The following is a 54,785-nucleotide window of genomic DNA, read 5'->3' as shown; positions in this document are numbered from 1 at the left end:
TGGGCGGCTCGTCGATATTGCTAATGCCCTGGGTGTGAATGTTGATTGGCTGGCTAATGGCGTTGGCGAGATGGAGGGGGATACTCCGTTCATAACCCCACGGATAGAGCGATACAGTCAGATCCCGGTATGGGATGAAAATGGGGTTACTGACGATTTTGTCATTTCTCCAAAAGGAAAAGCATCACCATCATGGAAAGCCTTTATTCTAAAAAGAAATAGCGGATGCGCAGAAGCTCCTGCAGGCTCTATTGTTATTGTTGACTCAGACTCCACGCCGGGTTCCGGTGATTTAGTCGTTGCAAAAGTGAACAGCTCAGTTTCAGCTTATCGCTTCGTTGATGGCGGGTCGCATGGATACTTATCCGTTGACGATGCCAGGGTTCCACTGATTGAACTAGCGCCGGACTCATTGATCGGTGTTGTAGTTCTACTGCTACGCGACTTCAGAATGTAATCCCCCAAACCCTGCTCTGGCAGGGTTTCTTTTTCGTACACTCCCGCCGCACGACGCACTAACATTTCAATCATATGAAACCCCGGGTGTAAAAGTGACACTCAAAAATACTGTTTATATGTACAGTTATTTTCAAACTTTAATCCTTTCTCAAGAATTTGCAAAGCGTTAATCCCTGCCAGAAATCACACAACAGACCTTATCTAAACCTCTTAGCACAAATTTTTACCAACTAAATTTACTTTCAAAACAGATGATTATAACAATTGCTATTGATTCAATCTTAATACGTATTGCTATTGATAATACTCATAGCTATTATCAACTCCATCGACAGCAACAACGTCACCCCAAACCACCGGGGCGCTCTTTAACAATCAGGTTTAGTCACCCAGCACTGAGCAGAGAGATCTGCACAACTCAGTACCCGGCAGTCCCCAGCCCTTACGGGGGTATGGCACCAACGGCATGCAGCGGACAGGACTGGATGACGAAATGACTTTTAACCCCGCTTGCTCTTATCAGCTTCGGCTATGACGGGTGCAAGGGGACATAAGCGCGGGAGCCTGACCCAGCAACGTGAACAGGCAGACAACTGGAGGGCGGGAAAATGTAACGGTTACGGAGTGGATTTACCCTGCCGTCGAGAACATCCGGCGGACAGGCATAAAACCACTACAGCAGAGGGTTACACGATGAGCAACGAAGACTTGAAACACATCATCGCGCAGTTATTGCAAGACGCCCAGCGCATTCAGCAGCTTGAACCGAACGCTGGAACTGCGGCGCGTATTGAAGAAGCCAAAGCAGCACTGGCCAGCTAACACCCACCGCGCCCTACGGGGCGCACTGAGGCAATCATGAGTTTAAACGGATGGAAGGCGCTGGTTTACAGCGTCGCTGCCGGCCTTTGCCTGTGGGCCTTAACCATAGCGGGCTGCGTCTATTTCGCCGGTTAACGCCGGCATATCACCTATCTGGTGGCGTATCGTTCCGGCTCACCTTTTAACCTACACAGTATAAAGCCCCGGCTCGATGCGTCACCAGGTGCGTGATAAATCACAAGCCTGCTCAGTACCACTTCCCTTGTCACATCCTTTGCCCGCTAGCCGGGGCTCTTTTTTCACATCAGTAAAGGCGCTGCCCTGCTCCAGCGTGCTGGAACCGTAGGGAAACCGAGCGCGTGCATCAACTCAGGCAGCGCCTTTACCCATGTGAATTTCATTGAGAGGACATGTTATGCAAACCACTACCCAACGCTGTGAGCATTGCGGCCAGACGCGCGACGTAACCAAACAGGCCGTGAGCATTCAACGCTACGAAGACGGCAGATATAAAGCCGTAAGAATCCTCGTCTGCGCCGATACCTGCGCGCCGGTGTACGTCGTCCGTCAGAACATCAGAACTTTGCAGCGCCGCCTGCACACTCAGCAGCGGAGGCCAACATGGTAAGCCTCAACGCCCGTATTCAGCACAAGTACGACCTGACCGGGGGCGATTTCGCCCCTAAGCGCCACTACGGCAAACACCTTTTCTACCTACTCATTTTTACCCTGTGCCTGCTGACTGCCGGCGCGGTCTGGAGTTAATGCATGGCGAACTCATTCAAGCAAATGGCTAAGGACGGAACCATAAAGCGCCCTGACGGCCGCATGACAATGCGAATTGACGATATTCACGTCGAGGAAGGGTTTAACAAACGCATTGAGAGCGAACAGACCAAGGATGACGATGAAAGGCTCTTTCAGCACCTGATGAAGGGCAGGCCTGTGCCGCCGCTTGAAGTGCGGGTTCGTGATGAGGGTGGTGTTTGGATAGTTGAGGGGCATCGTCGCCACCGAGCTTATGTTCGTTGCCGTGAAGCCGGTAAGCCTGTTGACCGTATACAGATAATTCCTTTCACCGGGAATGATGTTGAACGAATCGCCCGCATCATGAACAGCAACACACAGTTGCCGTTATCTCCTTACGAGCAATCTCTCGTTGTAAAAGAGCTGGCTGGCTTCAATCTTACGCCAGACGAGATTGCCTCGTTGGTCGGCAAGAGCCGCGCTACGGTCGATAAACTGCTTGCCCTCACCCAGGCAAATCACGATGTTCAGACGCTTGTCAAAGATGGCGCCGTTGCCGTCGATGCCGCTGTTGAGCGCGTTAAAGAGCATGGAGAGCAAGCCGGAAAGGTACTGGCTGGCGACGTCGAAAAGGCCAAGGCAGCGGGCAAGAAGAAGGTAACAAAATCCTTTATCGCTCCCAAGTTCAGCGCGCCAAAGTCCCGCAAGCTCGTCATGCTCTTGGCCCAGGCCGAAGTCCGTGAAATCGACGGCCAAACCGCTTACATTCTTCCCGCCGGCACTCAGCTTGATGTGCTCGCCATTCTCGATGAATACCGCTCCACCAGCGGCAAGGAGAATCCCGATGGTTCAGAGATATAACCCTGATTACGTCATGCACGCGGCGCGCTTTGCGCCGTTTGCCCGCGAAGCTCAGCACGGTGAGTTCGTTAAATTCTTCGACTATGAAGTTTTGAAGGCTGATCGCGATGCGCTGGCACAACGGATTGAGCGCCTTAGTGGCATGCTCACCGAATCCAGAGTTGCGACAAAGTCGGCAGAAGAACGAGCCGATGCGCTGGCTGTGGAGAATGCGGCGCGCGGCGAAATCATTGAACGCCTGATTGGTATCTTCACTGCATCCGGCTATCACGCTATGCAGAACTCACATGACCCATGCAGCTCGCTGTTGTTCGACGCATTCCAGGTCATTAGACAACCGGCCACTGACGCAGCACTTGCAGCTATCCAGGAGCAGGCCATCGAAGATGCTGTGAAGAAGGTTCTCAGCGTGGACACGATCGCATCTACAGCTGTGATTTCTCACTTGCTGCGTACATATGCCACCGAGCTGCGGGAGGCAAAATGAGCTTCTATAAAATCAGTACCCCGGAAGCGAACGCCGCTTGGGATGCAATGCAGCAGGCTGATGCCGCGCTTCGCCAACAGGGTTCAGAGTTCGCTAAATTGTTCGGTGCTCGCCCAGTTTTTAAAAATGACGTTACCAGCACGTCTTTCCACGGCATTCGTTTTCACGGCACTACGTATGTTTCCGAGTCTCTGTGGACTAAACCAACCAACAACAACGGTTACTGCAGTTGGCCAAAATCTAAAGCCCCTCGCGGGATGTCGGCTGAGCACAAAGAACTTACGGCGCTTTGGAATAGTAACCGTCCCAAGAATTCAGTAGATGTTTCAGCTTTCTATCCCGCCATAGGGCTTGATTGGGGGATCCTGTTCATGACTGGTTTTTCCATGTTCCGTCATGCCAATACGATTTACATCGAAACCGGTGCAAAACCGAAGGCTGATGCTGGCGCGGTAGAAATACTCGGAAGCGAGTACAACGCGGCAAAGCGGGAGGCCAAATGAAAGCCTCCGAAATAGATGATCGTCTCTACAGCGAGGCTGTTGAATTTGCTCGCCTGCAAGCATCGATCGGCATCGTGGCTATTCAGCGACATTTCCGCATCGGCTTCAACCGCGCAGCGTGGCTTATCGAACGCATGCAGGAAGAAGGCGTCGTAACCGCCCCGGCATGGAATGGCATTCGCACAGTGATTCATGGAGGTAGTGATGCCAGCAAATGAACTGAAGCCGTGCCCGTTCTGCGGCGGTCCAGCGGTAATGCTTCACCAGAAGTTTTACTTGGTCGAATGTGACGATTGCGAAACCAACTACATGGCTGGGCCAATTGGAATTGGCTGGCATAAAACCGCAGAAGAGGCGGCAGTAAGTTGGAATAAACGACCTAGTGAAGAGCGACTTCAAAAGCGCTTGCAGCGCATTGATTCAATGCTTACCGAGTCTGTCGAAGCTCTCAAAGCAGCCGAGGCAGAAATACAACTTTTGAAGGATAAATAAAATGTCAAATCAAAAAGATGCAGCTGTTTCCGTAATGCAAGAATTCTTCCCAAATGGCGGCCGTGATTTCGATGAGGTCTGCGCTCTGTTTGACGCGATTGTTGCTGGAAAGGTGCCAGGCATTGCGTTCACTCCCGGTGACAGCGCTAGGGAGGTGGAGCGTGGCTAAGCGTAAGAGCAACAGAGCGGCACTGAGATTATTTGGTGCGTTTGGTCGCCTGAGTAATACGCGGAGAATTACTTTCCGTGTCCTATCAGATCACTGGTCTTGCTGGCGTGTCGTCTGCATTGACAAATTCAAGCCAACGCGCCGCCAGCGTCGCAATGCAAAAATCATTCTGGCATTGCTGGCCGAGGCCCAGGAGAAAGCACAATGAGCGTATGCATGGTTGATATTCGCCGACCTAACCAACGGATTCCTGACGTAGAAATGCCAAACCACACATGGTTTTGCGTGCTGGATATACCGGGGATGGAGGCTCTGACAGACACGCGAAAATTCTGTGACACGGCTACTGCTACTCCGGCCAAGGCCAAAAAGATGGCTGATTTGGTTGAGGCATGGACTCCGCCGGACGGGTGGTGCAACGGTAACGACAAAGAATGGCACGCCAGAATGAAGGGCTACATCGTCGAGTTCCTTCGCAACTGCAACGGATTCAGAGTGAGGTAACGAGATGGACAATAAGCTGAGCGAACTGAGCAAGCCGGTGGCGCAGATTTACTACGATGAGCATGATTCGTCAGTAATGCGCATCGGTTGGCTTCGTAGCGATGAGCCAAAAAACCCGGAGCCACTCTACTCGCAAGAGTACGTCTCCGCCTTGCAGCAGAAAATCGCAGAACTCGAACAGGCTATGCGCCATATCCACGGCGCGTTATTGGATATCACCGTACCAAGAGTGGCGATAGCCAAAGCCGCAGAATTGGCGGTTGAACACGCAGCCATGAAGGAGCAGATCAATGGATAAATTCAACTATTTGAAGGAGCAGTTGGCGGCGGCACTGGCAACGTGGCAGCAAACCAACGGAGGTAAAACGACTGTGGGCTGGATGCACGCAGCCAATCCTGAGGTTGTCTCCGATTTGCTGGCAGAGCTTGAAGCGAAGGATGACGCACTGCGGGCAATTGCGTTTCATGTCTCTGCGGGCGGTTACACCGCCGATATGCGTTTTGATGACTTCCCCGCCTGCGGCTCTGAGCGAGAAGCTGCCCTGAAACTTGCCGATTGGATGCAGCGTCTTGGCGCTGCCATTGAAGACCACTGGAGCCAGCCATGACCACAGCAAGCGAACTTATCAGTCGTGACCTTTTGGAGTGGGACAATCTGCAAAAGCGCTACTGGAATGCTTCTTCTCTGCCGCGCGCTGAGCGATTCAAGCATAACCCAAAGCGCAAACAGTACCGGCGAGACAGGGTTCTCATCAGGCTTCTGAAGCTTAACATCGATGCGGCACGTAACCGAATTGCACGGGGGATGCATGACACTAACGACTGAGAGATTGAAAGCACTACTTGATGAGCTGAAATCATGGCAATACGGCTATGACCCAGTAGATGACAAAGAACAGTTTGACATGCTGGCAACGGCAGAATGGGCGGTAATCGAACTCCTGGCCAACAGGGAGGCGCAGCCGGTGGCATATGCAGTTTTCGCGGATAACGGGAATATTCGCATCTGGTCTACCGACAAGGGAATCACTGAAAATGTCGGTGTCCCGGTGCCGCTCTACACCGCCCCGCCAGCGCCAGCAGTGAACACATCGCCGGACTTTGAGGCGTGGTTTGTTGAAAAATATAAGCAGCCAGAGCGCCTGGTTAAAAATGAAGATGGCACCTACAAGTTCGCTGGCGTTCAGATGGCTTTTTCTGCATGGGTCGATGGCCGCGCCGCAATGCTGGCAGCAGCGCCGGGGGATGGGAATGATCACGATACCCGACGATAACGAAATCATCTCGCGGCTCAGCATTGCCGGATCCACGCCGGATTCTGTCGCAAACCTCCTCCGCTGTGCCGGCTACAACGGTATGACTGGGAAAGCCATCCGCTTGCGCCTAATTAAGCTGGAAAAAGAAAACGCCGTTGAGAAAGTCCACCGTCCTGGCATCCGCTCCGCGTGCTGGGCGCCAATCACCAAATAACCCATCGGTAAAAATGAAACCACGAATTCCGCAACGAATCAGCATCAAAGCTGAGGGGGTTCTATGCGCCTATAGGGAGGGCAAAAAGAAACCCAACCGGACATACCAACATAAGCATTTAACGCTGCCAGTGGCCCGCTGCTGGCGATTGCTGTCGAAAGACAACGGCAATTCATGGGAGGTTATGTCCCACGAGCGCTACAACAACCAGATAAGGATCTGACATGACCAATTATGAGATGCTGCAATTCCTCATCGAGGACGGGGGCTGGTACACAGCAGTAGGCCATTTCGATTTACTGAAATCCAAGTTCCCCGAAATTACCGAGAATCACATAAAGTCGCTGCGCAGTGCTATCCAACGCTCTCCCTTGGTTGTTGCCAAAAGCAAATTAACTGAAGGTAAAAAGGCCTTCAAGGTTATCTCTATCGACCCAAGTTACATCACATACGCCAGAGCAAGACCGCCGACCACGCCAGGAAAAATTACCGATAGCTATATCCGCAGTGAACCGCCGGAAGTGGTGAAAATGATTTTGCTTGTCCAGCAATTCAACCAACTCATCACCCCTGTAACCCACCAGCGCACCTACTAATCCCGGAGATAACAATGCCATTAAAATATAAATCTTTGGCCCATCAGGCGGCTGAGGCAGAACGGCGCGCCCATTTTGCAGACGCTGCAGAACTGTGGCGCCAGGCTGGTAATGCAGCGCGGGCGGTGGATGTTGTCTGGGTTAACGTCCGCATAGAGTTTTGCGTCAACGCGGCCGCACGCTGCTGGGGTAATGCTCAATGACCTATCAACTCATCTATGCAGATCCCCCGTGGGATTACAAAAACCGCGTCAGCAACGGCGCCGCCACTAAAAAGTATCCCACTATGAAAATAGAGGATATTAAACGTCTTCCAATCTGGTCTATAGCCGCCCCTGATAGCATTCTCGCTATGTGGTACACATCGACTCACGTTGACGAGGCTTGCAGATTAGCGGAAGCCTGGGGATTCAGCGTCAGAACGATGAAGGCTTTCACCTGGGTGAAGCTCAACCAGCAGGCAGAACTGCGTTTCAACAAGGCGCTGCTACAACAAACCATCTTCGACTTCACCGATCTGCTCGACATGCTCAACGCCGAAACCCGGATGAACGGCGGAAATTACACCCGCGCCAACTCCGAAGACGTGTTGATCGCCGTTCGCGGCCAAGGCATCGAGCGCGCCAGCGCATCAGTAAAGCAGGTTGTGTTCAGCTGTCTCGGCGAACACAGCGCGAAACCCTGGGAAGTCCGCCGGCGGCTTGAGCTGCTCTACGGCGACGTGTCACGAATCGAACTATTCAGCCGTGGCGATGCGCCAGGCTGGGATCATTGGGGGAATCAATGCCCAGTAAACAGCCTGCAATTGCTGCCGGCAGCGTTCAGCAAAACGCACTCCGATCAGTAGCGAAACGCTGTAACGACGAACTCCACGCCGCGATTAAGCAAAACCCCAAAGCCCCTTTCGACACCCTATCCCGCCCTATCATCATGAAGCATTTCGCTCAGGTCGAACTGCTCGGCATTTCTTTGCCGCGATTCAACTACACGATCGGCATGCTGAATGGGCGTTTTACAGAGAGATGACTATGGCAGAAATAAACATAAACGATGTGCCGTTCACGCTCCCTGAAGCGGCTGCATTCATGAAGAAGTCGCCGAGAACCCTTCGAGCACTGATTAAAGAGGGGCTGCTTCATGCCAACAAAAGCGGGAAGAAAGGCGGCGGTAGATGGGAGATTTTAAAGTCCGAGTGCCTTGCATATTACGCAAGAGAGACAGAAAATCGGGCCGTGAATGCAGACGGCCATCAACAGAAAGGTAACAACAGATGGCCCTCAAACAACGTTACGGAAATTGGTACTGCGATTTTGTCGAACCGGGCAGTGGTAAAAGAATTAGACGCTGCCTTAACACGACGGACAAGCTCCAAGCGCAAGAGCTCTACGATCAGCTAAGAGCTGAGGCTTGGCGGGTAAACAAGCTTGGGGAGATAGCGGAGCACACTTTTGAAGAGGCGTGTCTCCGCTGGTTAACGGAGAAAGACGAGAAAAGGTCATTAGACGACGACCGAACGAAGATAGAGTTTTTCCTGCAGCACTTCGCCGGCAAAACCCTTTCATCTATCACGGAAGATCGGATTATGGCCGCTGTCGCCAAAATGCCCAACAGGAAACATCGCCAACGATGGGAACTCAAAAAGGCCGCAGCAGAGCGGAGGGGTAAACCGGTGCCGGCATACGAGCCTAAACCAGTATCAGCGGCTACTCGAAGCCAGCACCTCTCTTTCATGAGGGGGTTGATGAAGATTGCGGCCGATGAATGGAAATGGCTACGCAAAGCGCCGGTGATAAAGGTAAGGAAGCCTGCAAGCAAGCGCGTCAGGTGGCTGACAAAGGAAGAGGCGGCCACCTTGATCAAATGCATGCCTGAACAGTTTAGGCCCGTTGTCGTTTTTGCCCTGGCAACTGGCCTACGCCGTTCAAATATCATCGATCTCGAGTGGTCACAGGTTGACATGCAAAGAAAGGTGGCATGGATCCACCCAGAGAACGCCAAAGCGGGTAAGGCTATTGGCGTTGCTCTGAACGATACCGCATGCCGAACGTTACGTGATCAGATTGGAAAACACTCACGGTACGTCTTTGTGCATACGACAGCACGGAAGCGACCAGGCGGCGGAGTGACCCCGGCAGTTAGGAAAATGCGGGTTGATGATAACTCAGCATGGAACACCGGGAAACGGAGGGCGGGAATAACTGATTTCCGCTTTCACGATCTGCGGCATACGTGGGCGAGTTGGTTGGTTCAGGCAGGTGTGCCGCTTTCGGCACTGCAAGAAATGGGCGGCTGGGAGAGCATAGAAATGGTTCAGCGCTATGCTCACCTATCCCCAACCCATCTAACCGAACATGCGAGAAAAATTGACGAAGTCTTGGCGGGCAATGTCACTAATCTGGCACTTTTGGAAAATCTTGCAGTGGGGGAATGAGCGTAACTCATTGATACTTAATGGCACGCCCTATAGGATTCGAACCTATGACCTACGGCTTAGAAGGCCGTTGCTCTATCCAACTGAGCTAAGGGCGCATTGAGATGCGGCAACCTGCGGCTGCGGGTTGGGATTATACGGTCAGAGGTTAGCGAGTCAATGCCTTTTCATGACGTTACGGCGGCGGCCGTGCTTTATGGCGTTTTTTCCGCCAGCGCCCGCGCGGCGAGGGTTCCCGTCAACCGGTCGCCACGATGCTGAACCAGACCGACGCCTACGTAAATCGGCGCGCGTTCAGACCACTGCCGCACGTCGCCCCGCCACCGGCAAAGGCGAGCGGACTGCACCACCGCGGCGATGTTACCCCAATCCGCAAGCTCAACCCCCCGTGCGTTGCAGGTCGTCGCCATCCTTTCCCCCAGTGTAGCGTCAGGGCGTGCGCTGTTTAAAGAAGCCTGGCTCCACGGCGCCCAAACCAACAATAGCGTGCAGCCTGCCCAGGCGCAGCCCTTCATGCGCGCAGCCTCCGCCACAGCGCGCTCAAGCGCGCCCGCCACGACGGCGCTCCTTCATGCTTACCGAGCTGATGCAGCGCGGTGAGTTGCGCGCTGTCCGCCGGATGCAGCGAAGAATCGAACACCGTTTCTCCCACATGTTTAGGCTCCACCGGTTGCTCGCCAGGCTGGTGATGCAACGGATAAAGCCGGGTTATCGCTCTCATGATCCTGCCCTCTTTCGCCCTGTGTATGGCCCCAGCGTATGCAAATGCAGGTAAAAATGGCGTAGAGGATCCTGAGGCGGGCATAAAAAAAGCGTAAATCGCCGCCGGCAACGGTCGCGAGGGTGATTCTGCGCCTGACAGCGCGCTCAGCTTCTGCCAGAATAGCGGCATCCCCGCTTTTCTTAATTGATGGATTTCCACACTGATGTCAGCAAAGATTATTGATGGTAAAACGATTGCGCAGCAGGTTAGAAACGAAGTGGCTGAGCAAGTGAAACAACGTCTGGCGGCCGGCAAACGCGCCCCAGGGCTGGCGGTTGTGCTGGTCGGCGAGAACCCGGCTTCGCAAATTTACGTCGCCAGCAAGCGCCGCGCCTGCGATGAAGTCGGCTTCCTTTCCCGCTCCTACGACCTGCCCGCTGCCACCAGTGAAGCCGAGCTGCTGGCGTTGATCGACCAGCTGAACGCCGATGAGGAAATCGACGGCATTCTGGTGCAGCTGCCGCTGCCGGCCGGCATCGATAACGTCAAGGTGCTGGAACGCATCCACCCGGACAAAGACGTCGACGGCTTCCACCCATACAACGTCGGCCGCCTGTGCCAGCGCGCCCCTAAGCTGCGCCCGTGCACGCCGCGCGGCATCGTCACCCTGCTGGAGCGTTATAACATCGATACCTACGGCCTGAACGCCGTGGTGGTCGGCGCGTCCAACATCGTCGGCCGCCCGATGAGCATGGAGCTGCTGCTGGCCGGCTGCACCACCACCGTCACCCACCGCTTCACCAAGAATCTGCGTCATCACGTCGAGAACGCCGATCTGCTGGTGGTGGCGGTCGGTAAGCCGGGCTTCATTCCGGGCGACTGGATCAAACCGGGCGCCATCGTGGTGGACGTCGGCATCAACCGCTTGGAAAGCGGTAAAGTGGTGGGCGATGTCGATTTCGACGCTGCCAGCGAGCGCGCCGCCTACATCACCCCGGTGCCGGGTGGCGTCGGCCCGATGACCGTTGCTACACTGATCCAAAATACCTTGCAGGCCTGCGAGGAATATCACGACGTTCAACCTAAATAAGTAAGGCAGTATGGAAATTTTCAATCTGGACAATCATCCCCACGTCGAACTGTGCGATCTGCTGAAGTTCCAGGGCTGGTGTGAAAGCGGCGGCGCCGCCAAAGAAGTCATCGCCGAAGGGCGGGTGAAAGTCGACGGCAAGGTCGAAACCCGCAAGCGCTGCAAGATCGTCGCCGATCAGGTAGTGGAGTTCAACGGCGGCAAGGTCGTGGTTAAACCCTAACCCCAGCCATAGAAAAAGGCGCTGAATTCAGCGCCTTTTTTGTTTTTCCCTGCGGCCGGATTACTTGCGGCGCCAGGTGGTGCCCTGCGGGCCGTCTTCCAGCACGATGTTCATCTCGTTCAACCGATCGCGAGCGGCATCCGCCAGCGCCCAATCCTTCGCGGCGCGCGCTTCGTTACGCTGTTTGATCAGCGCTTCGATCTCCGCCACTTCGCCGTCGTCAACCTGAACGCCCCCTTGCAGGAACTGCTCCGGCTCCTGCTGCAGCAGGCCGAGTACGTTCGCCAGCTTACGCAGTTCCGCCGCCATGCCGTTAGCCGTCGCCATGTCTTCACCCTTGAGGCGGTTAACCTCGCGCGCCAGATCGAACAGCGCCGAATAGGCTTCCGGGGTGTTGAAGTCGTCGTCCATCGCTTCGCGGAAGCGGGCTTCGAACGCTTCGCCGCCGGCCGGCGCGGCGCTGGCGTCGGTGCCGCGCAGCGCGGTATAGAGGCGCTCCAGCGCGGTGCGCGCCTGCTTGAGGTTCTCTTCGCTGTAGTTCAGCTGGCTGCGATAGTGGCCGGACATCAGGAAATAACGCACCGTCTCCGCATCATAATGGCCGAGCACGTCGCGAATGGTGAAGAAGTTATCCAGCGATTTGGACATCTTCTCTTTGTCGATCATCACCATGCCGGAGTGCATCCAGTAATTGACGTACGGACCGTCGTGGGCGCAGCTCGACTGCGCGATCTCGTTCTCGTGGTGCGGGAACATCAGATCGGAACCGCCGCCGTGGATATCGAAGTGGGTGCCCAGCTGTTTGCAGTTCATGGCGGAGCATTCGATGTGCCAGCCCGGACGGCCCGCCCCCCACGGCGACTGCCAGCTCGGCTCACCCGGCTTGGACATCTTCCACAGCACGAAGTCCATCGGGTTGCGCTTCACGTCGTCGATCTCTACGCGCGCGCCGGCCTGCAGCTGATCCAGATCCTGGCGCGACAGCAGCCCGTATTGCGGATCGCTGTCGATGGAGAACATCACGTCGCCGTTGCTGGCCACGTAGGCGTGATCGCGATCGATCAGGCGCTGGGTGATCTCGATGATCTCGGCGATATGCTGGGTCGCACGCGGCTCTTGATCCGGGCGATCGATCAGCAGCGCGTCGAAGTCGGCGTGCATTTCCGCCAGCATACGTTCGGTCAGCTGGTCGCAAGTCTCATGATTTTCCGCTGCACGGCGGATGATTTTGTCGTCCACGTCGGTGACGTTGCGCACGTAGTTCAGCGAATAGCCGAGGTAGCGCAGGTAACGCGCCACCACGTCGAAAGCGACAAAGGTACGACCGTGGCCGATGTGACACAGGTCATAGATGGTTACCCCGCACACGTACATGCCCACTTTCCCGGCATGAATGGGTTTGAATTCCTCTTTTTGACGACTCAGGGTATTAAAAATCTTTAGCATCGGGAGATTCCGTGGTGTGCGTGATAACAAAAAAGATAACCGGGCTTCAGGTTTTCCGCCCGGTAGCGTATTGAAACCTGAAGCCTGATCTATTGCAAGGTTAAGGCCATGCTTTGCTGACTTCACGCGAATAAAATGCACGAAATTCAGCGGCCGACGCAGTTGTTATAATATAACAACTGCACGATTACCACAGACAGTGCGCGGTTGAGCCGCTGCTGACTCGCTGGGGCGGATATGTTATAAGGGCGGTCTGAATGTTCACTCGCTTTACGTGACGTCTCACTTCACCTTGTTAGGATTAAAACTATGGTTACTTTCCACACCAATCACGGCGATATCGTTATCAAGACCTTTGCTGACAAAGCGCCGGTTACCGTTGAAAACTTCCTGAACTACTGCCGCGCCGGTTTCTACGACAACACCATCTTCCACCGTGTGATCAACGGCTTCATGATCCAGGGCGGCGGTTTCGAGCCGGGCATGAACCAGAAAGCGACCAATGCGACTATCAAGAACGAAGCCAACAACGGTCTGAAAAACACCATCGGCACCCTGGCAATGGCGCGTACCAACGATCCGCACTCCGCCACCGCACAGTTCTTCATCAACGTGGCTGACAACGACTTCCTCAACTTCCGCGGCGAAAACGTGCAGGGCTGGGGCTACTGCGTGTTCGCTGAAGTGGTTGAAGGCATGGACGTGGTCAACAAGATCAAAGGCGTGAAAACCGGCCGTAGCGGCATGCACCAGGACGTACCGGTAGAAGACGTGGTGATCAACAGCGTGACCGTCAGCGAGTAATCGCGGCTGCATGAGTACGCTGTTCATCGCAGATCTGCACTTGTGCGCACAGGAACCGGCAATCACTGCCGGTTTTCTGCGTTTTTTACGGCGCGAAGCGGTGCACGCCGACGCGCTGTACATCCTTGGCGACCTGTTTGAAGCCTGGATCGGCGACGACGATCCCGAGCCGCTGCACGCGGAGATCGCCGCGGCGCTGAAAGCGCTGCAACAGGCCGGCGTGCCCTGCTACTTCATCCACGGCAACCGCGATTTTCTGCTCGGCAAGCGCTTCGCTCGCGCCAGCGGCATGCAGCTGCTGCCGGAAGAAAAAGTGCTGGAGCTGTACGGCCGCAGGATCCTGATCCTGCACGGCGACACCCTGTGCACCGACGATCAAGCCTATCAGCAATTCCGCCGTAAAGTGCACAACCCGCTGATTCAAAAACTGTTCCTCGCGCTGCCGCTGCGCTGGCGACTGAAGATCGCCGCCAACATGCGCGCCCGCAGCCAGCAATCCAACCAGGGCAAGTCGGACGCCATCATGGACGTCAACCCGCAGGCAGTCGAACAGACGATGCTGCACCACGACGTGCACTGGATGATCCACGGCCATACCCATCGCCCAGCGGTGCACCGGCTGGCGTTGAGCAACGGCGAAGCCCATCGCGCGGTGCTGGGCGCCTGGCACGTCGAAGGATCGATGATCAAAGTCAGCGCCGATGCCGTCGAGCTGATCCAATTCCCATTCTGAGCCCCGGGCTGGCGCGCGAGTGAAAATTCGCGCTTTCGGCGCTGAAAACCGGCGACGCAACCGTTTTCCTCGTCGTGCGCTCATGGTATGCTCTACGCCCTCATTCGGCCCTCAGCCGACGCCAGAAAAATCACAGGAGCCTTACACCCATGGGAGCCAACGCCGCTTCAGCCGCCACTACCGGGGCGAAAATCGCAATTGTAATGGGATCGAAAAGTGACTGGGCCACCATGCAGTTCGCCGCCGAAGTCCTGACCCAGCTCGATGTCCCCTTCCATGTCGAAGTCGTTTCCGCTCACCGCACGCCGGACAAGCTGTTCAGCTTCGCCGAGCAGGCTACCGCCAACGGTTTTGACGTGATCATCGCCGGCGCCGGCGGTGCGGCGCACCTGCCGGGCATGCTGGCGGCTAAAACCCTGGTGCCGGTGCTGGGCGTGCCGGTGCAAAGCGCCGCGCTGAGCGGCGTAGACAGCCTGTACTCCATCGTCCAGATGCCGCGCGGCATTCCGGTGGGCACGCTGGCGATCGGCAAAGCCGGCGCCGCCAACGCCGGGCTGCTGGCGATGCAGATCCTGGCGCTGCACGACGCCGCGCTGGCGCAGCGTTTGGCGGACTGGCGTCGGGCGCAGACCGAAGACGTCTTGAACCACCCCGATCCGCGGGAGGACGCATGAAGCCGGTTTGCGTACTGGGCAACGGCCAACTGGGGCGCATGCTGCGCCAGGCCGGCGAACCGCTGGGCATCGCCGTTTACCCTGTCGGCATCGATGCCGAACCCGAGGCGGTGCCGTATCAGAACAGCGTCATTACCGCCGAGATCGAACGCTGGCCGGAAACCGCGCTGACGCGCGAGTTGGCGACCCACAGCGCCTTCGTCAACCGCGACATCTTTCCGCGTCTGGCGGATCGCCTGACGCAAAAACAGCTGCTCGACCAGCTCGGCCTGGCGACCGCGCCGTGGCAGCTGCTGGCGAGCGCCGCCGAATGGCCGCAGGTATTCGCTTCGCTGGGCGAGTTGGCGATCGTCAAACGCCGAGTCGGCGGCTATGACGGCCGCGGCCAATGGCGTTTGCGTCCGGGCCAGGAAGCCGAACTGCCGGCCGACGCCTATGGCGAGTGCATCGTCGAGCAAGGCATCAATTTCTCCGGCGAAGTATCGCTGGTGGGCGCACGCGGCCACGACGGCCGTTCGGTATTCTACCCGCTGACCCACAACCTGCATGAAGACGGCATCCTGCGCACCAGCGTGGCGCTGCCGCAGCCCAACGCGGCGCTGCAGCAACAGGCCGAGCAGATGCTGGCGGCGATCCTGAACGAGCTGAACTACGTCGGCGTAATGGCGATGGAGTGCTTTATCGTCGGCGATCGGCTTCTGATCAACGAACTGGCGCCGCGCGTGCACAACAGCGGCCACTGGACGCAAAACGGCGCGTCCATCAGCCAGTTCGAACTGCATCTGCGCGCCATCCTCGGCCTGCCGTTGCCGCAGCCGGTGGTGAGCACACCGTCGGTGATGGTCAACCTGATCGGCACCGCCGTCAACGAACAGTGGCTGTCGCTGCCGCTGGTGCATCTGCACTGGTATGAGAAAGAGGTGCGCCCGGGCCGCAAGGTCGGCCATCTCAATCTGAACGACCCGAGCGCCGCCGATCTGCGCCAGGCACTGCAGGCGCTGGCGCCGCTGCTGCCGGGCGAATACCAAAGCGGGCTGGCCTGGGCACAGCAGAAGCTGGCTTAACGGTTTACACCGCCGAAAAGAAGAAGGTTCAGCCCAGGCTGAACCTTTTTTATTGCCGCAAAGATCAACGTGAGCCGATGTTACGCAACGGTTTGCCGGCCATCAGATTGCGTTCAATGTGTTCCAGCGAAATATTTTTGGTTTCCGGGATTAGCGCCAGCGTGATGAAAACAAACAGCACGTTAAGCCCCGCGTAGACCCAAAAGGTGTGAGCGCTACCCAACGAATTCAGCATGGTCAGGAATGTCGCCCCCACGATCATATTGGCGATCCAGTTAGTGGCGGTGGAACAGGTGATGCCGAAATCGCGGCCTTTCAATGGCTGGATCTCTGAGCACAGCACCCAAATCAACGGGCCGGCGCTCATGGCAAAGCCGACGATAAACATCAGTAGCATGACGATGGCGAAATATTGCTCCGCCGCCGAGTTCATGCCGATGTTCATCATGGTTCCCAGCGCCCCCATGCCGACAGCCATCACGATAAACCCGAGGATCAGGGTGGGTTTGCGGCCCCAGCGATCGACCAGTCCAATAGCGATAAAGGTGGCCAGCACGTTGACCAAACCGACGATCACCGTGCCCCACATCTGCTGTTCCGTACTGGCGAAGCCCGCCAGACCGAAAATCTTCGGCGCGTAATACATGGTGACGTTCATCCCGGTGAACTGCTGCATCACCTGGAGAAGAATGCCAAGGAAAACCGCGCGGCGGAAATTTTTATTGCCTTTGAACAACGCCCAACCGCTTTGCTTCAGTTTGAGGCTTTCACGAATTTCATTCAGCTCATACTGCGCCTGGGCACTGCTGTCGCGCAGCTTCTCCAACACCTGACGCGCCTGCTCATGACGATTGCGCGAGGCCAACCACCGCGGGCTGTCAGGTAAAAAGAACACGCCGACCAACAACAGCCCCGCCGGGATGGTGATGACGCCCAACATCCAGCGCCAGGCACCGGTATAGCTGAACGCCGTATCAGACAGGTAAGCCGCCAAAATACCAATGGTGATCATCAATTGATACATCGAGATCATGCTGCCACGGATTTTTTCCGGCGCGATTTCAGAGAGATAAATCGGCGCAGTATAAGAAGCGATACCCACCGCCAATCCCAGCAGAATGCGTGAAACGATCAGGACCTCCACGTTGGGGGCGAACGCAGAACACAGCGATCCCGCCACGAACAGGATGGCGCCGATCATCAAACTGTATTTGCGCCCCAGCCGGAAGTTCATCCAACCGCTGCCGATGGCACCGACGGCGGCGCCAAACATCATTGAGCTGACCACCCACTCCTGCTGAGAGCTGGTGATCTGAAATGTGTCGGTAATAAACGGCAGAGCGCCGGCGATTACGCCGATATCCAGACCGAACAACAGGCCGGCCAACGCGGCTAAAAAACAGACGAAAAAAGTCATGCCGACATGGGTCGGGCTTTTCTCCACCGGTGTAACTTTGACGGTATCGCTCATACAGCCTCCAGGAGAAAACGGTCATCAGTGTGCGACATGATAGGAGGCAATGCGTCGGAGATAAGTGAGTGCGATCACATTAGTGAAAACGATTACACCCTATTAAAAATGGATGCGCTGTTTTTTAAGGCGACAAAGTCACTTGATTTATGCATAAAACTCTAAATTAATGCATAAAACAGGCGAGACTGACCCGATACCCGTTGCACCGATGATTAACGGCAGCCGTATCGACATGACATAAATGTAATCGATTTCACTCAGGGTGGGCATGAAGATGAATAGCGCCAGTAACGCGCGAAAAAACGGCAGGCCCGGCCACGCCTGGCGGCAACAGACCTGCGATAGCAAGATCAGCCCTCATAACTGCGGAACAGCGCCCGGCCGCGCAGCAGGCGCACGCCCAGCCAACCGCCGCACAGCGACAGCAGCAGCGCGCTGGTCAGCGGCAGCGCCCACCACAGCACCGGCGTCGGCGTCCACGGGAAGTCGAATACCCGGCTCTGCAGCAGCCACAGCGCCGCCTCGGCACCCACCGCCGCCGCGATGCCCGCCACCAGCCCCAGCAGGGCGAACTCGCACCACAGCGTGCGGCGCAGCAGCCGTTTGCCGGCCCCCAGCGTGCGGTACACCACCAGCTCCTGACGCCGCTGACGCATGCCGACCTGCACCTGCGCCAGCAACAGCAGGCCGCCGCACAGCACCACCAGCACCACCATCACTTCCAGCGCGCGGCTGACCTGCTGCAGCACGCCGCCGACCTGTTTCAGGATCGCGCCGATATCCAGCAGGCTGAGCGTCGGAAACTGGCGGTTGAGCTGGGTCAGCATCTGGCCGTCGCCGTCGTAGCGGAAGCTGGTGAGCCAGGTCTGCGGCTGGCCGTCCAGCGCGCCGGGCGGGAAGATAAAGTAAAAGTTCGGCTTCAGGCTTTCCCAATCCACCTGGCGCAGGCTGGTGACCTTCGCGCTAAACGCCTGGGTATCGCCGCTGAAGGTCAGCGTGTCGCCCAGCGTGATCTTCAGCCGCCCGGCAATGCCTTCATCCATCGAGACCTCGCCGCTTTTCGGCGGCCAACTGCCCGCCACCAGCGGATTGTGAGCCGGCAGATCGGCCAACCAGGTCAGGTTCAGCTCGCGGTTCACCGCCTCGCCGCCCGGATCGTCTTCATGCACCCGCTCGGTCGCCACCTGCTGGTTTATCTCGGTCAGACGCACTCGAACGATCGGATAATAGGTTTCCGGCTTGATCTGGTGCTGCTGCAGGAAGGTTTTCACCTGCGGCACCTGCGCCTCGGTCATGTTGAGCAGGAAATAGTTCGGGCTGTCCGGCGGCAGCTGTTGCTGCCAGCGTTCGAGCAGATCGCCGCGCAGCACCAACAGCAGCGCCAGCAGCATGAACGACAGCGAAAATGCCGCCAGCTGGCTGATGGTCACCCACGGCTGATGCAGCAGGCGGTTGACCGCCAGCCGCAGCGCCAGGCTCTTGAGCGTGATGCGTCGCAGCAACAGCAGGCTGCCCCAGCCGATGCCGCCCAGCAGCAGCGCCAGCACCGCCATACCGGCCAGGATCGCCCACAGCAGTGTGCTGGCCCCCATCAGCGTCACCAGCAGCGCCACCACGACCGCCGCCGTCACCGGCAGGAAGTAGCGCAGCGGCCAGACGTTGGCCACCACATCGCGGCGCAGCACCCGCAGCGGCTGGGTAGCCAGCAACTGACGGTACGGCCGCAGCCCGACCAGCAGTGAAATCAGCACCAGCGCGCCGAGCGCCCACAGCCACGGCCAGGCGCCGGCGGCGGGCAATGCGGCCGGCAACACCGGCTTCAGCAGGCGAATCAACAGCGCTTCGAACGCCAGCCCGATCCCCCCGCCACACACCGCCGCCAGCGCCATCACCGCCAGCCACTGGCCGACGATCAGCTTACGCAGCGCGCCGCGCCCGGCGCCGAGGGTTTTCAGCACCGCGATCAGATCGTAGCGGCTGCGGCAATAGTGGCTCATCGCCACCGCCACGGCGGCGATCGACAACAGCAGCGTCAGCAGGGCCGACAGCAGCAGGAACTGTTGGGATCGCTGCAGCGACTTGCCGAGCGCGCTGCCGGACTCCTGCAGCCCGAACCAGCGCTGATCCGGCGTCAACAGCGGCGTCAACCGTTCTTCGTAACGCTGAATATCCGGCTCGGCGCCGGCGAACATGTAGCGATAGGTCAAACGACTGCCCGGCTGCACCGCGCCGGTCTTATCGACGTCCGCCAGGTTGATCATGATGCGCGGCGCGGTCTGGAACGGGTTGAAGCCGGCGTCCGGCTCCTGAATGATTTCACCGGCGATGCGCAGCGTGGTGTCGCCCACCTCAAGCGAATCCCCCACTTTCACGTTCAGCAGCGCCAGCAAACGCGGCGCCACCAGCACGCTGCCCGGTTCGGGTTTGATGTTGGCCGGGCGCGTTTCCAGCTTGCCGTACAGCGGATAGGCCAGATCGGTGGCTTTCACGTCCGCCAGTTGCGGCCGATCGCCGGCATAGGTCATGGTGGTGAACGACAGCTGACGGCTCAGTTTCAGCCCCTGCTGCTGCGCGTCCAGCAGCCAGCCTTCCGGTACCGGATGCGCGCTGCGCAGCACCCGATCGCCGGCGATAAAGTCGCGGCTCTGCTGGCTGAGCCCTTTGTCCATGCGATCGCTGATGCTGCCCAGCGCCAGCACGCAAGCGACGGAGAGCGTCAGCGCCAGCCAAACGATCAGCAGCGACGGCGAGCGCCATTCGCGCCAGAACCAGCGCCAGATCATGCTTCCTCCCACAGCTTGCCTTCGCGCAGCCGCAGCCGCCGCTGGCAGCGCGCCGCCAGCGTTTCGTCATGGGTCACCAGGATCAGGGTGGTGTCAAAATCGCGGTTGAGGGAAAACAGCAGGTCAGCGATGCGATCGCCGGTCTGGCGATCGAGGTTGCCGGTCGGTTCATCGGCGAACAGCACCCGCGGCCGGCCGCTGAAGGCGCGCGCCAGCGCCACGCGCTGCTGCTCGCCGCCGGACAGCTGCGCCGGTAGGTGATCGAGCCGTTTCCCCAGCCCCAGCTGTTCCAGCAGTTGCACCGCCTGCTCGCGGCTCTGTCTGTCGCTCTCGCCGCGCAGCAGCGCCGGCAGCTGCAGGTTCTCCAGCGCGTTCAGCGTCGGCACCAGCATGAACGACTGAAACACGAAGCCGACGTTCTTGGCGCGCAGCGCGGCGCGCCCCTCTTCGTCCAGCGCGGTCAGCGACTCGCCGAGCAGGCGCACCTCGCCCTCGCTGCCGTCATCCAGCCCGGCCAAAATGCCCAGCAGGGTCGATTTCCCCGATCCGGATTCGCCGATCAGGGCGATCGTCTGCGCGGGTTTGACAAGCAGCTCGACTCCGGTAAGGATGGTGAGCTGATGCTCACCCTGACCAACGTGTTTACTAAGATGATGAACTTCAAGAACGTTTTCCGCTGGCATCTTCCCTTCCTTTTGCTGTTGGGATTATTCAGTTTACGCGCTGCCGCCGCCGATACCTTGTTGATTTTGGGCGACAGTTTAAGCGCCGGCTACCGCCTGCCGATCGAGCGGGCCTGGCCGACGCTGTTGGCCGAACAGTGGCAGAAAAAACCGGGCGCGCCGCAGCTGGTCAACGCCAGCATCAGCGGCGACACCGCCGCACAGGGGCTGGCGCGTCTGCCCGCGCTGTTGAAACAGCATCAGCCGCGCTGGGTGCTGATCGAGCTGGGCGCCAACGACGGCCTGCGCGGCTTCCCGGCGCAGGACATACAGCGCGAACTCGGCCAGATCATCACGCAGGTGCAGCAGGCCGGCGCACAGCCGCTGCTGATGCAGATCCGTATCCCGCCGAACTACGGCCGCCGCTATACCGAGGCGTTCAGCGCCGTCTACCCGGCGCTGGCCAAACAGTTCAACATTCCGCTGCTGCCGTTCTATATGGAACAGGTGGTGGTGAAGCCGGAATGGATGCAAGATGACGGATTGCACCCCAATGGGGACGCCCAGCCGTTTATCGCCACTTGGATGGCGGAGCGCCTGGAACCGCTAGTAAAACATGAGTCTAACTAAATTAGGGTCGTACACTAGGTAAAGTTATGCAAAAAGCGGTATTGATAACCGGCTGCTCCAGCGGGATTGGACTGATTGCGGCGCAGGATCTGCGCAACCGCGGCTACCGGGTGTTGGCCGCCTGCCGCAAGCCGGAGGACGTGGAAAACATGCGCCAGCTCGGGCTGGAAGGCATCGAGCTGGATCTGGACGACAGCGCCAGCGTCGAGCGCGCCGCCGCCGAGGTGATCGCGCTGACCGACGGTCGCCTGTACGGCCTGTTCAACAACGGCGGTTTCGGCGTTTACGGCCCGCTCAGCCGCATTTCGCGCAGCCAGCTGGAGCGGCAGTTCGCCACCAACCTGTTCGGCACCCACCAGCTGACCCAGCTGCTGTTGCCGGCAATGTTGCCGCACGGCGAAGGGCGCATTATCCAGACCAGTTCGGTGATGGGGCTGGTCTCTAGCGCCGGGCGCGGCGCCTACGCCGCCAGCAAGTTCGCGCTGGAGGCCTGGTCGGACGCGCTGCGCATGGAGCTGCACGGCAGCGGCATTCAGGTCAGCCTGATCGAACCGGGGCCGATTTCCACTCACTTTAGCCAGAACGTCAACCAGGCGCAGAGCGACAAGCCGGTGCACAACCCCGGCATCGCCAAACGCCTGACGCTGCCGCCGGAGGCCATTCTGCCCAAACTGCGCCACGCGCTGGAAAGCCCGCGCGCCAAACTGCGCTACCCGGTGACCCTGCTGGCGCACGCCATGAGCGTGCTGCGCCGTATTCTGCCGGGCCGCTGTCTGGATTGGCTGCTGCGCAGCAACGCTTAATTCGCCCGCCGGGGTTGAAGAATGGCGGCGCGCCCCCATCTACACCCCATGGCTCCGCACGATCAGAGAGAAAAAAGATGCTAGCTCAAGCTGTTGTTGATATTAACGAAACTAACCTGCACCAGACGCTGGAACAATCGATGTCCATTCCGGTGCTGTTCTACTTCTGGTCCGAGCGCAGCCAACACTGCCTGCAGCTCACGCCGGTGCTGGACAAGCTGGCGGCGGAATACGCCGGTCAGTTCATTCTGGCCAAGGTGGACTGCGACGCCGAACAAATGATCGCCTCCCAGTTCGGGCTGCGCTCCATTCCGACGGTCTACCTGTTCAAAGACGGCCAGCCGGTCGACGGCTTCCAGGGCCCGCAGCCGGAAGAAGCGATCCGCGACTTGCTGCAGCGTTTCCTGCCGAAGGAAGAAGATCTGAAACTGGCGCAGGCGCAGGAACTGCTGGCCGCCGGCAACGCCGCCGAAGCGCTGCCGCTGCTGAAAGACGCCTGGCAGAGCAGCCAACAGCGCAGCGACATCGGCCTGACCCTGGCCGAAACTCAGATCGCGCTCAGCCGCAGCGAAGACGCCGAAGCGGTGCTGGCGACCATCCCGCTGCAGGATCGCGATACCCGCTATCAGGGCCTGGTGGCGCAGATTGAACTGTTGAAGCAGGCGGCGGACACGCCGGAAATCCAACAGCTGCAACAGCAGGTGCAGCAGCAACCGGGCAACGTCGAGCTGGCAGTACAGCTGGCGCTGCAGCTGCATCAGGTCGGGCGTAACGAAGAAGCGCTGGAACTGCTGATGGGGCATCTGAAGAAAGATCTGGCCGCCGCCAACGGCAACGCGCGCAAGACCCTGATGGACATTCTGGCCGCGCTCGGCACCGGCGACGCGCTGGCCGCTAAATATCGCCGCCAGCTGTACTCGCTGCTGTACTGATATACCCTTCGTCTTTCCAGCCGCATCGTTGTTGGCTGCACGTTCGAACCCCAGTCTCTTAGTTATCTAAGCGCCTGGGGTTTCTCACGTTTGCCGCCTGGACGCAACTGGAAATCCATTGGGTATATGTGTTGTCCCAAAGTAAATATTGAAGGGTATCCCCTAAATAGTTCGAGTTGCATCAAGGCGGCAAGTTTGTCAGTCCCCGGGAACTTACTCAAGTAAGCGACCGGGGCGCGCAAACGCAGCCAGCACAGATGTAGCTTGAAATATGACGGGGATATCAACGATAGACCCGCACCCCGCCCTCCACGCCCGCCGGGCTGAACAACACCTGCCACAGCTGAATGTTGCGCGAACGGAACGCGCCGGCGCAGGCGTTCAGGTAGTAAGTGAACATGCGTTCGAAGCGCTCGGAATAGCCGCCCGCCAACTCTGGCCACGCCCGCTTGAAGTTCTCCAGCCAGGCCATCAGCGTGCGATCGTAATCGGCACCAAAGTTGTGCCAATCCTCCATCACGAAACGCCCTTCGCTGGCCTCGGCGATATGCCGCACAGAAGGCAGGCAGCCGTTGGGGAAGATGTATTTGTCTATCCAGGCGTCGACGTTGAGATCGGTCTGATTGGAACCGATGGTATGCAGCAGGAACAGGCCATCGGGCTTCAGGTTGCGCGCCGCGACGCTGAAATAGGTCTCGTAGTTTTTCGGCCCGACGTGCTCAAACATGCCGACCGACACGATGCGATCGAACTGGCGATCCAGATCGCGGTAATCCTGCAGCAAAATCTCGACGTTCAGCCCGGCGCAGCGTTCCTGCGCCAGCTTCTGCTGCTCGGCCGAAATGGTCACGCCGTGCACCGTGACGCCGTAGTTTTGCGCCGCAAACTGCGCCAACCCGCCCCAGCCGCAGCCGATATCCAGCAGCGTCATGCCCGGTTTCAGCTGCAGTTTTTCGCAGATCATCCGCAGCTTGGCCTGCTGTGCCTGCTCCAGCGTCTGCGCCTCTTTCCAATAGCCGCAGGAGTATTGCATGTAAGGGTCGAGCATCGCCCGGAACAGGTCGTTGCCGATGTCGTAGTGCTCTTTGCCCACCTGCCAGGCGCGCTTGCGCGATTGGCGGTTGAACAGCCGGGCATAGGCAACGCGCGCAATGTCGCTCAAGCTTTTCGGCAGCCGCTCATCGACGCCGGCCTGCAGAATGCGGGTGAACAGCATGTCCAGGCGTTCGCACTCCCACCAGCCGTCCATGTAGCCTTCGCCAAAACCGAGCGAGCCTTCCTGCAAAATGCGTTTGAACAGCGCCGGGTTGTGCACCCGGATATCCCAGGCGCGCGGGCCGTTGATGGCGACGCCGGCTTCCGCCAACATCTCCTCCACAATGCGATACCAGCGATCCTTCTTCTGGGCGAGTTCATCAACACTGAGCGAATCCATAACAATCCTTGGCCGAAATGTCATTTCAAAAAGCATAGTCGCAAATAAAAATGACAAATTTTTGACGGTAAATACCGGGGTGTTTTTACTCTAGCCAAGGCGAGCAACATCATGAAATGAATAAAAATTATTGAAATCATGCCATTTAGGCATACTTATCCGCGCCAGCGCGAGCGCGGATCAACCGACGGTGGCTAAGGTAAAATAGAGGTGCCGGCCTGGCCCGCCAGCACCGCGTCGATATCCTGCAGGCCACCGATATGGGCCGTCCGCCCGGTGCGATCGACGAAGCGGCTGACCGCCATGATCTTCGGCCCCATGGCGCCGTCCGCCACCGCCATCGGCGCCAGCTCCTGCGTGGTGGTGCGCCGAATGGCGCGCTGGCGCGGCGTGCCCCACTCCTGGTACACCGCGTCGGCATCGGTGAGGATCACCAGATGATCGGCCCCCACCTGCTCCGCCAACAGCGCCGCCGCCAGATCTTTGTCGATCACCGCTTCGCTGCCCATCAGCCCATGCTCGCCGGCGATCATCGGAATACCGCCGCCGCCGTTGCAGATCACGATGTGCCGCTGCGACAGCAGCAGCGTGATCGCCTCGATGTCGAGGATCTTCTGCGGTGCCGGCGAAGGCACCACCCGGCGGATGTAGTTGCCGTCCGCCTTCAGCGTCCAGCCGTATTTGGCCTCCAGCGCCTGCCGCTGTTCCGGCGCATACACCGGCCCGATGAACTTGCTCGGCGCCTGATAATCCGCATCCTGCGCATCCACCAGCACCCGCGTCAGCAGCGTGGACACCGGCTGCTGCGGATGGCTGGCGCTCAGCTGCTGCGCCAGCATATAGCCGATCATGCCCTGGCTTTCGGCCACCAGAATATCCAGCGGATAAGGCGGCACATCGCGGTACGCCAAGTTCTGCAACGCCAGCAGCCCCACCTGCGGCCCGTTGCCGTGTACGATGGCGATGCGGTATTTCTGCGCCAGTTTGCCGATGGCGTCGGCGATCAGGGCGATGCTCTTATACTGATTTTCCGCAGAGAGCACAGCTCCGCGCTGCAACAGGGCGTTGCCGCCCAACGCAATGACCAAGGTTTTCATGGCTTGCACCCGTAGTTGAAATCATACCGTCCCGGCCGGATCCGCGATCCGGCCCTCGTGTTCACACCGCGCGCCGCACAGTGCGTTAATCGTCGTCACCCCCAGCCACACGCCCAGTAGCGTGTCCGCTCCCGAGAAGTGCCCCAGACTCAGCACCGCCTTCACCGCCGCCGATACCTCTTCAGGCGCCCGCAGCCCCTGCGCCAACGTATGCAGCGGCGTGGCGAACACGCCCTGCTCGGCGTAACGCAGGTAATGCGCGCTCACCAGCGTGGTCAGCGCGTCCAGCGGTGGCGTCTGGGCGAAAAACGGCGCCAGCCCGGTAACCTGGATGCGGCTGTCGAGGTGGGCGCTCAGCAGCAGGCCGAGCAAGGTGTCGTCGTTGCTCGGCGTCAGCCCCGGCCCCTTGCCCAGCGCCTGGCGCCAGTCGACCGTGTCGCCCCGCAGCCAACGGGAAAAATCCCGCACCAGCGCGGCCGGCTCCGGCGTTAACGGCTGCCTCACCAATCGGCCCAGCTCGCCGTGCAACCCACACAGCGCCGTGCAGTGCTGCAATACCGCCGTCAGCGGCCGATCGGCAATGGCCGCACGCGGCGCCAGCGCCAGATCCCGGGCCGCCGCCGCAGGACGGACAAAGAGCGTATCCAGCAAGAGGCCAGAGGCGGAGAAAGCGCAGCGTCGTACGGACGGCACCGCACGCCGCACGCGATCGAAACCCCGCGCGCCGAGCTGCCACCCCATCGGGCTCAGGCCGCTGCCGGCGCGGTGCAGCGTCAGCAGCCGCGCGTTTTCCGTCAGGAAATTGATCGCGTTGTTGAAGCTGCCGACGCAGCGCAGCGCGCCGTAGTCCTGCGTCGCATGGCGGCTGCCTGCTAACGCGATAATGTCCATACGCGCCTCCGTTCGTTTACGCCGTGATGCCGAGCTTATCGGCCAGCGCTTCGATCGCTTTCTCAAAGCAGCCGAGCGGCGCGCGCACCGTGCCAGCGCCGATCTGTCCGACCCCGGCTTCGCGGTGGGCGATGCCGGTGTTGATCAGCGGCGTGATGCCGGTTTCCACCACCCGGCGAGCATCCAACCCCAGGCAGGCGCCCTGGAAGTCCCAGGTCGGGATCTGCAGCATCATGTTGCGTTCGAGGTAGATCTCCGCCATTTCCTCGGAGATGTCGGTGGCGGCGCTCATGCCGCCGGAAGCCCCGACGAAGCGCGTCACGCCTGGTGCCGCCACCATCGCCGCGCCGCCAATGCCGAAGGTTTCGGTGATCGCGCTGTCGCCGATGTCCGGGTTGGCGTCCGCCTGGCTGAAACCGGAGAAGAACAGCCCTTCCGGCGTATTGACGGGGGCGGTGAACCAACGATCGCCCATCCCGCTGATCTTGATGCCGAAGTTCTTGCCGTTGCGGGTCATTACCGTGACGATGGTGCCCTGCTCAATCTCCGCCCCGGCGTCCATAGCCGCCTTGCAGTAGGCCATCGCCAGATTGAGGAAGAACTGATCGGTGATGCTGAGGAACTGCATTACCTGCGCCAGCTCCGCCTTATCGCGCGGCAGCAGGCTAATCTCCGGCGCCAGCCTGCGCATCAGCAGCGCCGAGGCCGCGATATTGCGCTGGTGGAATTCGTCCCCCATGCTGATCGCCTGCGCCATCAAGGCGGTCAGATCGATCCCCTCCTCCAGCGTCGCCAACACCGCTTTCAACACCGGGGCCAGCGAATCGCGCATCCAGCGCAGGCGCTGCTGCACGTCCTCGCCGTAGGCGCCGAAGCGCATCACTTTGCCGATACCTTCGTTCATGTTGCAGTAGGCGTAGTTGCCGTGAACGGTGTTCCTGACTACCACCATCGGCATGTGGCCCGAGGTGATGCCACCCATCGGCCCCACCGCGCTCACGCTGTGGCACGGGATAAACTCGATTTCCCCCTGCTCCAGCAGCGCCAGCGCCTGCTGCTCATCCTGCGCCCAGCCTTCGAACAGGCAGGCGCCGATGCAGGCGCCGCGCACCGGGCCGCTCATCTCTTGCCAGGTGACCGGCGGGCCGGCGTGCAGCAGCTTGCGCCCTTCGGCCAGCTGCGGGATCAAGCGGTGCGCCAGATCCACATCCTGCCAGTGCGGGCGCGCCTCGCGGATACGGGCGATAACGGCGGCGTTTGCTTGCTCAATCGTTGCGTACATAGCGGTTCCTTACTTTAATTTTTTCAAGATGTTGGCTAATCGTTGATCGCCACCGGCCACCGGCGCCCACTGGTAATGCACCACCGGAATGTCGCTGGTTTGCAGGTCATCGGCGAAGCTGCGCAGCCCGGCATTGATCACCGCGACACCGTCCAGCAAGACCGGCCGTTCGCGTTCAGGTGCGGGTAAGACGGGGGTAATCAGCTGATGCGCCAGCGCGACCGCCGCCGGCAGCGACGGCATCACCGCGATGCCGGCTTCCTGCAGAGTGGCGATTTGCCGCGAGCGCTGCTGCGGATCCTGTTCGGTGCCGGTGACGGTGGCGATCGCCGCCAGCGGGTGGGCCGCGCCGCGCGCCGCACACACGTTGGCCACCTCGGCCGCCAGCGACGCCGCCGGATCGTCCTGAGCGCCGAAGCCGATCACCACGTCCAGCAGCAACACGCCGGTCTGCGGCTGCTGCGCCAGGCGGGCGATCTCTTGATTGCGGGCGGTCGGGTCAATCATCGGGTGCGGGCGCCCCTGGGTGTAGAAGTCATCGCCCATGTCGATGATGCGATGGCCGTTGGCCACCAGCATGGCGCCGCGCGGGTGCTCGCTATCCAGCGGCAGGGACAGTTTTTCCGCCAGTAGCATCGCGCATTCGGCCGCCAGCGTGCCGCCGGCGTACAGCCCGGCGATTTTGCCGCCGGGCACCGCAGGCTGCTGCGCCGCCTGTTGCTGCACACAGCCCTGCATCGCCGCCAGCCGCGCCGCTTCATCCAGCGTGGCGGCGAACGTGATATTGCCATCCTGGCGCACGGCGGACTGCGCGCCGAGGAACAGCGCCACCACCGGCTTGCCGAGCGCTTTCATCTCGTCGATCACCCGTTGGCGCACCTCGGGCGCCGGCGGCTTGGACACGAACGCCAGCACAAGACTCTGCGGATCCGCCGCCAGCATGCGCAGCGCGCTGATGGCGCTGATGCCGCCGATCTCCGCCGTCAAATCCCGCCCGCCGAGGCCAATGGCGTGCGAGATGCCCTGGCCTGCCAGGGTAATTTGCGAAATAAGCTCCTGAATGCCGGTGCCGGAGGCGCCCACCACGCCGATAGATCCGGCGGGCGCCACGTTGGCGAACGCCAGCGGCGCGCCGGCGATGCAGGCGGTGCCGCAGTCCGGCCCCATCACGATCAGCCCGCGTTCGCGCGCCTTGGTTTTCAGCGCCACTTCCTGCGCCGGGCTGACGTTATCGGAGAACATCATCACGTTGCAGCCGTCTTCCAGCGCGCTATCCGCCAGCTCCGCCGCGTATTCGCCGGCGATCGAGATCAGCGCCAGATTGGCGGCGGGCAGCTTTTGCCTGGCGGTGCGCCAGCTGCGCGCCCGCAGCAGTTTTTTGCCGCCCTGGCTCCCCTGCGCAATCGCCTTGAGCGCCATCTCCAACGCCGCGCCGATCTCCTCGGCGATCGTCTCGTCGGCGGACTCCGCTTTGATCGCCACGCAAATATCGTTCGGCGTCGCTTCGCTAAACTGCGGGTGCCAGAAACCGGTCACCTCCAATAAAGATTTATTGGCCGGTGTCCCCATCATGACGGATATTTCCTCGACCTTGGGAGATTCACTGAGTTTGCGGGAGATCAACATCAGGCTGACGGAATCCTGAAAGCTCCCCTTTTTAATAAAAGCATGGATCATGGTGATATCCTTAAGACAGCATTTAATAATATCGGCAATATTTCCCGTACCGGCGGCACGGCGATGCATTGAATCCAGCGAAAAGGTTAATGATCAAGCTACAAATTAAAACCACACCCTGAGGTGAGTATGGTCACACTTTATTCATTGTTAGAAAAAATAACTTAATCGCCTGAATATTAGTTAATCCAGACGGGAAAAAGCATTTATAAAAAAACTTCTAACAATGGCGATTTAATTCAACGAATTTTTAATCCAATCGGATAAAACGCATCTGGATCACATTATTCCCCCCCGGTATTTATACATTACAACGCAGAGGCGAATTAAATAAACCGTAGTGATAAAAGGACTGTATATGAAGGTCTCTAAACAACAATTACATCAGCTTATCCAGCAAAAAATTCACGCCGCCGGCCTGAGCCAGGAACACGCCGGCATCGTCGCCGACGTGCTGGTTCATGCCGATGCGCGCGGCATTCATTCTCACGGCGCGGTCAGGGTCGAATACTATTCCGAACGCATCAGCAAAGGCGGCACCAACAATCACCCGCATTTCACCTTTGAAAAAACCGGCCCCTGCAGCGCCATTTTCGACGGCGACAACGGCGCCGGGCACGTGGCGGCCAAGCTGAGCATGGATCGCGCCATCGAGATGGCGAAAGAGAACGGCGTGGCGGTGGTGGGCGTGCGCCGCATCGGCCACAGCGGGGCGCTGTCGTACTTCGTGCAGCAGGCGGCGCGCGCCGGCATGGTCGGCATTTCGCTGTGCCAGTCCGATCCGATGGTGGTGCCGTACGGCGGCGCCGAGGTCTACTACGGCACCAACCCCATCGCCTTCTCCGCACCGGGCGAAGGCGACGAGCTGATCACCTTCGATATGGCCACCACCGTGCAGGCCTGGGGCAAAGTGCTGGACGCGCGCTCGCGCAACGCCGCCATCCCCGATACCTGGGCAGTGGACGCCGAGGGCAAGCACACCACCGATCCGTTCGCCGTCAGCGGGCTGCTGCCGATCGCCGGGCCGAAAGGCTACGGCCTGATGATGATGGTCGACGTGCTGTCGGGCATTTTGCTCGGCCTGCCGTTCGGCAAACACGTCAGCTCGATGTATCACGATCTCAGCGCCGGCCGGGAATTGGGCCAATTGCATATCGTGCTGAACCCGGGTTATTTCACCAACGAATCCGCATTCCGTAAAAATATCAGCCAGGTCATGAAAGAATTGAATGCCGTTAAGCCAGCGCCGGGCGTCAGCAAAGTGCTTTATCCAGGGCAGAATAGCCATGCGCGTGAAATGGAAAGCGAGAAAAACGGCATCGAAATCGTCGACGATATTTATCAGTACTTAATTTCAAATGCTATTTACCAGCGTTCTTACGACCATAAAGATCCCTTCGCCAGTTAACGCACTCTTATTATCGTGGGCTTTTTGCGCCGCGGCTCGCGGTTGATATGTCAGAGCCGGGGAGAAAAAAGAAAACCTTCATCAGCGCGCTCAGCGCAATAGGCTGGCCGGTGGCGTATATCCCCGCCCTGGCCGCATCGCCGCTGAGACACAACATGCGGGCAGGTAAACATGAAAGACTTCCAACAAGAAATCCGTGATATTTCCGGCTGGTTATCGAAAATCGGCGCCGACCCCAGCGGCGGCATGACGCGTCTGCTTTATACCCCGGAATGGATCGAAGCGCAGCACGCGTTGAAAAACGCCTTCGAGGCCGCCGGGCTGAGCACCCATTTTGATGCGGTCGGCAACCTGTTCGGCCGACTGGAGGGCAGCAAATACCCCGACCAGGTGATTCTCTCCGGTTCACACATCGACACGGTGGTCAACGGCGGCAACCTCGACGGCCAGTTCGGTATCGAAGCTGCCTTCATGGCGATCAAATACCTTAAAGACACCTACGGTCCGCCGCTACGCAGCCTGGAAGTCATCGCGCTGGCGGAAGAAGAAGGCAGCCGCTTCCCTTATGTGTTCTGGGGCAGCAAGAACATCGTCGGCCTGGCCCGGCGGGAAGACGTGCAGCACATTACGGACGCCAAGGGCGTCGGCTTCGTCAACGCCATGCGCGACGCCGGTTTCGATTTCCCCCCGCCGCATCAGCCGCTGCGCAGCGACATCGCGGCCTTCGTCGAGATCCATATCGAACAGGGCAAGGTGCTGGAAACCGAAGGCAAAACCATCGGCGTGGTGACCAGCATCGTCGGCCAACGGCGTTATGACGTGCGGCTGCAGGGCGAAGCCAACCACGCCGGCACCACCCCGATGAGCTATCGCCGGGATACCGTGCACGCCTTCAGCCGCATCTGCTGCGAATCGATCGCCAAGGCGCGCGCCGAGGGCGATCCGCTGGTGCTGACCTTCGGCAAGGTGGAGCCGAAGCCGAACACCGTCAACGTGGTGCCGGGCTTCACCCACTTCACCCTCGACTGCCGCCACACCGATCAGGCCGCGCTGCTGCGCTTCACGCAGGAGATCGAGCAGGATATCCAGCGCATCTGCGCCGAGATGGGCATCGAGGCCGAGATCGATCTGTGGATGGACGAAGCGCCGATCCCGATGAACGAACAGCTGGTGGCCTGCGTCAGCCGCCTGTGCGAAACGCAGCGGCTGAATTACCGCATGATGCACAGCGGCGCCGGGCACGACTCGCAAATCTTCGCCCCGCGCGTGCCGACGGTGATGATGTTCGTGCCGAGCATCGCCGGCATCAGCCATAATCCGGCGGAAAAAACCACCGTCGCCGATCTGAACGAAGGGGTGAAAATCCTGGCGCAGACGCTGTATCAGCTGGCCTACACCGAACAGGGGGCCGAGGCATGAGCAACGACATCGACCCGCGCTACTGGAAAAAGATCGTCGTCGTGCTCTGTCTGGGCTGGGCGGTGATCTGGATCTATCGCACCGTCCTGACGCCGATCTTCCCCGAGATCCAACAAACCATCGGCGCGCACTCCAATGCGGAAATGGGGCTGATCGCCAGCTTCTACTTCTTCGCCTACACCGGGATGCAGATCCCGGCGGGCATCCTGGTGGACAAATTCGGCAAGAAGGTGGTGCTGATCCCGGGCTTCTGCCTGTTCATCATCGCCACGCTGCTGATCGGCAACGCCACCAGCCTGACCATGGTCTATGCCGGTAGCCTGCTGGCGGGCATGGGCTGCGGCTCGTATTACGGCTCGGCCTACTCCCTGTCGTCGGAGAATATCCCGCTGGAACGCCGAGGCCTGGCGACCGCGGTGATCAACAGCGGCTCGGCGCTCGGCATGGCCATCGGCCTGATCGCCTCCAGCCTGCTGGTGAAAAGCTTCAACATGAACTGGCAGATCATGCTGTTCATCATCACCGGCCTGCTGGTGGTGATGACGCTAGTGTTCGCCGTGGTCATCAAAGGCTCGCAGCCTCAAGCCCCGGCGGCCGTCAGCCAGGCCGTTGCGCCGACGGCTGCCGAGCCCGAAGAGGACGGCCAAGCCAGCGGCCTGTTCAGCCTGCGTATGATCTCCGCCTACGCGATGTACTTCGCCACCTGCTACGGCTACTACATGATAGTCACCTGGCTACCCTCGTTCCTGCAGCAGGAGCGCGGCTTTGAAGGGGTGGCCATCGGCTTCTCCTCCGCCCTGGTGGCGTTCGCCTCGGTGCCGGGCGCGCTGTTCTTCAGCCGCATGTCCGACCGTTTCCGCAACAAGAAAGTGCAACTGATCATTTTCCTCGAGCTGTGCGCGGCGGTGATGCTGGTTTGCACCGTCATTTCGCCGGACTCCACCATGCTGCTGATCAGCCTGATCCTGTACGGGTTGCTGGGTAAACTGGCGGTCGATCCGATCATGATCTCCTTCGTCGCCGACAACGCGCCGAAGAAAGGCTATGGCACCAGCTTCGGCGTGTTCAACTTCTTCGGCATGTCCTCGTCGGTGATCGCCCCCTTCCTCACCGGCGTGATCTCCGACAGTACCGGCTCCAAGGTGATGGGCTTTTACATCTCCGCCGCCATCCTGCTGGTGGGCACCGCCATTTTCTTCACCGTCAACGTCTTGATGAAACGCACTACGGCAGCCCGAACGGCCACCGAGGCCTGACGGCGCTTTTTTACCGGGCGCCGCCGCGGCGCCCTTTCAACGATCAGGAGAATCAACGTGGGTTACTTCAACAATCAAACCGGTTATCCAACCGACATTCTGTCAACGCGCGCCATCATCAAACGCGGCAACTATGCGCTGATCCCGCCGAACGGTCTGGTGCGCAACGTCATTCCCGGTTTTGAAAACTGCGACGTCACCATCTTGTCGACGCCGAAACTGGGCGCCACCTTCGTCGATTATCTGGTGACGCTGCACGACTGCGGCCGCAACACCAAAGGCTTTGGCGGCGAAGAGATCGAAACCTTCGTGTACGTCATCGACGGCGCCATTACCGCTTCCGCCGACGCCACCGACTACCCGCTGACCGCCGGCGGCTACCTTTACTGCCCGGCGGGCGTCACGATGCGGCTGGAAAACGCCAACGGCGGTCAATCCAGCCGCCTGTTCCTCTACAAGCGCCGCTACCAGCGCATCAAGGGCTATGAAGCGCACGTGGTCAGCAACAACGTCGCCAACCTGGAGAAGATCCACTACGAGGGTATGAGCGAGGTGATCCTGCAGGATCTGCTGCCGAAAGATCTGGGCTTCGACATGAATATGCACATCCTCTCCTTCGCCCCCGGCGCCAGCCACGGCTACATCGAGACCCACGTGCAGGAACATGGCGCCTACATTCTCAGCGGTGCCGGCGTGTACAACCTGGACAATGAATGGATGCCGGTGAAGCAAGGCGACTACATCTTCATGGGCGCCTATGTGCAGCAGGCGGGCTATGCGGTGGGCCAGGAAACCTTCAGCTACATCTACTCCAAGGACTGCAACCGCGACGTCGAGCCGTAAGCGCTTCGCCGCCAAAACCAAGGCCACCTGCTCGCGCAGCGTGGCCTTCTTTTTTATCCCAATCGGCGGCCGATGCGCATCGCGCGGGCGATGTTGGCGGCGCTGCGCTGCAGGTTGAGTTCCCCTTGCGACAGCGCGACCTCCAGCGTACTCAGGCGCGGCAGAATGCTGAACATCGCGTCGATTCCCTGCGCGTGCAGCGCCTCCGCCCCGTCCTCCACCACGCCGGCCAACGCGATCACCGGCAGGCCGCGCGCGCGCGCCAGACGGGCGACGCCGGACAGCGCCTTGCCGCCCAGCGTTTGGCTGTCGATGCGTCCTTCGCCGGTGATCAGCAAATCAGCCTCCGCTAGCGCCTGCTCCAGGCCCAGCGCCGCCATCACGATCTCGATACCCGGCTTCAGCGTTGCGCCGAGAAACACCTGGCAGGCGATCCCCATGCCGCCCGCCGCCCCGCCGCCGGCGACGTGCCGCACGTCGTGACCGGTGCTCTGGCGGAGCACCTCGGCATACTGCGTCAGGCCCTGTTCCAACTGCGCCACCATCGCCGCCGTCGCGCCCTTCTGCGGCCCGAACACCGCCGCCGCGCCGCGCGGCCCCACCAGCGGATTGTCTACGTCGCAGGCGACCTCGATTCGGCACTGCCGCAGGCGCGCATCCAGCGTACTGAGATCGATTCCGCTCAGCGTCGCCAGCTTGCCGCCGCCCCACGGCAACGCCTTGCCGTCCGGGCGGTAGAAGCGCCCGCCCAGCGCCTGCACCATGCCGACGCCGCCATCCACCGTGGCGCTACCGCCGATGCCGAGGATCAGGTGGCGAATGCCCTGATCCAGTGCATGCCGGATCAGTTCACCGGTGCCGTAGCTGGTCGCCAGCAGCGGGTTACGGCGCGCCGCCGGCGTCAGCATCAATCCACTGGCCGCCGCCATTTCGATCACCGCCGTCTTGCCGTCGCCGCTGATGCCATAAAACGCCGTCACCCGTTCCCCCAGCGGCCCCGTCGCCGATACCGTCACCTTGCGCCCGCCGGTGGCGGCCACCAGCGCGTCCACCGTGCCTTCGCCGCCGTCGGCGATCGGCAGGCAGACGCACTCGGCATCGGGATAAACCTCGTGAAAGCCGCGCGCGATCGCCTGCGCCGCCCGTTCTGCGCTGACGCTTTCTTTAAATGAATCCGGTGCAATAACAATTTTCATGCTGCCTCCTTTATTCGAGACGAAATAAAAATGGCCATGCCTTCCCCCGCTGAAATAATCAGATGAGAAATGCATGGCGAAATAAAAATAAAACTGTTGCCGACTATTTAATGAAGCTGAAGGAAAGTGTTATTTATTGACCCATTTCGCCGGCACGCTGTAGGTTAATATCGCCCCCAGTATCATCATCGTCGACAAGACGCACATCGCCGCCAAATTGCTGTGGGTCAGCTGTTTGAAATAGCCGATGATATAAGGTGAAATAAAACCGCCGATATTGGCGATGGAATTGATGAGCGCAATGCCCGCCGCAGCGCAGGTGCCGGTAAAAATGGCGTTCGGCAGGCTCCAGAACAGCGGCGACGGCACCAGGCTCGACGCCACCGCCACGCACAGCGCCGCCATCACCACGTGCTTGTTGTCCGGGAACAGGCCGATAAAGATCAGCGACACCGCGGCGATGCAGAACGGCACGATGATGTGCCAGCGCCGCTCGCGATGCTTGTCCGAACTGCGTGCGGCCGCCAGCATTGCCACCACCGCCAGCATGTACGGCAGCATGGTCAGCAGGCCGATATCCATCACCGAGGTCACGCCGGTGTCGCGAATAATGGTCGGCACCCAAAACGCCAGCCCGCCCTGGCCCATCACGGTGCAGAAGCAAATCAGCCACATTTTGGTGAACGCGGACGATCTCAGCATGCTTTTCATCGTCCACTCCTGCCCGCCGGCGGCGCCCTGGCGCGGCGCGCTCTGCGCCATATCCTCTTTGATCAGCGCCTTCTCCTGCGGGCTGAGCCACTTGGCGCTCTGATAGGTATTATCCAGGAAACAGAAGATGACGATGGCGATCAGCAGCGCGCGCGGGCCGCTGATAAAGAACAGCCACTGCCAACCGGAGAGATTCATCAGGCCGTTCATGTGCTCGATGATCCACCCACACAGCGGGCCGCCGATGATGTTGCTGACCGGGATGCCGCATACGAACAGCGCCGTCATCTTGGCACGCTGGCTGGACGGGAACCACAGCGTCAGATAGAGGATCACACCGGGGTAGAAGCCGGCCTCCGCCAGCCCCAGCAGGAAACGCGCCAGGTAGAATTGCCAGGGGTTGGTGATAAAGATGCTCAGCATCGAGATCGCCCCCCACACCACCATCAGCAGCGCGATGATCTTTCTGGCGCCGTAGCGGCTCAGCAGAATGTTACTGGGTACCCCGGCGATGATATAGCCGATGAAAAACACCCCGGCGCCCAGCCCGTAAACGGCTTCGGCCATCGAGACATTGCCGTTCAGAATATCGGGCATCATTTGGAATTTCGAAAACGAGATCCCAACCCGATCGAGATAACCGACGATATAGCTCACTAATAAAATGGGCATAATGCGCCAGGCGATTTTTCGATATAAACGGTTTTTGTCAGGGGCGGTAAGAATATCTTTATCAATAACAGCATTATCGGTTGCCATATTCAGTGTCTCCTCGGTTGGCATCCTGCTTTTTACTTTTTATTGTGCTGAATCATTTTTTATTGGATTGGCGGGGACCCTCTTTATTTATCATAAAGAGGGCGTTATTAATGTCGAACATCTCTGATTCTAACGATAAGCCGGCAAATCAAATGCCGGGGGTGCTCTTAGCCGGCCACCCGGTGGTTACCCATGATTTCCAGCGCCCGCACCAGCGCGGAGTGATCCAGCTCGCCGTCGCCATTAGCGGCGCAGACGTTGAACAGCTCCTGGCAGGTGGCGGTATTCGGCAGGCTGAGCGCCAGCGCCTTCGCGCCCTGCAGCGCCAGATTGAGATCCTTCTGGTGCAGCGAGATGCGGAACCCCGGCGCGAACGCCCGCTTGATCATCCGCTCGCCGTGCACCTCCAGAATGCGCGACGAGGCGAAACCGCCCATCAGGGCTTCGCGCACCCGGGCCGGATCGGCGCCGGCGCGCGAGGCGAAGACCAGTGCCTCGGAGACCGCTTCGATGGTCAGCGCCACGATGATCTGGTTGGCGACCTTGCAGGTTTGCCCGTCGCCGTTGCCGCCGATCAGCGTGATGTTCTTGCCCATCAGCGCCAGCAGCGGCTGCACCCGTTCGAAGGTCGCTTCCTCGCCCCCCACCATGATGGTCAGCGTGCCCTGTTTGGCGCCCACTTCGCCGCCGGAAACCGGCGCGTCCAGGTACTGGGCGCCCAGCTGGTTGATGCGCTGCGCGAACCGCTTGGTCTCCAGCGGTGAAATGGAGCTCATGTCCACCACCACTTTGCCGTTCAGCTTGCCGTCGGCGCAGCCGCGTTCACCGAACAGCACCTCCTCCACCTGCGGCGTATCCGGCACCATGATAAAGATCACGTCCGCCTCATTCGCCACCTGTTGCGGATCGCGGCAGGCGATGGCCCCTTGCTGCAACAGCACCGCCGGCACCTCATGCCGGGTGTGGGCGTAAAGCGTATGCCCGCCCGCCAGCAGATTTTCCGCCATCGGCGCGCCCATGATGCCCAGACCGATAAATCCCACTTTCATTTTCATCTCCTCAAGACAGGTATTTTTTAATCCATGACAGGCCGCTTTCCGTGGTGGTGAGCGGTTTGTATTCACAGCCGATCCAGCCGCGATAACCCATGCGATCCAGCTGCGCGAAGATAAACTCGCAGTTGATTTCGCCGGTGCCCGGCTCATGCCGCCCCGGGTTGTCGGCGACCTGAACGTGGTCGATCTTCGCCAGCAGGCGCTCGAGGGTCTGCGTCAGCTCCCCCTCCATGCGCTGCATGTGGTAAAGGTCGTACTGCAGATACAGGTTGGGGCTGCCGATCGCTTCGATCAGTTCGATCGCCTGCCGGGAGGTTTGCAGGTAGAACTGCGGCATGTCGTAGCGGTTGATCGGTTCGATCAACAGACGGATATTCTGCCGCGCCAGAGTGTCGGCGGCGTAGCTCAGGTTCTCCTTCACCCGTTCGTCGGTGGTGTGGCGGCTGACGGCGGGATCAGGATTGCCGATCAGGCAGTTGATGCGATCGCAGCCCAGCGCCTGCGCATACTCGATCGCGCGCCCGACGCCGTCGCGGAACTCCGCTTCACGCCCCGGCAAGCAGGCGATGCCCCGTTCGCCCGCCGCCCAGTCGCCGGCCGGCAGGTTGAACAGCACCTGGCTCAGGCGATGCGCCTCCAGTTCGCTGCGCAACGCGGCGATCGGGTAGTTATAGGGGAACATGTATTCCACCGCGCTGAAGCCCTGCTCCTTCGCCCGGCGGAAGCGCTGCATGAAATCGACTTCGGTGAACAGCATGGACAGGTTGGCTGAAAATTTCGGCATGGTAAGGCTCCTCAACGGTAATCAAAGAAGTTGACCGAGGTCGGCGCGTCTTCCGGCGTTGCCGCCACCGGTTCGAACTCGTTGACGTTATCCAGCTCGGTACCCATGGAAATATTGGTGACGCGCTCCAGGATGATTTCCACCACCACCGGCACCCGGTGCTGCTGCATCAGTTCCTGGGCCTGACGGAACGCCGGCGCGATCTCTTCCGGTTTGAACACCCGCAGCGCCTTGCAGCCCAGCCCTTCCGCCACCTTGACGTGATCGACGCCGTACTCGCCAATCTCCGCATTGTTGATGTTTTCAAACGACAGCTGCACGCAGTAATCCATATCGAACCCGCGCTGCGCCTGGCGGATCAGCCCCAGATAGGCGTTGTTCACCAGCACGTGGATATAGGGCAGCTTGAACTGTGCGCCGACCGCCAGCTCTTCGAGCATGAATTGGAAATCATAGTCGCCCGACAGCGCGACCACCTTGCGCTGCGGATCGGCGGCGCATACGCCCAGCGCCGCAGGCAGCGTCCAGCCCAGCGGGCCGGCCTGGCCGGCGTTGATCCAGTGACGCGGCTCGAAAACGTGCAGCATTTGCGCGGCGGCGATCTGCGACAGCCCGATGGTGGTGACGTAGCAGGCGTCGCGGCCGAAGGCGCGGTTCATCTCTTCATACACCCGCTGCGGCTTGACCGGCACGTTGTCGAAGTGGGTTTTGCGCAGCAGCGTTTGCTTGCGCTGCAGGCAAGCGGCGCACCAGGCGTCGCGATTCGGCAACTCGCCGCGTTCGAAGCGGCGCTTTGCCGTGTCCACCAGCATTTGCAGCGCGATGCGCGCGTCGGAGACGATACCCAGATCCGGGCAGATCACCCGGCCAATCTGCGTCGGCTCGATATCGATGTGCACCACCTTGCGCCCGGCGGTGTACTTGTCCACCGAGCCGGTGTGGCGGTTGGCCCAGCGGTTGCCGATGCCGAACACCAGATCCGAATCCAGCAGGTTGGCGTTGCCGTAGCGGTGCGAGGTTTGCAGGCCCGCCATGCCCGCCATCAACGGGTGATCGTCCGCAATGGCGCCCCAGCCCATCAGCGTCGGGATCACCGGCACATTGCAGATCTCCGCCAGCTGCTGCAGCAGATCCGCCGCGTCGGCGTTGTGAATGCCGCCGCCGGCGATGATCAGCGGTTTTTTCGCCGCGCACAGCAGATCCAGCGCTTTGTCGATCTGCATCTGGGTGGCCGCCGGCTTATAGGCGGGCAGTGAAGAGTAGGTGTCCGGATCGAACTCGATCTCCGCCATCTGCACGTCGAACGGCAGATCGATCAGCACCGGGCCCGGTCGGCCGGAGCGCATCAGGTGAAACGCCTGTTGCAGCACGCGCGGCACCAGCGCCGGTTCCTGCACGGTGACCGCCATCTTGGTCACCGGCTTGGCGATCGATTCGATGTCTACCGCCTGAAAATCTTCTTTGTGCAAACGCGCACGCGGCGCCTGGCCGGTGATGCACAGGATCGGGATCGAATCGGCGGAGGCGGAGTAAAGCCCGGTGATCATGTCGGTGCCCGCCGGGCCGGAGGTGCCGATGCACACGCCGATGTTGCCGGCGGCGGCGCGAGTGTACCCTTCCGCCATGTGCGAGGCCCCTTCCACGTGCCGCGCCAGGTAGTGTTTGATGCCGCCGTGCCGCCGCATCGCATCGTAGAACGGGTTGATCGCCGCGCCGGGCACGCCGAACGCAGTGGTGATCCCTTCTTTTTCCAGCACGTGCATTGCCGCGTCTACCGCTCGCATAATTGCCATGTGATGCTCTCCTTAATTTATTGGAAAATTTTTCCAACTTAAAATTGCGGTCAAAAAAACCCGTTTGCTCATCAAACGGGGAGTCTTGCTTCGCGCCGGTTCAGCCCGGCGCGCGACGTTTACGCCCTGCTGCGCGATTCGCCCAGCGCGGCGCTGATATCTCTGGCCACTTCACCCACCAGTTCACCCAGCTCCTTGAACCGCTCCTTGCCGACTCGCGAACTCGGCCCTGAGATGGAGATGGCGGCGATCACGTTGTTGTTGCGATCGAAAATCGCCGAAGCCAGGCAGTTCAGGCCAAGCGCGTGCTCTTCATCGTCGATGGTGTAGCCCTGCGCCAGCGACTGATGCAGATCCTTGCGCAGCAGGTTCACGCTGGTCAGCGTCTTCGGCGTGTAGGATTGCAGCCCCGAACGCACGATCAGATCCAGCATCTCCTCTTCCGCCAGCGGGTACAGCAGCGCCTTGCCGGCGCCCGAGGCGTGCAGCGGCAAACGGCTGCCCAGCGGCGCGCACATGCGCACCATCGCCTGACACTCGCATTGACGAATCAGCACCGCGTCGAAATTGTTGCGGATCGCCAGGTTGGCGGTCTCGCCGGACAGCAACATCAGCCGGCGCATGAACGGCCCGGCCACCGATACCACGTCGCGATCGTTCATGTAAGCGGAACCGACGGTGAACGACTGAATGCCGATATGCCACCAGCCCAGCTGTGGATCCTGAAAGACGAATTCCGATTTCTCCAGCACTTTCAACAATCTGAAGGTGGTGGACAGCGGCAACTCCAGCTTTTCGGACAGCACGGAAACCGACGAACTCCCCCCGGCGTTGGCCAGGTACTGGAGGATCTCCAGCCCACGATCCAACGCCTGCGCCCCTTTGGTGGCACCGGCTTCGGTGGCGGGTCGTCCTTTCCTGCGTAATTCGGTCATTCAAGCTTCCTTTATCAGTAACGGCATGGGTGACGCTATGATAAACGCCCTGCGCGGCGTGCGGCCAGCGCTATGCCAAAACTATGCGATACGGCTCCGGCAAGCGGCTGACCACGCAGTTGTCGGCGCCCGCGCGATCGATAGTGAAAAAGTCGGTGACCTTCGCATAGGCAAACAGCGGGTGATGCCAGACGTTGCGATGATAGTTGATCCCCTGCTTGCCGTTGGTGATAAAGGCGCGCAGCGTGCCGACGGGGATGGTTTCGCCCGGTTCGGCGACGATCACCACGAAGCGTTCGCCGTTCATCGGCACAAAGGCCTGCGACGAGAGCGGATGCTTTTCCAACAGGGAAAAGGTCATCGGCAGCTCGCTGGGTTCCGCCCGGTTGATGCTGGCGAGCACCCGGTTGCCGTCGGACACCTCTATCTTGGCGAGATCGTGATAACGCTCGGTTTTCCCGTCATTGATATGAAAGAAACGCGAGCCCTCTATCTGCAATACATCGCCGTAAGGCGCAAAGGCCGCCGGCGTTAATTCTTCGATGATTAAATCCATGTGATTCTCCAAAACGCATGACCCAGACGACGATTGAACGGCGATATTTCACCCAACGACTTCACTCTAGACAGCGCGTGTTGAATTTGACAGCATTTTTTTGGAAAATTTTTCCACAATAAGATCACCCGCACACTTTACGATCGAATAACAATATTAGTTGCGTTAAATCAATGAATTAAAAAATCACCTGATTCATCATCGGGCAAAATGGGGCGGCGCATATTCATCGCTATCGGATGATTCTGTGACCGGGATCGTGGGGTTGGGCTTTGCCGCTGCCTATCGCGCCGCAACATCAGTAGATTCTTCTCACCGATAACCGAAAAGGCGGTGTCAGCCAAGGACCCCACATGCTGGATCACGAAACCATTCGTTCGTTTATCAAAGTTGCCGAGTGCCAAAGCTTCTCGCGCGCGGCAGAATTGCTGCATAAAACCACCGCCACCATCAGCTACCGCATCAAAACGCTGGAAGAGAGCATCGGCACGCAGCTGTTTATCCGCACCACCCGCACCGTCAACCTGACGCCGGCCGGAGAATATTTACTGGAGCGCTGCCGCCAGTGGCACACCTGGTTGGACGCCATGCCGGGCGAACTGCGGCAAATCAACGACGGCGTAGAGCATCAGGTGAATATCGTGATCAACAACCTGCTGTACGACGCCGCCGCCGTGGCCGGGCTGTTGGCCCACCTGCACGACAAATACCCGTTCACCCAATTCCACATTTCTCGCCAGGTGTACATGGGCGTGTGGGACGCGCTGCTGAATGAGGATTGCCATCTGGCGATCGGCGCGGCGGGCAACGAATCGCTGGAAAACAGCATCAAGGTACTGCCGCTGGGCAAGATCGATTGGGTGTTCGCCATCTCGCCGACGCACCCGCTGGCCGCCGCCGCCGATCCGCTGAACGAAACGCAGCTGCGCCCTTACGCCGCGATCAACGTCGAAGATACCGCACGCCATTTGGCCAAGCGCACCGCCTGGCTGCTGTCGGGCCAACAGGAGATCAAGGTGCCGGACCTGCGCACCAAGCTGGAGTGCCATCTGCGCGGCCTCGGGATCGGTTTCCTTCCGCGCCAGCTGTGCCAAACTTACCTTGATAGCGGCGAGTTGGTGGCTAAGCAGCTCAAATATCCGCGCCAACCCTCTCCCCTGTCGCTGGCCTGGTCCGACGCTCGCGGCGGTGAAGCGGTGCGCACCCTTATCAACCTGTTCCAGACGCGGGATCCGCTGATCGCGGGTTTGGTCGGCGCCCTGGATTAAGTCGCGGTAACGGTAGGCATTTTTCCGGCGCTGACGTAATATCTGTTTACATATGTCTGACAGGAGGTTTGCATGCTTACTTTTATTCCCATCGTGATCGTCGTCGCGCTGATTGTGGTGTTCGCCGGCGTCAAAATTGTGCCGCAGGGGTTCCAATGGACGGTAGAACGCTTCGGCCGCTACACCAAAACGCTGATGCCGGGCCTGAACCTGGTGGTGCCGTTCATGGATCGCATCGGCCGCAAAATCAACATGATGGAGCAGGTGCTGGACATCCCCTCGCAGGAGGTCATTTCCCGCGATAACGCCAACGTCGCCATCGACGCGGTGTGCTTTATCCAGGTGGTCGATCCGGCGCGCGCCGCCTACGAGGTCAGCAACCTCGAACAGGCGATCGTCAACCTGACCATGACCAACTTCCGTACCGTGCTCGGCTCAATGGAGCTGGACGAAATGCTGTCGCAACGCGACAGCATCAACAGCCGCCTGCTGCACATCGTCGATGAAGCGACCAATCCGTGGGGGGTGAAAATCACCCGTATCGAGATCCGCGACGTGCGGCCACCGGCGGAACTGATCGCCTCGATGAACGCCCAGATGAAAGCCGAACGTACCAAACGTGCCGACATCCTCGAGGCGGAAGGGGTGCGTCAGGCGGCCATTCTGCGTGCCGAAGGGGAGAAACAATCGCAGATCCTGAAGGCCGAGGGCGAACGCCAGTCGGCGTTCCTGCAGGCGGAAGCGCGTGAACGCGCCGCCGAGGCCGAGGCGCGCGCCACCCAGCTGGTGTCCGACGCCATCGCCAGCGGTAACATTCAGGCGGTGAACTACTTCGTGGCGCAGAAATACACCGACGCGCTGCAGAAGATCGGTTCCTCCAACAACAGCAAAGTGGTGATGATGCCGCTGGACGCCAGCAGCCTGCTCGGCTCGATCGGCGGCATTACCGAACTGCTGAAAGAAAGCAAAGGCAAATAATCATGCTCGAACTGATCGCGGCGAATCCGCTGTGGTTTTGGCTCTCCCTCGGGGGCGTATTGCTGGCGGCGGAAATGCTCGGCGCCGGCGGCTATCTGCTGTGGAGCGGCGTGGCGGCGCTGTTGGTCGGCGCTCTGATCTGGCTGCTGCCGCCGCTTTCCTGGGCGTGGCAGGGCATGATCTTCGCCGTCCTGACCGTCGTCGTCGCCTACCTGTGGTGGTACTGGCTGCGACGGCGCCCGGCGGCCGCATCCGGCGGGTCGCCGGTGCTCAACCAGCGCAACCGCCAGCTGATCGGCACCCGCGCTACGCTGACGGAGCCGATGCACAACGGCATGGGGCGCATCAATATCGGTGACAGCAGTTGGCGCGCGCAGGCGGCAGAAGATCTGCCCGCCGGCGCCGAAGTGGAAGTGGTGGCGGTGGAAGGCGTCACGCTGGTGATCCGCGCCATCAGCCGTTAATTCGAACGACAGCACCCCGCCAGGTTATTGATGATGGGGCACTCCGCCCCCTCGTCGCCCGGGCATTGGTCAGCCAGCGCCAGCAGGCGTTGGCGCATTTCGCCCAGTTCGCTGATGTGCCTTTCAATCTCCGCCACCTTCTGCAACGTGCGCGCCTTCACGTCGGCGCTGTGGCGGGCCGGATCGTTGAACAACGCCACCAGCTCGCGGCACTCGTCCAGGTTGAAGCCTACCTGCCGCGCCTGGCGCAGCAGCGTCAGCTCTTCGACGTGCCTGGCGGAATAGTGGCGATAACCGTTATCGCTGCGGATCGGGGCGGTAATCAGCGCTTTCTCTTCGTAAAAACGAATCGTCTTGCTGGTTAACCCGGTTTTTTTCGCGACGTCGCTAATATTCATTTTCCCTCCTTGACCTTACCCTTGCTGGAAGGTTTAAGCTCCATTCTTAGTGAAAACAGGTCAGGCGGTCAACCTTTAAACACCGCCTTCTACGCAAGGAGTCCAATCATGTCACACACCACTATGCTGGCGTTGCAGGGGCTGTCCTGCATGAACTGCGCGCAGCGGGTGAAAAAAGCCCTGGAAAGCCGCAGCGATGTCGAACAGGCGGACGTTAACGTACATTACGCCAAAGTGACCGGCGACGCGCCGGACAGCGCGCTGATCGACAGCGTGATTGCCGCCGGTTATCAGGCCGAGGTCGCGCCGCACGCCGATACCGAACTGCAACTGAGCGGCCTGAGCTGCATGCACTGCGTCGGCACCACCCGCAAAGCGCTGGAAGCGGTGCCGGGCGTGTTCGCCGCCGAGGTCGAGATCGACAGCGCGAAAGTGTACGGCGATGCCGATCCACAGGCGCTGATCGCCGCGGTGGAAGATGCCGGTTATCACGCCAGCGTAGCGGGCGCCGTCGCCCCAAAAACTGAGCCGTTGACTGACGCAACACCTTCGTTGCCGGACGTTCAGCCAGCGGCGCAATCTCCCCTTCCGGCAACCGACGGCGCGGACGACAGCGTACAGCTGCTGCTCAGCGGCATGACCTGCGCCAGCTGCGTCAATAAAGTGCAGCAGGCGCTGCAAAGCGTTCCCGGCGTAGAGCACGCACGCGTCAACCTGGCGGAACGCAGCGCGCTGGTGACCGGCGCCGCCGATGCGCAGGCGCTGGTGGCGGCGGTGGAAAAAGCCGGCTACGGCGCCGAGATGATTCAGGACGAGACCGAACGCCGCGAGCGCCAGCAGCAGACCGCACGCACCAACATGAAGCGCTTTAGCTGGCAGGCGGCGCTGGGTCTGGCGTTGGGTATCCCGCTGATGGCCTGGGGGCTGTTCGGCGGCAGCATGACGCTGACGCCGGAAACCCAGCGCCCCTGGCTGCTGGTCGGCGTTATCACCCTGGCGGTGATGGTGTTCGCCGGTGGGCACTTCTACCGCAACGCCTGGCGCGCGCTGATGAACGGCAGCGCCACCATGGATACCCTGGTGGCGCTCGGCACCGGCGCCGCCTGGCTTTACTCGATCGCCGTCAACATTTGGCCCGATTTCTTCCCGATGGCAGCGCGTCACCTCTATTACGAGGCCAGCGCGATGATCATCGGTTTGATCAACCTCGGCCATGCGCTGGAGCAACGCGCTCGTCAGCGTTCTTCGCAGGCGCTGGAGCGGTTGCTGGATCTGACGCCGCCTACCGCGCGCCTGGTAACCGACGACGGCGAGCGCGATATCCCGCTGGCGGAGGTGCAGCTCGGTATGACGCTGCGGCTGACCACCGGCGATCGCGTGCCGGTCGACGGTGACATCGTGCAGGGCGAAGTCTGGCTCGATGAAGCGATGCTGACCGGCGAAGCGGTGCCGCAGCAAAAAGGCCCCGGCGATACAGTGCATGCAGGGACGGTGGTCGACGACGGCAGCGTGCTGTTCCGCGCCGCCGCCATCGGCAGCCAAACCACGCTGGCGCGCATCATCAAACTGGTACGTCAGGCGCAGAGCAGTAAACCGGCGATCGGCCAACTGGCCGACCGCGTCTCGGCGGTGTTCGTGCCGGCGGTGGTAGCGATCGCCCTGTTCAGCGCGGCGATGTGGTACTTCTTCGGCCCGCAGCCGCAGCTGGTCTACACGCTGGTGATCGCCACCACGGTGCTGATCATCGCCTGCCCGTGCGCCTTGGGCCTGGCGACGCCGATGTCGATCATCTCCGGCGTCGGCCGCGCGGCGGAGTTCGGCGTGCTGGTACGCGACGCCGACGCCCTGCAGCAGGCCAGCCAGCTGGACACCCTGGTGTTCGACAAAACCGGCACCCTGACCGAAGGGAAACCGCAGGTGGTGGAGATCCTGACCTTCAATCAGGTCAGCGAGCAGCAGGCGATTGGCTGGGCCGCCGCGCTGGAGCAAGGTTCCAACCACCCGCTGGCGCGCGCCATCATGGAACGCGCCGCCGGGCAAACGCTGCCGCAGGTCGCGCAGTTCCGCACCCTGCGCGGCGCCGGCGTCAGCGGGGAGATCGACGGCGTGCAGCTGCTGCTGGGCAACGCCGCGCTGCTGGAGCAACATCAGGTTGCGACCGCCGAACTGAAAGCGCCGATGCGCGCCCAGGCCGAACGCGGCGTGACGCCGGTGCTGCTGGCCGTTAACGGTCAACCGGCCGCGCTGTTCGCCATTCGCGATCCGCTGCGCGAGGACAGCGTCGCGGCGCTGCAGCGCCTGCACCAGCAGGGATATCAGTTGGTAATGCTGACCGGCGACAACCCGGTGACCGCCAACGCCATCGCCAAAGAGGCCGGTATCGATCGGGTGATTGCCGGAGTGCTGCCGGACGGCAAAGCGGCAGCGATCAAGCAGCTGCAGGCGCAGGGCCAGCGCGTGGCGATGGTCGGCGACGGCATCAACGACGCCCCGGCGCTGGCGCAGGCCGACGTGGGCATCGCGATGGGCGGCGGCAGCGACATCGCCATCGAGACCGCCGCCATCACCCTGATGCGCCACAGCCTGCACGGCGTGGCGGATGCGGTGGAACTGTCGAAGGCCACGCTGCGCAACATGAAGCAGAACCTGTTCGGCGCCTTTATCTACAATACGCTGGGCATCCCGATCGCCGCCGGCGTGCTTTACCCGCTGACCGGCACGCTGCTCAGCCCGGTGGTGGCGGGCGCGGCGATGGCGCTGTCGTCGATTACCGTCGTCAGCAATGCCAACCGGCTGCTGCGTTTTAAACCCAGGAAGTGATCGCCGGGGCGCCGTCATGGCGCCCCGCCGTTTTCCGGGCTTTCCTGCGCGGCGGATAGCGTTTAGCATGAATGATGATTTTCTCTCGCCTTTCATGCTGAAACGCGCACCCGTTATTCAGGAGCCACGCCGTATGGGTCAACTGTTACGCCGCCTCGCCGCCTTTCTCGGCCTGATCTCCCCCAAACGTTATGCTTATCCGGCGCTGGACATCACTCTGTCGGGCGATCGTCGGCTACATCTGGTGGGCAGCATCCATATGGGCACCGTCGATATGTCGCCGTTGCCGCCCCGGCTAGCCGCCCGGCTGCAACAGGCCGACGCGCTGATCGTCGAAGCCGATATCACCGACGCCGCCTCCCCTTTCGACCACGCAGAACAGCAGCCGGCGCTGGAACAGCGTCTGTCCGCCGAAGAATTTCAACGGCTGCTGACGCTGTGCCACGAGTTGGGCACCGATCCGCACGCCTTCGCCACCCTGCCCGGCTGGCAGGTGGCGCTGATGATGCAGGCGCGCCAGGCTCAGCGTCTGGGGCTGCGGGCAGAGTACGGCGTGGACTATCAGCTGCTGCAGGCCGCCAGGGCGCAGGACAAACCGGTGATCGAACTGGAAGGGGCGCAGCAGCAGTTGGCGATGCTGGAACAGCTGCCGGAAGGCGGCATTGCGCTGCTGCGCGATACGCTGGAACACTGGCACACCAACGCGCGGCTGCTGCAAACCATGGTGAGCTGGTGGCTGGACGCCAAACCGCGCGGCACGCTGGACACCCTGCCCGCCACCTTCAGCGCCGGGCTGTACGACGTGCTGATGCATCAGCGCAATCGCGACTGGCGGCGTCAGCTGGAGGCGCTGCCGGCCGGGGACTATGTGGTGGCGGTTGGCGCATTGCACCTGTACGGCGAGGATAACCTGCCGGCGATGCTGCAGCCGCAGGGCTAAAAAAGAGGCCAATATCGCTATTGGCCAGTCAAAGAGGAATTTCTTGTATTCTAGTTATACGCATAGCAACCGTGTTAACGGTTACAACAAACAGGGTAGCAACCCGGTGAATATCTTGGCAACCCGCTTTATGTAACAGCCGCTCAGGTTGCCGGGCAGGTCGGATTTTTGTATTTTTAAGGCTGGTTATCACCCTTCCCCCGCAGGGGGCATTCTGGACAACACATCATGACGCCCGCAGTCGTTCTGCTTGAGAAACAAAAGGTCGCCTTTACCCTTCATGCGTATCACCACGACAGCGACGAAACTAATTTCGGCGACGAAGCGGTGAGAAAGCTGGGGCTGGATGCCGATCGGGTTTACAAAACCTTGCTGGTGGCGCTGAACGGCGACGCCAAACACCTGGCGGTGGCGGTCACGCCGGTCGCCACCCAGTTGGATCTGAAAAAGGTCGCCCGCGCGCTTGGCGCCAAAAAGGCCGAGATGGCCGATCCGCAGTTGGCGCAGCGCGTCACCGGGTATCTGGTGGGCGGCATCAGCCCGCTGGGGCAGAAAAAACGGCTGCCGACGGTGATCGACAGCCCGGCGCAAGCGTTCGCCACCATCTACGTTTCCGGCGGCAAACGCGGGCTGGACATCGAGCTGGCCGCCGCCGATCTGTGCCGCCTGCTGGCCGGCAGCTTCGCCGACATCGCCAAACGCGACTGACGCCGCGCGCTCAGCGGCACACCACCGTGGCGTCACAGGCCGCCAGCGTCTCGACCAGGCGGTCCTCCAGTGCCTTCACCTCCGCGCCGGGTACCAGATAGTTGTTGCTGATGATGGCGAACGCCAACGGCCGCCCGGCCGCCGAGTCGACATAGCCGCTGAGCGACGATACCCCGGTCATGGAACCGCTCTTGGCGTGGGCGCGGCCCGCCGCCGCGCTTTTTACCATACGGCTCTGCAGCGTGCCGCCCACCAGCAACCCCGGCTGGCCCGCGACGGGCAAGGCGCGATACCAGTCGGCGAACCACGGCTGTTTTCTGGCCGCCAACAGCAGCGTCGTTAGCTGCTGCGGCGTGATTTGGTTCATACGCGACAGCCCGGAACCGTCCACCTGACGGTACGCGCCGGCCTCGATGCCCTGGCTTTGCACAAACCGGCTAATCGCCTGCAGGCCGGCGGCCCAATCCCCCTTGCCCTGCGTCTTGCGGCCCATCGCTTTGGTCAGTACCTCGCCGTAACCGTTGTTGGACACCTTCAGGAAGGTGACGGCCAGGCGGGAGAGCGGCGGCGAGGTTTTTTCGGCCAGCAGCCGGGCATCGGCAGGGGTCACGCCCTCTTCAGCGTTACCGCGCAGCGTGATGCCATGCGTGCGCAGGGCATTTTGCAATAAGGCGCCAACCACGCGGGCCGGTTGATCGACGGTGATCAATCGCGAGCGGGTCTCCGCCTGCGCGGCGATGGTGCCGCTGACCACGATTCGATTGCTGCCCGGCAGGCGATCGAACGTCAGTGCGGTGTCGCCGCCGGTGCTGGTGCGGTTGACCAGCGTCACCGCGTCATTGGCGGGATAGAAGCTCACCCGGCCCGGCGCACCGGCGCGGGCACCCGCCTGCACCTCCACCCGCACCACGTTGATATCGCCGCCAGGGGTAAAGGCGTAGTTCAGCGCCGAGATCGGCGCGGCAAAGGCGAAGGGTTCGTCGTCCCAGCTCCAGCCGGCGCCGAAGGGCGTTTGATCGAACGCGTTGGCGTCCAGGATCAGCCGCCCATGAATATGGCGAATGCCGCGCTGCGCCAGTGTGGCGGCGAAGGTGTCGAGATCGTCCGGATGCAACGTCGGATCGCCGCTGCCCTGCAGATAGAGATCCCCCCGCAAGGTGTCGCCGCGCTGCTCGCCGGTGGTCAGCAGCCGGGTTTCAAACCGGTAATCCTCCCCCAGCACGCCGAACGCCGCCAGAGAAGTGAACATCTTCATGTTGGAAGCCGGCGCCAGGCGCTGCTCCGCGTGCGCCTGATACAGCACGGTGCCGCTGTCGGCATCGCGCACCATCACGCCGCTCGACGCGCCAACCAGCGCCTTGTCCTGGCCGATGGCCGCCAGCGCCTGGCTGAGCGTTTGCTCATGGCGTTGGCCGGATGACGAACACCCCGCCAGTGCCAGGATGGCGGGCAGCAGCCAGCCTGCGGTTTTCAACATGTCATCTCCCTGCTTGCGTTATCAAAACCAAATTGCTGCTCAGGCTATCATTGGAAGGCGGCGGCGGCGACTTTTGCGTGCGTTTGAGGCAGGGTTTTCGGCGGGAAAACAGGCGGCCCGCCCAAAAGGGGGCAGGCCGCTGCGGTGGCGATTAGCGATAAACGATCTCGCCCTTCGGTTCGTAAGCCGCCGCATCCAGCGGCGAGTGTTTCTCGATGTACTGCTTGAGCACCTCGGCATCGATAAAGCCGGTGTTGACGTAGCTCGGCAGCCCGTCCAGCTTCGGATAGCCGTCGCCGCCCAGCGCGTTGAAGTTCAGCGTCGCCATGCGGTAGGTTTTATCCGCCTGCAGCGGCTGGCCGTTGATCTTCACCTCGCTGACGCCCTTGCCGTCCGCCACCAGGCTGACGTTGGCGAACTGGGCGTAGGCGCCGGAATCCGGCTTCATGTTGGCCACTACCGCCAGGTACTGCTCAACCTCGCTGCCTTTCATATCGACATGCACCAGGGTGTTGCCGAACGGCTGTACCTTGAGCACGTTCTTGTAGGTGATATCGCCGCTTTCAATCGAATCGCGCACCCCGCCGCCGCTCATCACCGCGAAGTCGGCGTCGGCGCGCTCCCTCTGCGCGGCCAGCATCACCCGCGCCAGGTTGGTCTGCACGAAGCGCACCTTGCTGCGATCGCCCTCCAGCTTGCCGTTAACGCTGCCGATCTTCACGCCCAACTGCGCTTTGCCCTTCTCCTGGAACGGCGTCAGCAGCTTCATCATGGTCGAATCTTCCGCAATTTGCTGGGTGTAGTACACCCGCTCGCTGGTGCCATCCGCCTTCTCAACCTTCTTCTTCAGGTTTACCGGGATCAGCTGATAATGCACCAGCTTCAGCTCGCCGTTGCGGAATTCGAAGTCGGCGCGGCCCACGTATTTGCCCCACTCGTGCGCCTGCACGATCCAGGTGCCGTTCTGGCGATCCGGCGAGCACGGCGTGCCCGGCACATAATCCACCTGTTTGCGGTTGTCGCCGGCCATACACACCGGATCCTGCGAATGGCCGCCGACGATCATGTCGAGATATCCGGTCGGCAGGCTGCGCGCCATCTCCACGTCGCCCGGCGCGTTCGAGCCGTGTTCGCCGTTGTCGTAGTGCCCCATGTGGGTGGCGGCGATAATCACGTCCGGCTTCTCGTCCTTACGCAGTTGCTCCACCACCTGCTTCGCTTCCTGCGCCGGCACGCGGAACTCCATGTCGGTGAAGTATTCCGGATTGCCAATCTTGGCGGTGTCGTCGGTCGTCAGACCGATAACGGCAATCTTGATGCCTTGCTTGTCGAACAAGGCGTAAGGCTTGAACAGGCGCTGGCCGGTGCTTTTCTGATAGATGTTGGCGGACAGCAGCGGGAAGGTTGCCCATTTTTCCTGCTGACGCAACACGCTCAGCGGGTTGTCGAATTCGTGGTTGCCGATCGCCATCGCGTCATAGCCCACCAGGTTCATGCCGCGGAAGTCCGGCTCGGCGTCCTGCAAGTCCGATTCCGGCACGCCGGTGTTGATATCACCGCCGGACAACAGCAGCAGGCTGCCGCCCTGCGCCGCCACGTCCTGACGAATGCCGTCCACCAGCGTTTTCTGCGCGCCCAGACCGTATTCGCCATGATCGTTCTGCCAGAAGTGACCGTGATGATCGTTGGTGTGCAGAATGGTAATGGCGTAGGTTTTATCCTTTTCCCAGGCACTGGCGCTCCCCGACAGCAACGTCAGGGAAACGGCCAACGCGCATGCGGTGGTTTTCAGCGAAAAACGCATGGCGGATCTCCGTGTATTCAATAGCTTTTATGATGAGGACGGAATTGTAGCGCGAATTAATGACAGCTGATTTCAAATTTTTGCGATGTGAGTCTGATTATTTCAGATATGGTAAAAATTGGGCGCCCTGCCTAAGATGTCATCTCTGTGCTCAACAACTTATCAGGCTAATAATAATATGACCGACAGTAGCCAAAGCGCGATGCCGCCCGCCAAGGGCAGTGCGGTGAAAGGCACCGCCTTCTCCATCCTCGGCGCCATCAGCGTGTCTCACCTGCTCAACGATATGATCCAGTCGCTGATCCTGGCGATTTACCCGATCCTGCAAGCCGATTTCCACCTCAGCTTCGTGCAGATCGGCATGATTACCCTGACCTATCAGCTGACGGCCTCGCTGCTGCAACCGCTGATCGGGTATTACACCGATAAACACCCGCAGCCTTACTCGTTGCCGATCGGCATGGGCTTTACCCTGTCCGGCCTGCTGCTGCTGTCGGTGGCGAGCACCTTCCCGCTGGTGCTGCTGGCGGCGGCGCTGGTGGGCACTGGCTCATCGGTGTTCCACCCGGAATCCTCGCGCGTGGCGCGCATGGCCTCCGGCGGGCGGCACGGCCTGGCGCAGTCGCTGTTCCAGGTCGGCGGCAACTTCGGCAGCTCGCTCGGCCCACTGCTGGCGGCGCTGATCATCGCGCCTTACGGCAAGGGCAACGTCGCCTGGTTCTCGCTGGCGGCGCTGCTGGCGATCGTGGTGTTGCTGCAGGTCAGCAAGTGGTATCAACATCAGCATCGGGCAACCAAAGGGCAGCCAAAAAGCCCGTCGCTGCTGAAACCGCTGCCAAAACATACCGTAGCCTACTCGATGGGCATCCTGCTGGTGCTGATTTTCTCCAAATACTTCTATCTGGCCAGCATCAGCAGCTATTACACCTTTTATCTGATACATAAGTTTGGCGTTTCGGTGCAGAACGCGCAGATTCACCTGTTCGCCTTTCTGTTCGCGGTAGCGGCAGGCACCATTATCGGCGGGCCTCTCGGCGACAAGATAGGGCGTAAATATGTTATTTGGGGCTCCATTCTCGGTGCAGCGCCGTTTACCCTTGTTTTACCCTATGCATCGCTCTATTGGACCGGCATTTTAACGGTGATCATCGGGGTTATTCTCGCCTCGGCGTTCTCCGCCATCCTGGTCTACGCACAGGAGCTGATCCCCGGTAAAGTCGGCATGGTTTCCGGCTTATTCTTCGGTTTTGCTTTCGGTATGGGCGGGTT

60 protein-coding genes, 1 tRNA gene and 1 pseudogene (2 of these 62 only partly in view) are annotated in these 54,785 nt (G+C 60.3%); 41 read left to right on the top strand and 21 right to left on the bottom strand.

Annotated features, from left to right (window positions below; all coding sequences use genetic code 11):
* The 21 genes and pseudogenes from C9411_RS13370 to C9411_RS13290 all read left to right on the top strand — a co-directional run.
* Positions 1–457 carry the 3' portion of a LexA family transcriptional regulator gene (locus C9411_RS13370; RefSeq protein WP_199200130.1) on the top strand. It extends 206 nt beyond the left edge of the window, so the window shows 457 of its 663 coding nt (coding positions 207–663); its start codon lies off the left edge, out of view; it ends in the stop codon at positions 455–457.
* Between the two features lie 695 nt (positions 458–1,152).
* Positions 1,153–1,281, top strand: a complete 129-nt coding sequence (locus C9411_RS26135; RefSeq protein ID WP_255413741.1) for a hypothetical protein — start codon at positions 1,153–1,155, stop codon at positions 1,279–1,281.
* Between the two features lie 621 nt (positions 1,282–1,902).
* Entirely contained in the window at positions 1,903–2,046 is a 144-nt protein-coding gene (locus C9411_RS25730) for a hypothetical protein (protein ID WP_158263881.1), read from the top strand.
* Between the two features lie 3 nt (positions 2,047–2,049).
* Positions 2,050–2,889, top strand: a complete 840-nt coding sequence (locus C9411_RS13365; RefSeq protein WP_107227232.1) for a chromosome partitioning protein ParB — start codon at positions 2,050–2,052, stop codon at positions 2,887–2,889.
* Complete coding sequence (locus C9411_RS13360) at positions 2,873–3,376, top strand: hypothetical protein (RefSeq protein ID WP_107227231.1); 504 nt, start codon at positions 2,873–2,875, stop codon at positions 3,374–3,376. Before C9411_RS13365 ends, C9411_RS13360 begins: the two co-directional genes overlap by 17 nt.
* Positions 3,373–3,879: a hypothetical protein gene (locus C9411_RS13355; protein WP_107227230.1), complete on the top strand. Its 507-nt coding sequence runs from the start codon at positions 3,373–3,375 to the stop codon at positions 3,877–3,879. Before C9411_RS13360 ends, C9411_RS13355 begins: the two co-directional genes overlap by 4 nt.
* On the top strand, positions 3,876–4,097 hold the full coding sequence (locus C9411_RS13350) for a DNA translocase FtsK (RefSeq protein ID WP_107227229.1): 222 nt from the start codon (positions 3,876–3,878) through the stop codon (positions 4,095–4,097). Before C9411_RS13355 ends, C9411_RS13350 begins: the two co-directional genes overlap by 4 nt.
* Positions 4,084–4,371: a Lar family restriction alleviation protein gene (locus C9411_RS13345; RefSeq protein ID WP_158263880.1), complete on the top strand. Its 288-nt coding sequence runs from the start codon at positions 4,084–4,086 to the stop codon at positions 4,369–4,371. The genes C9411_RS13350 and C9411_RS13345 overlap by 14 nt, the downstream gene beginning before the upstream one ends.
* 1 nt (position 4,372) lies before the next feature.
* Positions 4,373–4,540 carry a hypothetical protein gene (locus C9411_RS25725; RefSeq protein WP_158263879.1) on the top strand — a complete coding sequence of 56 codons (168 nt, stop codon included), beginning with the start codon at positions 4,373–4,375 and terminating at the stop codon, positions 4,538–4,540.
* Positions 4,533–4,748, top strand: a complete 216-nt coding sequence (locus C9411_RS25605; RefSeq protein ID WP_146158880.1) for a hypothetical protein — start codon at positions 4,533–4,535, stop codon at positions 4,746–4,748. Before C9411_RS25725 ends, C9411_RS25605 begins: the two co-directional genes overlap by 8 nt.
* A complete protein-coding gene (locus C9411_RS13340) occupies positions 4,745–5,044 on the top strand; it encodes a hypothetical protein (protein ID WP_049202630.1) in 300 nt (99 codons plus the stop codon). The genes C9411_RS25605 and C9411_RS13340 overlap by 4 nt, the downstream gene beginning before the upstream one ends.
* 4 nt (positions 5,045–5,048) lie before the next feature.
* Positions 5,049–5,342: a hypothetical protein gene (locus C9411_RS13335; protein WP_107227227.1), complete on the top strand. Its 294-nt coding sequence runs from the start codon at positions 5,049–5,051 to the stop codon at positions 5,340–5,342.
* Positions 5,335–5,652 (top strand): hypothetical protein, encoded by a 318-nt coding sequence (locus tag C9411_RS13330; RefSeq protein ID WP_107227226.1) that lies wholly within the window; start codon positions 5,335–5,337, stop codon positions 5,650–5,652. Before C9411_RS13335 ends, C9411_RS13330 begins: the two co-directional genes overlap by 8 nt.
* Positions 5,649–5,870: a hypothetical protein gene (locus C9411_RS13325; RefSeq protein ID WP_107227225.1), complete on the top strand. Its 222-nt coding sequence runs from the start codon at positions 5,649–5,651 to the stop codon at positions 5,868–5,870. Before C9411_RS13330 ends, C9411_RS13325 begins: the two co-directional genes overlap by 4 nt.
* Positions 5,854–6,318 (top strand): hypothetical protein, encoded by a 465-nt coding sequence (locus C9411_RS13320; protein ID WP_107227224.1) that lies wholly within the window; start codon positions 5,854–5,856, stop codon positions 6,316–6,318. Before C9411_RS13325 ends, C9411_RS13320 begins: the two co-directional genes overlap by 17 nt.
* Complete coding sequence (locus C9411_RS25720; protein ID WP_043147326.1) at positions 6,296–6,514, top strand: hypothetical protein; 219 nt, start codon at positions 6,296–6,298, stop codon at positions 6,512–6,514. The genes C9411_RS13320 and C9411_RS25720 overlap by 23 nt, the downstream gene beginning before the upstream one ends.
* Positions 6,515–6,738: 224 nt before the next feature.
* A complete protein-coding gene (locus C9411_RS13305) occupies positions 6,739–7,110 on the top strand; it encodes a hypothetical protein (protein ID WP_107227223.1) in 372 nt (123 codons plus the stop codon).
* Positions 7,111–7,124: 14 nt separating this feature from the next.
* Entirely contained in the window at positions 7,125–7,313 is a 189-nt protein-coding gene (locus C9411_RS26210; protein ID WP_146158879.1) for an ANR family transcriptional regulator, read from the top strand.
* Positions 7,310–7,957 (top strand): MT-A70 family methyltransferase, encoded by a 648-nt coding sequence (locus C9411_RS13300; RefSeq protein WP_107227222.1) that lies wholly within the window; start codon positions 7,310–7,312, stop codon positions 7,955–7,957. The genes C9411_RS26210 and C9411_RS13300 overlap by 4 nt, the downstream gene beginning before the upstream one ends.
* A 175-nt stretch (positions 7,958–8,132) precedes the next feature.
* Positions 8,133–8,303, top strand: a pseudogene (locus tag C9411_RS26205) (helix-turn-helix domain-containing protein); the annotation flags it as partial.
* Between the two features lie 77 nt (positions 8,304–8,380).
* The gene (locus C9411_RS13290) at positions 8,381–9,541 is read left to right on the top strand and encodes a site-specific integrase (protein WP_107227220.1); all 1,161 of its coding nucleotides are present in this window, start codon (positions 8,381–8,383) and stop codon (positions 9,539–9,541) included.
* Between the two features lie 21 nt (positions 9,542–9,562).
* Here the strand turns inward: C9411_RS13290 and C9411_RS13285 are convergent.
* Positions 9,563–9,639: transfer RNA gene (locus C9411_RS13285), tRNA-Arg, on the bottom strand.
* 413 nt (positions 9,640–10,052) lie between these two features.
* Positions 10,053–10,262, bottom strand: a complete 210-nt coding sequence (locus C9411_RS13275; protein WP_199200129.1) for a hypothetical protein — start codon at positions 10,260–10,262, stop codon at positions 10,053–10,055.
* Between the two features lie 205 nt (positions 10,263–10,467).
* On the opposite strand from C9411_RS13275, the gene folD reads away from it, so the two are divergent.
* Positions 10,468–11,334: a bifunctional methylenetetrahydrofolate dehydrogenase/methenyltetrahydrofolate cyclohydrolase FolD gene (gene folD / locus C9411_RS13270; RefSeq protein WP_004940177.1), complete on the top strand. Its 867-nt coding sequence runs from the start codon at positions 10,468–10,470 to the stop codon at positions 11,332–11,334.
* A gap of 10 nt (positions 11,335–11,344) precedes the next feature.
* Positions 11,345–11,557 carry a ribosome-associated protein YbcJ gene (ybcJ, locus tag C9411_RS13265; RefSeq protein WP_107227217.1) on the top strand — a complete coding sequence of 71 codons (213 nt, stop codon included), beginning with the start codon at positions 11,345–11,347 and terminating at the stop codon, positions 11,555–11,557.
* 60 nt (positions 11,558–11,617) lie between these two features.
* On the opposite strand, the gene cysS is transcribed toward ybcJ, so the two are convergent.
* A complete protein-coding gene (cysS, locus tag C9411_RS13260; protein ID WP_107227216.1) occupies positions 11,618–13,003 on the bottom strand; it encodes a cysteine--tRNA ligase in 1,386 nt (461 codons plus the stop codon).
* Between the two features lie 309 nt (positions 13,004–13,312).
* Here cysS and ppiB point away from each other — a divergent pair, with 309 nt between their 5' ends.
* The 4 genes from ppiB (at position 13,313) to purK (ending at position 16,278) form a co-directional block, all read left to right on the top strand.
* Complete coding sequence (ppiB, locus tag C9411_RS13255) at positions 13,313–13,807, top strand: peptidylprolyl isomerase B (protein WP_004940183.1); 495 nt, start codon at positions 13,313–13,315, stop codon at positions 13,805–13,807.
* Between the two features lie 10 nt (positions 13,808–13,817).
* Positions 13,818–14,540, top strand: coding sequence for a UDP-2,3-diacylglucosamine diphosphatase (locus C9411_RS13250; RefSeq protein WP_063991023.1), 723 nt, complete (start codon positions 13,818–13,820; stop codon positions 14,538–14,540).
* Between the two features lie 149 nt (positions 14,541–14,689).
* On the top strand, positions 14,690–15,214 hold the full coding sequence (gene purE, locus C9411_RS13245) for a 5-(carboxyamino)imidazole ribonucleotide mutase (RefSeq protein ID WP_039566960.1): 525 nt from the start codon (positions 14,690–14,692) through the stop codon (positions 15,212–15,214).
* Positions 15,211–16,278, top strand: a complete 1,068-nt coding sequence (gene purK / locus C9411_RS13240; protein WP_063991022.1) for a 5-(carboxyamino)imidazole ribonucleotide synthase — start codon at positions 15,211–15,213, stop codon at positions 16,276–16,278. Before purE ends, purK begins: the two co-directional genes overlap by 4 nt.
* 64 nt (positions 16,279–16,342) lie before the next feature.
* On the opposite strand, the gene C9411_RS13235 is transcribed toward purK, so the two are convergent.
* From C9411_RS13235 to ybbA, 3 genes are all read right to left on the bottom strand, one after another.
* Positions 16,343–17,749 (bottom strand): sugar porter family MFS transporter, encoded by a 1,407-nt coding sequence (locus tag C9411_RS13235; RefSeq protein WP_107227215.1) that lies wholly within the window; start codon positions 17,747–17,749, stop codon positions 16,343–16,345.
* Positions 17,750–18,102: 353 nt separating this feature from the next.
* Positions 18,103–20,535, bottom strand: a complete 2,433-nt coding sequence (gene ybbP / locus C9411_RS13230; protein ID WP_107227214.1) for a putative ABC transporter permease subunit YbbP — start codon at positions 20,533–20,535, stop codon at positions 18,103–18,105.
* Entirely contained in the window at positions 20,532–21,218 is a 687-nt protein-coding gene (gene ybbA, locus C9411_RS13225) for a putative ABC transporter ATP-binding protein YbbA (protein WP_107227213.1), read from the bottom strand. Before ybbA ends, ybbP begins: the two co-directional genes overlap by 4 nt.
* On the opposite strand from ybbA, the gene tesA reads away from it, so the two are divergent.
* From tesA to C9411_RS13210, 3 genes are all read left to right on the top strand, one after another.
* Complete coding sequence (gene tesA, locus C9411_RS13220) at positions 21,189–21,827, top strand: multifunctional acyl-CoA thioesterase I/protease I/lysophospholipase L1 (RefSeq protein WP_199200131.1); 639 nt, start codon at positions 21,189–21,191, stop codon at positions 21,825–21,827. The two genes, ybbA and tesA, sit on opposite strands and share 30 nt — an antisense overlap.
* 26 nt (positions 21,828–21,853) lie before the next feature.
* Entirely contained in the window at positions 21,854–22,630 is a 777-nt protein-coding gene (locus C9411_RS13215; protein ID WP_107227211.1) for an SDR family oxidoreductase, read from the top strand.
* 77 nt (positions 22,631–22,707) lie between these two features.
* Positions 22,708–23,562 carry a co-chaperone YbbN gene (locus C9411_RS13210; protein WP_033647233.1) on the top strand — a complete coding sequence of 285 codons (855 nt, stop codon included), beginning with the start codon at positions 22,708–22,710 and terminating at the stop codon, positions 23,560–23,562.
* A 283-nt stretch (positions 23,563–23,845) separates the two neighbouring features.
* Here C9411_RS13210 and cfa read toward each other — a convergent pair whose 3' ends face one another.
* The 5 genes from cfa to C9411_RS13185 all read right to left on the bottom strand — a co-directional run bounded on the left by cfa (position 23,846) and on the right by C9411_RS13185 (position 29,944).
* Entirely contained in the window at positions 23,846–24,997 is a 1,152-nt protein-coding gene (gene cfa, locus C9411_RS13205) for a cyclopropane fatty acyl phospholipid synthase (RefSeq protein ID WP_107227210.1), read from the bottom strand.
* Between the two features lie 194 nt (positions 24,998–25,191).
* The gene (locus C9411_RS13200) at positions 25,192–26,094 is read right to left on the bottom strand and encodes a carbamate kinase (protein WP_107227209.1); all 903 of its coding nucleotides are present in this window, start codon (positions 26,092–26,094) and stop codon (positions 25,192–25,194) included.
* A 21-nt stretch (positions 26,095–26,115) separates the two neighbouring features.
* Positions 26,116–26,985: a DUF2877 domain-containing protein gene (locus C9411_RS13195; protein ID WP_107227208.1), complete on the bottom strand. Its 870-nt coding sequence runs from the start codon at positions 26,983–26,985 to the stop codon at positions 26,116–26,118.
* Positions 26,986–27,001: 16 nt separating this feature from the next.
* Positions 27,002–28,267, bottom strand: coding sequence for a DUF1116 domain-containing protein (locus C9411_RS13190; RefSeq protein ID WP_107227207.1), 1,266 nt, complete (start codon positions 28,265–28,267; stop codon positions 27,002–27,004).
* A gap of 9 nt (positions 28,268–28,276) precedes the next feature.
* Complete coding sequence (locus tag C9411_RS13185; RefSeq protein WP_107227206.1) at positions 28,277–29,944, bottom strand: acyl-CoA synthetase FdrA; 1,668 nt, start codon at positions 29,942–29,944, stop codon at positions 28,277–28,279.
* A 358-nt stretch (positions 29,945–30,302) separates the two neighbouring features.
* On the opposite strand from C9411_RS13185, the gene allD reads away from it, so the two are divergent.
* The 4 genes from allD to allE all read left to right on the top strand — a co-directional run bounded on the left by allD (position 30,303) and on the right by allE (position 34,870).
* Complete coding sequence (allD, locus tag C9411_RS13180; protein WP_015376901.1) at positions 30,303–31,352, top strand: ureidoglycolate dehydrogenase; 1,050 nt, start codon at positions 30,303–30,305, stop codon at positions 31,350–31,352.
* 171 nt (positions 31,353–31,523) lie between these two features.
* Positions 31,524–32,771, top strand: coding sequence for an allantoate deiminase (allC, locus tag C9411_RS13175; protein ID WP_107227205.1), 1,248 nt, complete (start codon positions 31,524–31,526; stop codon positions 32,769–32,771).
* Entirely contained in the window at positions 32,768–34,027 is a 1,260-nt protein-coding gene (locus C9411_RS13170) for an MFS transporter (protein WP_107227204.1), read from the top strand. Before allC ends, C9411_RS13170 begins: the two co-directional genes overlap by 4 nt.
* Positions 34,028–34,084: 57 nt before the next feature.
* A complete protein-coding gene (allE, locus tag C9411_RS13165; RefSeq protein ID WP_049213831.1) occupies positions 34,085–34,870 on the top strand; it encodes a (S)-ureidoglycine aminohydrolase in 786 nt (261 codons plus the stop codon).
* A gap of 53 nt (positions 34,871–34,923) precedes the next feature.
* Here the strand turns inward: allE and C9411_RS13160 are convergent, their stop codons facing one another.
* The 7 genes from C9411_RS13160 to C9411_RS13130 all read right to left on the bottom strand — a co-directional run bounded on the left by C9411_RS13160 (position 34,924) and on the right by C9411_RS13130 (position 42,659).
* Positions 34,924–36,066 carry a glycerate kinase gene (locus C9411_RS13160; RefSeq protein ID WP_107227203.1) on the bottom strand — a complete coding sequence of 381 codons (1,143 nt, stop codon included), beginning with the start codon at positions 36,064–36,066 and terminating at the stop codon, positions 34,924–34,926.
* A gap of 129 nt (positions 36,067–36,195) precedes the next feature.
* On the bottom strand, positions 36,196–37,449 hold the full coding sequence (locus C9411_RS13155) for an MFS transporter (RefSeq protein ID WP_223915619.1): 1,254 nt from the start codon (positions 37,447–37,449) through the stop codon (positions 36,196–36,198).
* A 254-nt stretch (positions 37,450–37,703) separates the two neighbouring features.
* Complete coding sequence (gene glxR / locus C9411_RS13150; RefSeq protein ID WP_107227202.1) at positions 37,704–38,585, bottom strand: 2-hydroxy-3-oxopropionate reductase; 882 nt, start codon at positions 38,583–38,585, stop codon at positions 37,704–37,706.
* 10 nt (positions 38,586–38,595) lie between these two features.
* The gene (hyi, locus tag C9411_RS13145; RefSeq protein WP_107227201.1) at positions 38,596–39,375 is read right to left on the bottom strand and encodes a hydroxypyruvate isomerase; all 780 of its coding nucleotides are present in this window, start codon (positions 39,373–39,375) and stop codon (positions 38,596–38,598) included.
* A gap of 11 nt (positions 39,376–39,386) precedes the next feature.
* Complete coding sequence (gene gcl / locus C9411_RS13140) at positions 39,387–41,168, bottom strand: glyoxylate carboligase (protein WP_107227200.1); 1,782 nt, start codon at positions 41,166–41,168, stop codon at positions 39,387–39,389.
* A gap of 119 nt (positions 41,169–41,287) precedes the next feature.
* On the bottom strand, positions 41,288–42,103 hold the full coding sequence (allR, locus tag C9411_RS13135; protein ID WP_063991005.1) for an HTH-type transcriptional repressor AllR: 816 nt from the start codon (positions 42,101–42,103) through the stop codon (positions 41,288–41,290).
* A 70-nt stretch (positions 42,104–42,173) separates the two neighbouring features.
* Positions 42,174–42,659 carry an ureidoglycolate lyase gene (locus C9411_RS13130; protein WP_107227199.1) on the bottom strand — a complete coding sequence of 162 codons (486 nt, stop codon included), beginning with the start codon at positions 42,657–42,659 and terminating at the stop codon, positions 42,174–42,176.
* A 353-nt stretch (positions 42,660–43,012) separates the two neighbouring features.
* On the opposite strand from C9411_RS13130, the gene allS reads away from it, so the two are divergent.
* The 3 genes from allS (at position 43,013) to C9411_RS13115 (ending at position 45,369) form a co-directional block, all read left to right on the top strand.
* Positions 43,013–43,927 (top strand): HTH-type transcriptional activator AllS, encoded by a 915-nt coding sequence (gene allS / locus C9411_RS13125; protein WP_063991003.1) that lies wholly within the window; start codon positions 43,013–43,015, stop codon positions 43,925–43,927.
* A gap of 72 nt (positions 43,928–43,999) precedes the next feature.
* Positions 44,000–44,905, top strand: coding sequence for an SPFH domain-containing protein (locus tag C9411_RS13120; RefSeq protein WP_004940203.1), 906 nt, complete (start codon positions 44,000–44,002; stop codon positions 44,903–44,905).
* Between the two features lie 2 nt (positions 44,906–44,907).
* Positions 44,908–45,369, top strand: a complete 462-nt coding sequence (locus tag C9411_RS13115) for an NfeD family protein (protein ID WP_063991002.1) — start codon at positions 44,908–44,910, stop codon at positions 45,367–45,369.
* Here the strand turns inward: C9411_RS13115 and cueR are convergent.
* Positions 45,366–45,767: a Cu(I)-responsive transcriptional regulator gene (gene cueR / locus C9411_RS13110; RefSeq protein WP_047728634.1), complete on the bottom strand. Its 402-nt coding sequence runs from the start codon at positions 45,765–45,767 to the stop codon at positions 45,366–45,368. The genes C9411_RS13115 and cueR overlap by 4 nt on opposite strands.
* Positions 45,768–45,875: 108 nt before the next feature.
* On the opposite strand from cueR, the gene copA reads away from it, so the two are divergent.
* The 3 genes from copA to ybaK all read left to right on the top strand — a co-directional run bounded on the left by copA (position 45,876) and on the right by ybaK (position 50,235).
* A complete protein-coding gene (gene copA, locus C9411_RS13105; RefSeq protein WP_107227198.1) occupies positions 45,876–48,587 on the top strand; it encodes a copper-exporting P-type ATPase CopA in 2,712 nt (903 codons plus the stop codon).
* Positions 48,588–48,720: 133 nt separating this feature from the next.
* Positions 48,721–49,527: a TraB/GumN family protein gene (locus tag C9411_RS13100; protein WP_063991000.1), complete on the top strand. Its 807-nt coding sequence runs from the start codon at positions 48,721–48,723 to the stop codon at positions 49,525–49,527.
* 228 nt (positions 49,528–49,755) lie between these two features.
* Positions 49,756–50,235, top strand: coding sequence for a Cys-tRNA(Pro)/Cys-tRNA(Cys) deacylase YbaK (gene ybaK, locus C9411_RS13095; protein WP_063990999.1), 480 nt, complete (start codon positions 49,756–49,758; stop codon positions 50,233–50,235).
* 10 nt (positions 50,236–50,245) lie between these two features.
* Here ybaK and dacB read toward each other — a convergent pair whose 3' ends face one another.
* Both dacB and ushA read right to left on the bottom strand, forming a co-directional pair.
* Positions 50,246–51,712 carry a D-alanyl-D-alanine carboxypeptidase/D-alanyl-D-alanine-endopeptidase gene (dacB, locus tag C9411_RS13090; RefSeq protein ID WP_107227197.1) on the bottom strand — a complete coding sequence of 489 codons (1,467 nt, stop codon included), beginning with the start codon at positions 51,710–51,712 and terminating at the stop codon, positions 50,246–50,248.
* Between the two features lie 151 nt (positions 51,713–51,863).
* Complete coding sequence (gene ushA / locus C9411_RS13085; RefSeq protein WP_107227196.1) at positions 51,864–53,516, bottom strand: bifunctional UDP-sugar hydrolase/5'-nucleotidase UshA; 1,653 nt, start codon at positions 53,514–53,516, stop codon at positions 51,864–51,866.
* Between the two features lie 178 nt (positions 53,517–53,694).
* Here ushA and C9411_RS13080 point away from each other — a divergent pair, with 178 nt between their 5' ends.
* Positions 53,695–54,785, top strand: the 5' portion of a protein-coding gene (locus tag C9411_RS13080; RefSeq protein ID WP_107227195.1) for an MFS transporter. It continues 130 nt past the right edge of the window; 1,091 of the gene's 1,221 nt are visible here — the first part of the coding sequence; the start codon lies at positions 53,695–53,697; the stop codon falls past the right edge of the window.

This window comes from Serratia sp. Nf2, assembly GCF_003028435.1.
Taxonomy (GTDB): domain Bacteria; phylum Pseudomonadota; class Gammaproteobacteria; order Enterobacterales; family Enterobacteriaceae; genus Serratia; species Serratia marcescens_L.
Note: the sequence above shows the minus strand (reverse complement) of the source record. Positions and strands in the feature narration are given on the sequence as shown.

Excerpts from the sequence above, each read along its gene's own strand:
- C9411_RS26135 (WP_255413741.1), top strand. The coding sequence starts at position 1,153 with ATGAGCAACGAAGACTTGAAACACATCATCGCGCAGTTATTGCAAGAC.
- ybaK (WP_063990999.1), top strand. The coding sequence starts at position 49,756 with ATGACGCCCGCAGTCGTTCTGCTTGAGAAACAAAAGGTCGCCTTTACC.
- C9411_RS13250 (WP_063991023.1), top strand. The coding sequence starts at position 13,818 with ATGAGTACGCTGTTCATCGCAGATCTGCACTTGTGCGCACAGGAACCG.
- C9411_RS13335 (WP_107227227.1), top strand. The coding sequence starts at position 5,049 with ATGGACAATAAGCTGAGCGAACTGAGCAAGCCGGTGGCGCAGATTTAC.
- C9411_RS13355 (WP_107227230.1), top strand. The coding sequence starts at position 3,373 with ATGAGCTTCTATAAAATCAGTACCCCGGAAGCGAACGCCGCTTGGGAT.
- C9411_RS13215 (WP_107227211.1), top strand. The coding sequence starts at position 21,854 with ATGCAAAAAGCGGTATTGATAACCGGCTGCTCCAGCGGGATTGGACTG.
- ybbP (WP_107227214.1), bottom strand. The coding sequence starts at position 20,535 with ATGATCTGGCGCTGGTTCTGGCGCGAATGGCGCTCGCCGTCGCTGCTG.
- dacB (WP_107227197.1), bottom strand. The coding sequence starts at position 51,712 with ATGTTGAAAACCGCAGGCTGGCTGCTGCCCGCCATCCTGGCACTGGCG.
- C9411_RS25720 (WP_043147326.1), top strand. The coding sequence starts at position 6,296 with ATGATCACGATACCCGACGATAACGAAATCATCTCGCGGCTCAGCATT.
- C9411_RS13170 (WP_107227204.1), top strand. The coding sequence starts at position 32,768 with ATGAGCAACGACATCGACCCGCGCTACTGGAAAAAGATCGTCGTCGTG.
- C9411_RS13345 (WP_158263880.1), top strand. The coding sequence starts at position 4,084 with ATGCCAGCAAATGAACTGAAGCCGTGCCCGTTCTGCGGCGGTCCAGCG.
- C9411_RS13160 (WP_107227203.1), bottom strand. The coding sequence starts at position 36,066 with ATGAAAATTGTTATTGCACCGGATTCATTTAAAGAAAGCGTCAGCGCA.
- C9411_RS13195 (WP_107227208.1), bottom strand. The coding sequence starts at position 26,985 with ATGGACATTATCGCGTTAGCAGGCAGCCGCCATGCGACGCAGGACTAC.
- allS (WP_063991003.1), top strand. The coding sequence starts at position 43,013 with ATGCTGGATCACGAAACCATTCGTTCGTTTATCAAAGTTGCCGAGTGC.
- C9411_RS13210 (WP_033647233.1), top strand. The coding sequence starts at position 22,708 with ATGCTAGCTCAAGCTGTTGTTGATATTAACGAAACTAACCTGCACCAG.
- C9411_RS13100 (WP_063991000.1), top strand. The coding sequence starts at position 48,721 with ATGGGTCAACTGTTACGCCGCCTCGCCGCCTTTCTCGGCCTGATCTCC.
- ushA (WP_107227196.1), bottom strand. The coding sequence starts at position 53,516 with ATGCGTTTTTCGCTGAAAACCACCGCATGCGCGTTGGCCGTTTCCCTG.
- C9411_RS13300 (WP_107227222.1), top strand. The coding sequence starts at position 7,310 with ATGACCTATCAACTCATCTATGCAGATCCCCCGTGGGATTACAAAAAC.
- C9411_RS13190 (WP_107227207.1), bottom strand. The coding sequence starts at position 28,267 with ATGTACGCAACGATTGAGCAAGCAAACGCCGCCGTTATCGCCCGTATC.
- C9411_RS13275 (WP_199200129.1), bottom strand. The coding sequence starts at position 10,262 with ATGAGAGCGATAACCCGGCTTTATCCGTTGCATCACCAGCCTGGCGAG.
- C9411_RS13360 (WP_107227231.1), top strand. The coding sequence starts at position 2,873 with ATGGTTCAGAGATATAACCCTGATTACGTCATGCACGCGGCGCGCTTT.
- cueR (WP_047728634.1), bottom strand. The coding sequence starts at position 45,767 with ATGAATATTAGCGACGTCGCGAAAAAAACCGGGTTAACCAGCAAGACG.
- folD (WP_004940177.1), top strand. The coding sequence starts at position 10,468 with ATGTCAGCAAAGATTATTGATGGTAAAACGATTGCGCAGCAGGTTAGA.
- allC (WP_107227205.1), top strand. The coding sequence starts at position 31,524 with ATGAAAGACTTCCAACAAGAAATCCGTGATATTTCCGGCTGGTTATCG.
- glxR (WP_107227202.1), bottom strand. The coding sequence starts at position 38,585 with ATGAAAGTGGGATTTATCGGTCTGGGCATCATGGGCGCGCCGATGGCG.
- C9411_RS26210 (WP_146158879.1), top strand. The coding sequence starts at position 7,125 with ATGCCATTAAAATATAAATCTTTGGCCCATCAGGCGGCTGAGGCAGAA.
- C9411_RS13185 (WP_107227206.1), bottom strand. The coding sequence starts at position 29,944 with ATGATCCATGCTTTTATTAAAAAGGGGAGCTTTCAGGATTCCGTCAGC.
- C9411_RS13340 (WP_049202630.1), top strand. The coding sequence starts at position 4,745 with ATGAGCGTATGCATGGTTGATATTCGCCGACCTAACCAACGGATTCCT.
- C9411_RS13305 (WP_107227223.1), top strand. The coding sequence starts at position 6,739 with ATGACCAATTATGAGATGCTGCAATTCCTCATCGAGGACGGGGGCTGG.
- C9411_RS13290 (WP_107227220.1), top strand. The coding sequence starts at position 8,381 with ATGGCCCTCAAACAACGTTACGGAAATTGGTACTGCGATTTTGTCGAA.
- gcl (WP_107227200.1), bottom strand. The coding sequence starts at position 41,168 with ATGGCAATTATGCGAGCGGTAGACGCGGCAATGCACGTGCTGGAAAAA.
- purE (WP_039566960.1), top strand. The coding sequence starts at position 14,690 with ATGGGAGCCAACGCCGCTTCAGCCGCCACTACCGGGGCGAAAATCGCA.
- hyi (WP_107227201.1), bottom strand. The coding sequence starts at position 39,375 with ATGCCGAAATTTTCAGCCAACCTGTCCATGCTGTTCACCGAAGTCGAT.
- ppiB (WP_004940183.1), top strand. The coding sequence starts at position 13,313 with ATGGTTACTTTCCACACCAATCACGGCGATATCGTTATCAAGACCTTT.
- ybbA (WP_107227213.1), bottom strand. The coding sequence starts at position 21,218 with ATGCCAGCGGAAAACGTTCTTGAAGTTCATCATCTTAGTAAACACGTT.
- tesA (WP_199200131.1), top strand. The coding sequence starts at position 21,189 with ATGAACTTCAAGAACGTTTTCCGCTGGCATCTTCCCTTCCTTTTGCTG.
- C9411_RS13325 (WP_107227225.1), top strand. The coding sequence starts at position 5,649 with ATGACCACAGCAAGCGAACTTATCAGTCGTGACCTTTTGGAGTGGGAC.
- C9411_RS13130 (WP_107227199.1), bottom strand. The coding sequence starts at position 42,659 with ATGGATTTAATCATCGAAGAATTAACGCCGGCGGCCTTTGCGCCTTAC.
- allD (WP_015376901.1), top strand. The coding sequence starts at position 30,303 with ATGAAGGTCTCTAAACAACAATTACATCAGCTTATCCAGCAAAAAATT.
- cysS (WP_107227216.1), bottom strand. The coding sequence starts at position 13,003 with ATGCTAAAGATTTTTAATACCCTGAGTCGTCAAAAAGAGGAATTCAAA.
- C9411_RS13120 (WP_004940203.1), top strand. The coding sequence starts at position 44,000 with ATGCTTACTTTTATTCCCATCGTGATCGTCGTCGCGCTGATTGTGGTG.
- copA (WP_107227198.1), top strand. The coding sequence starts at position 45,876 with ATGTCACACACCACTATGCTGGCGTTGCAGGGGCTGTCCTGCATGAAC.
- cfa (WP_107227210.1), bottom strand. The coding sequence starts at position 24,997 with ATGGATTCGCTCAGTGTTGATGAACTCGCCCAGAAGAAGGATCGCTGG.
- C9411_RS13350 (WP_107227229.1), top strand. The coding sequence starts at position 3,876 with ATGAAAGCCTCCGAAATAGATGATCGTCTCTACAGCGAGGCTGTTGAA.
- ybcJ (WP_107227217.1), top strand. The coding sequence starts at position 11,345 with ATGGAAATTTTCAATCTGGACAATCATCCCCACGTCGAACTGTGCGAT.
- C9411_RS25730 (WP_158263881.1), top strand. The coding sequence starts at position 1,903 with ATGGTAAGCCTCAACGCCCGTATTCAGCACAAGTACGACCTGACCGGG.
- purK (WP_063991022.1), top strand. The coding sequence starts at position 15,211 with ATGAAGCCGGTTTGCGTACTGGGCAACGGCCAACTGGGGCGCATGCTG.
- C9411_RS13330 (WP_107227226.1), top strand. The coding sequence starts at position 5,335 with ATGGATAAATTCAACTATTTGAAGGAGCAGTTGGCGGCGGCACTGGCA.
- C9411_RS13155 (WP_223915619.1), bottom strand. The coding sequence starts at position 37,449 with ATGCCCATTTTATTAGTGAGCTATATCGTCGGTTATCTCGATCGGGTT.
- C9411_RS13200 (WP_107227209.1), bottom strand. The coding sequence starts at position 26,094 with ATGAAAACCTTGGTCATTGCGTTGGGCGGCAACGCCCTGTTGCAGCGC.
- C9411_RS13235 (WP_107227215.1), bottom strand. The coding sequence starts at position 17,749 with ATGAGCGATACCGTCAAAGTTACACCGGTGGAGAAAAGCCCGACCCAT.
- C9411_RS13365 (WP_107227232.1), top strand. The coding sequence starts at position 2,050 with ATGGCGAACTCATTCAAGCAAATGGCTAAGGACGGAACCATAAAGCGC.
- allR (WP_063991005.1), bottom strand. The coding sequence starts at position 42,103 with ATGACCGAATTACGCAGGAAAGGACGACCCGCCACCGAAGCCGGTGCC.
- C9411_RS13115 (WP_063991002.1), top strand. The coding sequence starts at position 44,908 with ATGCTCGAACTGATCGCGGCGAATCCGCTGTGGTTTTGGCTCTCCCTC.
- C9411_RS13320 (WP_107227224.1), top strand. The coding sequence starts at position 5,854 with ATGACACTAACGACTGAGAGATTGAAAGCACTACTTGATGAGCTGAAA.
- C9411_RS25725 (WP_158263879.1), top strand. The coding sequence starts at position 4,373 with ATGTCAAATCAAAAAGATGCAGCTGTTTCCGTAATGCAAGAATTCTTC.